We start from the raw sequence: 56,272 nt of genomic DNA, 5'->3' as shown, positions 1-56,272 counted from the left end.
AGGTCATGAGGAAACACCAGAGTTGAGGTGGCCGCAGTGTCTGGCGGCCGCCCTTTCAACAGCATCGATTTCCTATACAGTCGACTCCTTTTCTATTTCAGGTATTGTTTTTCAGTACCCAGTTCAACAGACGCCACAGGAGCCCCCATGAGCACCACCACCGACCTCGTGCTTGCCGTGAAGAAGGAACTGAAGTCCGCGCAAATGACCTATGCCGACCTCGCGCAGGCCATGGGCATGGCCGAATCGAGCGTGAAGCGCATGCTGGCCAAGGGCGACATGTCGCTCTCCCGGGTGGATGCGATCTGCCGTGCGCTCAAGCTGGACTTCGCCGATCTGGCCCGCCGTGTGGCCGACGCGCAGCCCCTGTTGCGCGAGATGACGCAGGAGCAGGAGCGCGCGGTGGTGGCCGACAAGAAGCTGCTGCTGGTGGCGATCTGCGTGCTCAGCCAGTGGACGCTGGAGCAGATCACCACCGCGTACCGCCTGAGCGAGGCCGAGTGTGTGAAGTGCCTGGCGCAGCTCGACCGCATCGGCATCATCGAGCTGCGCCCGCTCAACCGCTACCGCCTCAAACTGGCCAAGACCTTTCGCTGGCGCCCGCACGGTCCGGTGATGAACTACTTCCGCGATCACGCCGTGCTGGACTATTTTTCGGGCGGCTTCGACGGCAGTGGCGAAGGCCTGATGCTGGTCCACGGTTCGGTCAGCCGCACCCTGGCGCCCATGTTTCTGGAGCGCCTGCAGCGCGTGGCACAAGACTTTGCCCAGCAGCACCAGACCGACCAGAAACTGGCCGCAAAAGACCGTGAGGGTTACACGCTGGTGCTGGCCATGCGCAGCTGGGAGTTCGAAGCATTCAGCCAGCTGCGGCGTTGACGGGGTTCACCCTGCTTGCCGGTGCTGCGGACGCTGGCATGATGACGGGCTTTCGTCCCAGGCTTCCATGAACGACCACACCACCCCAACGGCTCCCGCCCCGGCGGCACGCCGCCCCGATCGCCGCCGTCGCGCGCCGACCGGTCAACCGCCGCAACAGGCCCGCCAACCCGCCCAGCGCCAGCACCCCGTGCTCGATCAGCTCGCGCAGCTCTACCCGGCGCTGTTCGGCGAACAGCTCAAGCCACTGAAGCGCGGGATCTTTCAAGACCTGCTCGATGCGCAGCCGGGCGTGCTGGAGGCCGAGAGCCTGAAGGCGGCTCTGGCTTTGCACACGCGCTCCAGCCGGTATCTCACGGTGGTGGCCTCAGGCCAGCAGCGCCACGACCTCGCTGGTGAGCCGGTCGAGGCGCTCACGCCCGAACAGGTGCACCACGCGCTGGTGGAAGTGTTCCGCCGCCGCCAGGGCCGCACACCCGAAGACCTGGTGCCCAAGCTGCGTCAGCGCATTGCGCAGGCGTTCGAGGCTTCTGGCCTGGGTGAAGAGGCCTACGCCACAGCCACGCAAAGCCGCGACGAGGTGGTCAACGAGATCACCCGGCTGGCGTTGGCCGACGCCACGGGTCGCGCCGCGCGCGACGCCGCGCTGCTTCGCGCATTCGAGTCCAGCGGCCAGACCATCGAGGCGTTTGCCGACATGTACGGCATGCCGGCGCAAGACGCCCGACGCACGCTGGAGCGCGCGCGCAGCAAGCTCACCGCCAGGCCCTGACTCGCATGACCCGTCTGCCCGCCGAAGCCGAATCGCCGTATGCGTGGTGGCGGCTGGCGGTGTCGCTGGCGCTCATGACGCTGGGTGGCGCGGGCATGTACTCGGTCACCGTGGTGCTGCCCCGCATCCAGGCCGATTTCGGCATCGACCGGGGCGCCGCATCGTTCCCCTACACGCTGACCATGATCGGCTTCGGCGTGGGCGGCATCCTCATGGGGAAACTCTCGGACCGCTTTGGCGTGATGGTGCCCGTGATCGGCGGCGCCGTGGGCCTGGGGCTGGGCTTCATTGCCGCCGGCGCGGCCACCAGCTTGTGGCAATTCACGCTCGCGCAAGGTTTGTTGATCGGGCTGCTCGGCACCTCCGCCACCTTCGCGCCACTGGTGGCCGACACCTCGCGCTGGTTCACGCGCCGACGCGGCATTGCGCTGGCCATCTGCATGAGCGGCAACTATGTGGCCGGTGCGATCTGGCCCCCGGTGGTGCAGCACTTCATCGAGAACGGCGGCTGGCGCCAGGCCTACTTCACCATCGGGGTGGTCTGCCTGGTGGTGATGCTGCCGCTCGCCCTCGTGCTGCGACGGCCACCGCCCGCACTCGCCGGTGCCGAGCCCGTTCCCGTCGGCACAGTGCCATCCGTGGCGAGTGCGGGCGAACGCCCACTCGGACTGTCGCCCGGCACCCTGCAAGCCCTGCTGTGCGTGGCTGGCGTCTCCTGCTGCGTGGCCATGTCGATGCCGCAGGTGCACATCGTGGCCTACTGCACCGACCTCGGCTTTGGCGCGGCGCGCGGCGCGGAAATGCTCTCGATCATGCTGGGCATGGGAGTGGCGAGCCGGCTCATCTCGGGCTGGATCTCGGACCGCATCGGCGGCTTGCGCACGCTGCTGCTGGGCTCGGTGCTGCAAGGCATTGCGCTGCTGATGTTCCTGCCGTTCGACGGCCTGGTGCCGCTCTACCTGATCTCGGGCATGTTCGGCCTGTTTCAGGGCGGCATCGTGCCGAGCTACGCGCTGATCATTCGCGAACACTTCTCGCCGGTGCAGGCCGGCGTGCGCACCGGCACCGTGCTCATGGCCACACTGCTCGGCATGGCCCTGGGCGGCTGGATGTCGGGCGCGATCTTTGACCTGACCGGTTCCTACCAGGCGGCTTTCGTCAACGGCATCGGGTTCAACCTGCTCAACGTGGGCATCGTCATCTTCTTGCTGCGGCGCGCCCGGGCTCGCGGCGTGGGGCTGGGCCGCCTCAGCCTGTCGCCGACGGCATCGTGAACACCGTCAGCACGCCGGTGTAGCCGTACAGCCGGTGGTGGGCGATCTCGCCGCCAGCAAAGTAGCCCACCAGGGGCACATCACCCAGGGCCCGTCGCACGGTCTGCAGCTCGGCGCTGGGGCTGCCGAAATGCGGACCACCACGACCCGCACAGCTCACATAGATGGCGCCGGCGATGCGCCGCGCTGGATGCGGCAAGGCATCGGGTTCGTTGCCGCCAAGCGCGCTGGCCGTGCTCATGCCCATTTCCGCGGGCTCGAGTTCCTCGCGCACCTCGGCACACACGCGGATGAGGTCGGCGCGCGCGGCCTGCGCATTGCGTTCGCAGAAAGCCAGGCGCGTGCCCACCGGCACCACGTCGGCGATGGCAATGCCACGCCGACCGGGGTCGAGGCCGATCAGGTGGCGCACCATCACCTCGGTGCCGAACTGACCGCGCATGCGCGACGTGTCCACCGTCGAAGGCGCGAGCGCTTCGTCATGTGCGGTCTCGGACTCAGCGTGCGTGAGGCCCACCAGCGTGGCGCGCAGGCGGGGCATGGCCTGATCAGGTTTGTCGAGCGCAATCACCCGCTCGCGCAGCAGCACATCGAGCGCTGGCTCTCCATTGAGTTCAAGCACGAGGTTGCCGTCCGCTGCGGTCACGGTGCGCTCGCGATCGACCGGTTGCGCGCCTTGCGTGACCCGCGAGACCAGGCCCACGTCGGGCCCGAAGGCGACACCACTCAAGCCGCCGAAATACACGCCAGTGGCCGCGCCGTGTCCGCTGAGGTTGCCAGCGCTGCCGAGCGAGAATTGCACGCTGGTGCCGCGGCTGCCGGCCAGCCCGCCAAACACGTAGCCACTGCGCGTGCGGTCGGCCACTTCGACGATGAGCTCGGCCAGCTCCGGGGTGCGGGCATCGGCGTGCAACAGCGCGGTGTGAGCCTCGAAGCCATGAGCGCCGGCAGCGCGTCCGCTGGCCAGCAACGGCGCCACGCCGCTGAACACGCGGTACTGGTCGGGGCTGAGATCGCACAGCATCACGCACAGCGCGGGCTCGTCGAAGTACTCCACGTTGTTGGACGAAATGCCCAGGCCCACCGTCCCCGTCCAGTCGGTGACCTCGGGCAACTCGGCGCTGAGATGCTCCAGGATCGCCTGAGCCTCGTCGGCGTAGTGATCGGTGATGTAGAGCACGGCGAGGGACGGCGCGGACGCGAAGTCGGGCAAGGCCATCTGTGCGCGCAACTGCGCCAGCACCAGAGCGGCGGCCATGCGCCACTGCGGGTGCGTGGCATGCGCATAGGGAAAGAGTTTCATGACGTCAGCGTTTGCGACTGGCCGGCTTCTTCGGTGCGGCCTTTTTCGCCACCGCCTTGCGCGCCGGTGCCGGGGAGGCACGCGTGCCGCTCACCGCTTTGGCGGCAGCACGCCCCATGCCAGCGGCCATGCCCACGTTGCGCGCCACGGTGTCGGTGAGGTTGCGCGTGACCTTGCCGGCCACGCCGCTGGCGGTCTTCATGGCCTGGCCGGTCAGGCCACTGGCGACCTGGCGGGTGGTGTCGAGTGCCGTTTGTTTCGCCGCGTCTTTCATGGCGTTGCTGGCAATCTGCTGAAACTGCTGAGACAGGGCGCCCCACCACTGCACCGGGTCCACCACACCACCGGCGGGTGTGCCGACCGCTGCGGCCTTGCTCGCCGGCCGAGCCTTGCGTCGGGTCGGTGCGGGCGGCGGCGGCGCTTCCACCTCATCTTCGGCCTCTTCATCGGTCTCTGCATCGGCCTCGGGCTTGCCAAACGTGCGCGGCGGAATCTCAAGCCCCGCGAACTGCGAGGGGGCCGCCGGGGCGGCAGATCCGGTGAAGCCAGCCAGCGTGTCGGCGGCCTTGATCTTGAGCGCGTTGGCCACGTCGCCCATGCTGAAGTTCATCGACTTCAGGGTCGAGAGCGTCATCTTCTGCACCTCGAGCGCCTGAATGGTGGCGCCCAGCGCTTTGGAATTCTGGTCGAGCCAGAAGTGCACCGCCTTGAGTTCCTCGATGCGTTTCTCAAGGTCTTCCACGTTGAAGGTGGGCGCCACCCAGTGGCCAAGATTGGGCAGTTGCGGGATGTTCTGGCTGATGCCTTGCGCCACCCCGCCGGCCGCCTGGCCCGCGAGGTTCTGCAGGAACTCGAAGCCGGGAACGAACTTGCCGAAACCGCTGCTGGGGGCGTCGCTCATGGAAGTCTCCTGGTCAATCGTCCACGCCGTAGCGGGGTGCACGGCGCTCACGCAAGGATGCCACACCTTCGCGCACATCGGGGCCTGCAAAGCCCATGAATTCAAGCGCCAGCGAGGTGTCGAACGCGGGGCCCGCCTGGCGCAGCCAGTTGTTGAGCGAGTACTTGGTCCAGCGGATCGCGGTCTGGCTTCCGCTGGCCAGCCGGTCGGCCACTTCAAAGGCCTTCTCCAGCAAGACCGCGTCGTCCACCGCCAGGGAGACCAGGCCGATGCGCTCGGCTTCTTCGCCGCTGATGGGATCGCACAGCATGAGGTAGTACTTGGCCTTGGCCAGCCCGCACAGCAGCGGCCAGACGATGGCCGCGTGGTCGCCAGCGGCCACGCCCAGGCGCGTGTGACCATCGACGATCTTGGCGGATTTCGCCGCGATGGAAATGTCGGCCAGCAGGCCGGCCACCAGACCCGCACCCACGGCCGGGCCGTGCATCGCGCTCACGATCGGCTTGTCGCAGTTGATCACGTTGTAGACCAGGTCACGCGCTTCTTTCCACACGCGCGTGCGCACCTCGAAATCGGACGCCATGTCCTGCACCAGCGCGAGGTCACCGCCCCCCGAGAAGCCCATGCCACTGCCTCGCAGCACGGCACAGCGCACGCTGTCGTCGCGGCCCACGTCGCGCCAGATCTCGCTGAGCTCCCAGTGGCCTTCGTGGCCGGCGGTGGGCAGCTTGCCGTTGCCCCCGGGACCATCGGCGCGCATCTGGATGTCTAGCACGGACGGCACGCCGCCCACGCTGGGGCCGCGTCGAGTGATGGCAAGGGTCTGGTAGCGGCTGTAGTCGACGGGGGTCATGCGGGTCTCCGATGAGGTGTTGAGGGAGGGCCTGCGTCATGCCGCATGACCGTCTGGCCATTGTGCTTGACCTGCGTCAAGCCAGCGCCCGACACAAGAGCGCACGATGAGGCAACCCGATCAGGAGATGAACATGAACACCCCTTTGTCCGACACCTTCAAGACCCAGCTGGTTGCCCTGCGCAGCCAGACCGTAGAACAACTGCGGAGCCAGCGCGGCGGTGCGGTGAGCCGCGCAGAAAGCGCGGCCGATGCCTTGGGCGCTGCCAGCGACGACCAGGCCAGCGCGGATGCACAACGGGATGTGGCGTTTGCGCTGGAAGAACGCGAGTCGGCCGATCTGGTCGCCATCGACGCCGCCTTGCAACGCATCGCCGATGGCAGCTACGGCTTGTGTGTGGAATGCGGCGTGTCCATCCCGACCGCACGGCTGCATGCCAACCCCACCGCCATGCGCTGCGTGGATTGCCAGACCGCCCAGGAAAAGGATCTGGAAAAAGGCTGAAACATCGGCGCGGTCGGTATGCTCTGCGCCATGACGACCCAGAGCTCCACCCTCTCCACCCGAAGCCTGTTCCACTTCGCGTTCAACGTGACCGATCTGGAGGAGGCGCGCCGCTTCTACGGTGGCGTGCTCGGCTGCGCCGAAGGCCGCAGCACCTCCACCTGGGTGGACTTCGATTTTTTCAGCCACCAGATCTCACTGCACCTGGGTGAGCCTTTCAGCACGGCGCGCACCGGCCATGTGGGCGAGCACCTCGTGCCCATGCCGCACTTCGGGCTGGTGCTCTTGCTGCCGGAATGGAAGGCGCTCGCAGCGAGGCTGCAGGCAGCGGGCGTGGCCTTCATCCTGCCGCCACAGGCGCGCTTCGAAGGCCAGCCAGGCGAGCAGTGGACGATGTTCTTCTGCGACCCTTTCGGCAACCCGATCGAGGTGAAAGGATTCGCTTCGCTGGAGCAGGTTTACGCGGCCTGAGCAGCGATCTTCTGTTCAATCGCGCCGAAGATCGACTGACCGTCCTTGCCCTTCATCTCGATGCGAATCGTGTCGCCGAACTTCATGAACTCGGTGGAAGGCTTGCCATCGAGGATGGTTTCGATCGCGCGCTTTTCGGCAATGCAGCTGTAGCCCTTGGGCCATTCCTTGCGGCCGTTGACTTCCACGCCTTTGTTGCTCACGGTGCCGCTGCCCACGATGGAGCCGGCGCGCACATTGCGCGTCTTGCCGATGTGGGCAATCAGCTGCCCAAAGTGAAATGTCATCTCGGGGCCGGCTTCGCACATGCCGACCTTGCGACCGTTCCAGGTGGAGTTCAGGGTGAGGTGCACGCGGCCTCCCTGCCAGGCGTCGCCGAGTTCATCGGGCGTGACCGCCACCGGGCTGAACGCGGTGGCCGGCTTGCTCTGGAAGAAGCCAAACCCCTTGGCCAGTTCGGCCGGGATCAGGTTGCGCAGCGAGACGTCGTTGGCCAGCATCAGCAGGCGGATGCCGTCCAGCGCCTGCTCGGGCGAGGCGCTCATCGGCACGTCCCCGGTCACCACGGCAATCTCGGCCTCGAAGTCGATGCCAAAGTCTTCGCTGGGCACCACCACGTCGTCGCACGGTCCGATGAAGTCGTCGCTGCCACCCTGGTACATGAGTGGATCGGTGTAGAAAGAGTCGGGCACGTCGCTGCTGCGCGCAGCGCGCACCAGCTCCACATGGTTGATGTAGGCCGAACCATCGGCCCACTGGTAGGCGCGCGGCAACGGCGCCATGCATTGCGCCGGATCAAAGGGAAACGCATGCCGCGCCTTGCCCTGGTTGAGCGTGACGTAAAGGTCGTGCAATTGCGGGCTGATGAAGTTCCAGTCATCCAGCACCTGCTGCATCTTTTGCGCGATGCCGGTCGCATAATGCGCCGTGCTCAGGTCGCGGGACACCACCACCAGTTGTCCATCTCGCGAGCCATCTTTGTAAGTGGCGAGTTTCATGCCTGTCTCCTTCTGCCGGATTGGTTGAACGGGACGATTCTGCCCCTCGATGCCCGGGCGCTGCACACCCAGTCGTTACGGATAGTGAAATCAGTTAACCTATTCGTAAAGGTCGGATTCTAGAGCATCGGAACCTGATGACCGACCTGTCGTCCAACCCCTGTGCTCCATCTGACCATGCCCGCTGACACAACCACTCCCCTGGTTTCCGACCTTCTGCTGAACGAAGCCGAGCCCTTGCGCGCCGGCATCCAGTCGGTGGAGGTGGGTTTTGAACTGCTGAACGCGCTTTCCGAGGCTCCGGGCGCTCTGATGCTGCGCGACCTGGCCGCCGCCGCCGGCATGAGCGCGGCCAAGGCGCACCGCTATCTGGTGAGTTTTCAGCGCATGGGCCTGGTGATTCAGGACCCGCTGAGTACCCGGTACGACCTCGGCCCTGCGGCGTTGCGCCTGGGGCTGGCCAGCCTCGCCCGCATCGACGCCGTGAGACTGGCCCGCGAACGCATCGACGGCCTGCTCAACGAGACCGGCCACACGCTGGCCATCGCTGTGTGGGGCAACCAGGGCCCCACCATGGTGCACTGGGTGGAAGCCCCTCAATCGGTGCCGGTGACACTGCGTCTGGGTGATGTGATGCCACTGCTCACTTCGGCCACAGGGCGCTGTTTTGCTGCTTTCATGGGAGATCAGGGGCGTGACAAGGAGCGCATCGAGCCCATGGTGGCAGCAGAACTTGTCCAACTGAAGAACTTGCCCCGCAGTGGGCTGCCTCTGGTGGACGTGCCCCGCAATGCGGCCGAGGTACAGGCAGTATTTGAGGAAACGCGCCGCCGTGGCCTGGCCCGCGTGGTGCACAGCCTGCTGCCCGGTGTGGGGGGCTTTTGCGCCCCGGTTTTCGACGCCCAGGGCCGCCTGGCGCTGGGCCTGGTGGTGCTCGGTTCGGTAGCCACGCTGGACACCGAGTGGGAAGGCCCGCCCGCCACCGCCCTTTTGCGCTGCGCCCGCCAGCTCAGCGCCGACCTGGGCCATACCTGACGTGCCCCAAGCTCAAACCAGCTCCAAAACCGCGCCACGCTGGCCCGCCCTGCTGTGGATCGGTCTGTGTGTGCTGGCGCTGCATTTGTGGCTGCTGACGGGTGCGCTGCCGGGATTCACGGCGTCCAGCGCCTTCACGCCAGGCGCCGAAACACCGTCGGTAAATGCAGCCCGCGAAATGCCCGATGTGTCCGGGGAAGAGGGCAGTAGCTCGCCGGTGCGCATGAGTCAGGTGCGCTGGATCGTGCGCGAGACGGCCGCCGCGCCCGGCCTCATATCTCGGCAGCAGGTGGTTTCGCCACCGCCGGCCAAGGCGTCTGTGCCGGTGGCTGCTGCCAAGCCCCTTGCGCCCCGCGTGAAGGCGCCTTTGCCTGCGCCTGCTCCCACGCCCGCAGCAGAGCCAGAGACCGCGTCGCCGCCCATGGAGGAAGCCGTAGCAGTGGCACCCAGCACCGAGCCCAGCACCGTACTTGCGCAGGCGGCGGCCGTCGAACCCAGCCCGGCCTTGCCCGAGCCCGTCGAGCCCGTGCAGCCCGCAAAGGCACCCGCCGGCAAGCCGTTGCCCCCCGCCCAGCCTCCAGCGAGCACCCGTCTGCACTACGTGGTCGCCGGGCAGATCAAGGGCTTCAACTACAACGCCACCGGCACGCTCGACTGGGAACTCGGTGGCGAGCGCTACAGCGCCCGCATGGAAATGCGCATGCCATTGCTCGGCAGCCGTGTGCAAACCAGCACCGGCGGGGTCGGGCCGGCAGGCCTGATGCCCGAGCGTTTTGCCGACAAGGGCCGCAGCGAACGTGCGGCGCATTTCGAGCGAGAACAGAACCGCATTCGCTTCAGTGCCAACACGCCCGAGGCCGAGTTGTTGCCCGGTGCCCAGGACCGGCTGAGCTTGTTCCTGCAGATCGCAGGCCTGCTGCAGGCCCGCCCGCAGGCCTATGCGAGCGGAGACATCATCGACATGCAGGTGGCAGGCACGGGCGACGCAGAGATCTGGCGCTTCAAGGTGGGCGAAGAAAGCACGCTGGTCTTGCCCGCAGGTGAGCTGCGCGTGCGCCATCTGGTGCGCCAGCCCCGCAAGGAATTCGACAGCACGGTAGAAATGTGGCTCGCTCCCGATCTGAACCACCTCCCGGTGCGCCTGAAGGTGACGCAGGCCAACGGCGACATGGCGGATCAGCAGCTCAGCCAGAAGCCATGATGCGCAGAAAAAATGTGCTTAAAAGGACACATAACTTGAAGTTGGCATGAACGTTGCCATGTAAAGAGCCTCAGACCTACATGCCAGGACGTTTTTTGCCGATATAAGGACATCTGGAACGCAGGTTTTTCATTTCAAGGAATTTCAGTCATGCACATGCTTTACGACTCGGATGCCTTCGCTGTGGTCCACATTCTCGCCAACGCCACCGCAGAGGGTGAAAACGAAGTGGCCGATGGCCCGCAGATTCCGCGCCACGGTTTCGAGATCGTGGACAAGCGCTCGGGCAAGGAGGTCTACCTCGACGGCTCCTGGGCCGAGATGTTCCAGATCCAGATCACCGCCTGGCAGAACAGCACCCCCTCACAAGAGGAAGTGGAAGACACGCTCGAGGGCTACGCCACATTGGCGCAAATGCCGGTCGTGATGCACTGAGGCGATTTCGCTCACGAACTTTCTGATCGGCAGAAAGCCGTCGCGCCATGCGCGGCGGCTTTCTTTTTTTCGGGAGCCATTCCTGTCAGCCTGGCTCAAGGTGGGCCCGGCAAAATTTGCGCCAACCAGCAATGGAGGACGCATGCGAAAAAAAAATGGCACGGGAAGACGGTGGCTCCGGCCGTGGCTGGGGGCTCTCGCCATCTCCCTGGCCATCAGCGCCTCCGCCGAAGACGGTGTGTCGCCTCAGCGGCTGCTCATCGGTCAGACACTGACTTTGCAGGGAGGCGCCAACGACTACGGGGTGGCCGTGATCGAAGGCGTGCAGGCCGCGCTTGAACAGGTCAATCGCTCGGGTGGCGTGGCGGGTCGCCAGATTGCCCTGGTCGTGCTGGACGACGACAACAAGGCGGCCCAGGCGGAGGACAACGCGCGGCGACTCATCGCGCAAGAGAAGGTGTTCATCCTGTTCGGCCCGATTGAGGGTGGACCTTCCTCAGCGGTCATGAAAGTCGCGGTCGACAGCAAGGTGCCGCTGTTCGGCCCCATGGCGGGTTCGCCCAGCCTGCGCCTGCCGCACCAGCCCCTCGTATTTCCAGTGCGCGCAGAACACCAGGCTGAATTTCGCGCCTTGATAAGCCAGGCGCGCAGCGTGGGCATGCGGCGTGTGGCGTTCCTGCGCTCCGATTCGCCCACCGGCTTGCAACATCTGGCGAATGTGCAGCGAATTGCCAAGGAACTCGACATGGACCTGGCGGCCGACCTCTCTTTCAGGGCCGACATCGATGCAGCCGGAATTGATGCACTGGCGCGTCGCGTTCAAAGCCAGAAAGTACAGATGGTGTTCAACCACGGCGGCATCGGCGTGTATGAAAAACTGATCCGCCAGGTCCATGCGCTGGGCATCAAGACCAACTTCTACGGCGTGAATTCAGGGTCGACCCAGTTGGCCAACCACCTGGGCGAACTGGGCCGGGGCATGATTTTTGCGCAAGTGATGCCCAACCCCTGGGAGCGAAAAAGCGGCATCACGCGCGCCTACCAAGAGGCTTATGCCCGCCTCAAGCCCAGCCAGCCTTTTTCTTACGGTAGCCTGGAGGGCTACCTCACTGGACGGGCTCTGGTCGAGGCCCTGCGCCGCGCCGGTCCCACCCCCACGCGTGAGACTTTCGTGGCGGGCCTGCGCAACGCCGACCTGGACATTGAAGGCGTTCGCATTCGCTACCGCGAAGGGGAACACACCGGGATGACGTTGGTGGACCTGGCCCTCGTGGCGCGCGACGGCAAGTTCCGCCACTGAATCGCGCCCAGCCGGGGCTCATGCCGGACGCTTGGCCACCCACAGCCGGTACACCGGTTCGGCCAGCATGAGCACGGCCACGAGGCGACACACCTGGAACGCGGTGACCACCGGCACCCCGAGTTGCAGCACTTTGGCGGTGATGGCCATCTCGGCGATTCCGCCAGGTGCCGTGCCCAGCACCAGGGTGGCGGGGTGCAGGCCGGTGAGCGCCGCCAGCACCCAAGCGAAACCGGCGCACATCAGCATCATGGCGAGGGTGGCAAAGGCCACCGTGGCGAGCCAGCGGGGCGCGGTGTGCACGAAAGCGGGCGTGAAACGCACACCCAGGCTCACGCCAATCACCAGTTGGGCCGCGTTGGACCAGCTTTGGGGGATCGCCGACAGCGTGAAGCCGCACAGCGTGACCGCCATCGCAGTCACCAGCGCGCCCATGAACCAGGGATTGGCGCGGCCGAGGCGTTGCATCAGCAACGCGCCTGCCAGCGTCAACGCCGCCAGGCCCAGAAGGCCCGGCGGTTGCACTTCGCGGATGCTCGGGGGCAGGGTGTCCAGCCCGCTCAAGCCCCAGAACTGCATGGCGAAGGGAATGGTCAATGTCACCATCAGCACGCGCAGGCTGTGCGACGCAGCCACCAGGTCGGTTCTGGCGCCCTGGCGTTCGGCGATGAGCGTCATCTCGGAGGCGCCGCCGATGGCGCCCGCGAAATAGGTGGTGCTGCGCAACTGGGCGGGGGAGAGTGAGGCGAGGTGGCCGGCGTGCCAACGGGCAAGGCAGGCGCCAAACCCCAGGCCCAGCAGAAGCGCCCACACAATGCCCAGCGCAATGGCCCACCACAGGCTGGCCACCAGTGCGCCCACCTCGGGGGTGAAGTAAAGGCCCAGTGCCGCGCCAATCACCCACTGGCCCGCATTGCGCAGCGGCGTCCAGCTCTCGGTGCGCGCGCCCAGCATGGACACCAGCGAAGTCGCCACCAGCGGGCCGATCATCCAGGGGATGGGCGTGTTCAGCCAGCGGCACAGCAAAGCGGCGGCCAGAGCAAGCAGTAGGGTCAGCAGAACGCGCGGCCACGAACTCGGGCCAAAAGCAGACGGGAGGAGCACGCAGGAACAAGCGGGGGTGGCACCGCAAAGGGGCAATAGAGCCCGTAGTATCCACGCATGACCTGTCGAGCCGCTGTCCTCATCGCACTCACCGCCTCACTCCTGTGCGCCTGCGCAACCAACCCTTCACCCGGGTCCGTGCCCGCTCTGCTCGACCGGGTGTTGCCCACGCAGGCCCTGCTGATCGGCGAACAGCACGATGCCATGGAACACCAGGCGCTGCAGCGCGATGTGGTGCTGGCGCTCGCCGCGCGCGGCCGGCTCGGCGGTGTGGTGATGGAGATGGCCGAGCAAGGTCGCGGCACCGCTGGCCTGCCAAACGATGCCAGTGAAGAAATGGTGCGTGAGGCCCTGAACTGGACACCCGACGGCGGCTGGCCCTGGGCCGCCTATGGGCCGGTGGTGATGGCCGCGGTGCGCTCCGGTGCGCCGGTGGTGGGCGGCAACCTGCCGCGCAGCCGGATGCGCGAAGCCATGGGTGAGGCGGCGCTCGATGGCCTGATTGGTGCAGAGGCGGTGCGTCAGCAGCGCGAAGCGATTCGCGACGGCCACTGCGGTTTGTTGCCCGAAAGCCAGATCGCCCCGATGGCGCGAATCCAGCTCGCGCGAGACCGCGCCATGGCGCAGACACTGGAGAGCGCGGTGCAGCGGGCCGGGCCAGGCAAGACCGTGGTGCTGGTGGCAGGCAATGGCCACGTGCGGCGCGACCTGGGGGTACCGCTGTACCTGCCTTCCGATCTCAAGCACCAGGTGTTGATGGCCCAGGCCGGCGAAGCGAAGTTCAGCGGTCAGCCCGCCGATGCGGTATGGCGCACACCCGCACTGCCGCCGCGCGACCACTGCGTCGAGCTGCGGCAGCGCATGCCAGCGCGCTGAGCCTCGCTCAGGCCACCCGCTTTATTGCATCGGCCAGCGTGCCGACCATCATTTCAATCTGCGCGCGCTCCACGATGAAGGGCGGCGCGAACACCAGGTTGTCGCCCGCGTTGCGCACCAACACGCCCCGGTGGTAGCAGTCCATGAACACATCGAAGGCGCGCTTGCCCGGCAGGCCGGCCAGGGGCGCCAGCTCCACGGCGGCAGCCAGGCCGTAGCTGCGGATGCCGATCACATTGGGCAAGCCTTTCAGCGCGCTGTGCATGGCGTCGCCCAGCACCGGGCCCATCTCGCCGGCGCGCTCGAACAGCTTCTCTTCGCGGAACAGGTCGAGCGTGGCGATGGCGGCCGCGCAGGCCACAGGGTGCCCGGAATAGGTGTAGCCGTGGAAGAACTCGATGGCGTGATCGGGCGCGCTGCCGTGCGCGCCCATCATGGCGTTGTAGATGCGGTCGGTGCAGACCACGCCGCCGAGCGGGATGACGCCGTTGGTCACCGCCTTGGCGAAGTTCAGCATGTCGGGCTGCACGCCATAGTGGTCTGAAGCAAACGCGGTGCCCAGGCGGCCGAAGCCGGTGATGACCTCGTCGAAAATCAGCAGGATGCCGTGCTTGTCGCAGATCTCGCGCAGGCGCTTCAGGTAACCCTGCGGCGGCACGTACCAGCCCGCGCTGCCAGCCACCGGCTCCACGATGACAGCGGCCACGTTGCTGGGGTCGTGCAGCGGCAGAATGCGGTTCTCAAGTTCGAGCAGCAGGTCTTCGTCCCAGACCGGTTCGGTGTTGTGCACGTAGGCGTGGCGCACGGGGTCGTGAATGAAGCGCAGGTGGTCCACGCGCGGCAGCAGGCTGGTGCCGTAGACCTTGCGGTTGGCGGGAATGCCGCCCACGCTCATGCCGCCGAAGCCCACACCGTGGTAACCGCGCTCGCGGCCGATGAACAGGTTGCGGTGGCCTTCGCCGCGTGCGCGGTGGTAGGCCAGCGCCACCTTCATCGAGGTGTCGGCGGCCTCCGATCCCGAATTGCAGAACAGCACCTTGTTCAGGTCGCCCGGCGCCATGCGGGCGATCATCTCGGCGGCGCGGAACGCCTTGTCGTTGCTCACGCTGAACGCCGTGGCGTAGTCCAGCGTGTCCAGCTGCTTCTTGATGGCTTCGTTGATAGGCTTGCGGTTGTGACCTGCGCCCACACACCACAGGCTGGAGATGCCGTCGATCACCTGCCGGCCGTCGTGCGTGGTGAAGTGCATGCCTTCGGCCGCCACAAAAATGCGCGGGTCTTTCTGGAACGCCCGGTTGGGGGTGAAAGGCAACCACTGGTTGTCCATGCGAAGCTCGTTGTAGGCCATGGCCAAGTCTCCTCAAACAAAAGTTTTCAACGGCGGGATTGTGGCACCACATCGATGGCGCACAGGGCACCACTGAAGCCGTGAGCGCAAGACCCACCAGGGCTGCTGCGAGAATACGCCGTCATGAAAAACACCTACGTCCTCACCTTGTCCTGCCAGGACCGCCCCGGCATCGTGCACGCGGTCTCGGGGTTCCTGTACGAACACGGCGGCAACATCGAAGAAGCTGCCCAGTACAACGACCACGACACGGGCCTGTTCTTCATGCGCGTTCAGTTCGCCTGCAGCCAGCTCACGCAGGATGACCTGAGGGTGCACCTGCGCGTGTTCGCCGACACCTTCGCCATGCAATGGAGCCTGCACACGCTGGCCGAACCCGTGCGCACGGTGATCTTCGTGAGCAAGGAAGGCCACTGCCTGAATGACCTGATGTTCCGCTGGAAAAGCGGCCTGCTGCCGCTGGACATCCGCGCCATCGTGAGCAACCACCGCGACTTCTACCAGCTCGCGGCCAGCTACAACGTCCCCTTTCATCACATTCCCGTGACGGCGGCCAACCGCGCGCAGGCCGAGGCAAAGCAGCTGGAGATCATCCGCGGCGAAGGCGCAGAGCTGGTGGTGCTGGCGCGCTACATGCAGATTCTGAGCAACGAGCTGTGCGGTGAGCTCGCAGGCAAGGCGATCAACATCCACCACAGCTTCCTGCCCAGCTTCAAGGGCGCCAGGCCCTACTACCAGGCGCACGACCGTGGCGTGAAGCTGATCGGCGCCACCGCTCACTACGTCACCGCCGACCTGGACGAAGGCCCGATCATCGAACAGGATGTGGCCCGCGTAGACCACACCGACACGGTGGAAGATCTCACCGCCCGGGGCCGCGACACCGAGAGCCAGGTTCTGGCGCGCGCGGTGAAATGGCACAGTGAACATCGGGTGCTGCTCAACGGCCACAAGACGGTCGTCTTCAAGTGACCATCCGCATCCCGCCCATCCAGTGTCTCCTGACCTTCGAGGCGCTGGCGCGGTTGCGCAGCGTCACACAGACGGGCGAGGAACTCAACGTCACGCCCAGCGCAGTCAGCCACCGGGTGCGGCAGCTCGAGCAGATTCTGGGCACCAAGCTCTTTGGGCGGGCCGACTTTTCGCTCACCACCGAGGGCAGCGAGTACCTGGCGCATGTGCGTGAGGGCCTGGCATCGCTGCAGCGTTTTCCCAGCCAGGCCGCCGCGCCGGGAAGGCGCAAGTTGCGCGTCGCGGTCACGCCCACGTTCGCGCGCTCCATCCTGCTGCCGCGGCTCAAGCAGTTCATCGAAAGTTATCCCGAGATTGACCTCACGCTGCAGGTCAGCATCCCGCTGCTCGACGTGGTGGCCGAAGACGCCGACCTGATGGTGCGCTTCGGCACCGGCCGCTACGCCGACGTGGAACACGTCTGCCTGATGAAGGACGAGATCACGCCACTGGCCTCGCCGTCGTTCGCTCGCGAGCACGGGCCTTTCGGCACGGCGCAAGACCTCGAAGGCGTGCCCCTGCTTCGCAGCCCGCTGGAGCCCTGGCGCACCTGGTTCGCCGCGCACGACCTGGACTGGCCCGAGCCCACCGAAGGTTCGCAGTTCAACGACATCGGGCTCATGTGCGACGCGGCCGCAGCCGGCATGGGCGTGGCCCTGGTGAGGCTGAAACTCGCGTCGCCCTGGCTGGAGCACGGCACGCTCGTGCCGCTCTACGAACGCCGCGTGCCAAGCCCGCATGCGCACCACCTGTGCTGGCGCACCGGCACCATGGACCGGTGGGAATGCGCGGCCTTTGCAGAATGGCTGCGGGCCAGCGTGCGCTGAATCTCACCGGCCGGGGCTGACCGCACACAAGCACGTAACATGGTGTTACATTCTCATCGCTCCATACCGAGGGGAGATGAGCATGTTTCAAGGTATCCGGTGGCTGCTGCTGGCAGCGGCCATGGTGGTGTTGACGGGCTGTGCGGCCACAGGCCCGCGTTACGCCGAGGTCGAGTCGAATTTTCCCAGCCTGCGGCCCGGCTACGGCCGCGTGCTGGTGTACCGCGCCGCCGGCGCGGGCGCTGCCGTGCAGCCCGAGGTGAGGCTCAACGGTGAATTGATCGGCAAGGCGCAGCCCGAGGGCTTTTTCTTTGTCGACCGCGCCGCTGGCCGCTACACCCTTTCGGCCAGCACCGAGGTCCGCACCACCGCCGAGCTGGAGCTCACCGAGGGTGCCACGGTGTACGTCCAGTTCGGCCTTGCTCTGGGCCTGTTCGTGGGCCAGCCCCGGCTGACGCTTCAACCCCCCGCCACTGCCGTGCCGCAACTCGCCTCGCTGGCCTACACCGGCTCGGTGCCCCTGGTCGCCGGCCAGGCGCGCAATCGCCAGGCCGATGCCGCGATACCGTCGGGCCCTGCACCCGGACGCGCTGCACCGCCCGGCAAGGTGACGCTGGACGATCTGAGCGGCCTGCTGCCCGCTCGCTGAAAGGAACACACCATGTCACGCCACACACTGCTGGCCACCAGCCTGATACTCGCTAGCGCCTGGGCTCAGGCGCAGCCATCCGCCGCTCTGGCGCCGGAGGTGCTCTTTGAACGCGTCGCGCCCAGCGTGTGGGTGGTGAACGCGCACGACGATTCGGACCGGCTCATGGCCAAGGGCAGCGCGGTGGTGATCGGCGCGGGGTCGCTCATCACCAATTGCCATGTGCTGACGCGCGCCAAGCGGGTAACGGTCTCGCGAGAGAACGTCACGTATGGCGCCACGCTGGAACACCCCGACACCGAGCGCGACCTGTGCCAGCTCAAGGTCATGAACTTCAATGCCCCGGCGGTCACCATGGCGCCGGCGGACAGCCTGCGCGTGGGCTCGCGGGTCTACGCGATCGGCAACCCGCGCGGCCTGGAGACCACCATCAGCGACGGCCTGCTCTCCGGCATCCGGCGCAGCGACACCAACGATTTCACCGCCCTTCAGATCACCGTGCCCATTTCGGCCGGCTCCAGTGGCGGCGGCCTGTTCGACGCACAAGGCCGGCTCATCGGCATCACCACCTTCTACATCAAGGAAGGCCAGAACCTGAACTTCGCGCTGCCAGCGACGTGGATCGGCGAAGTGCCCGCGCGCGCGCAGGCCGCCCTGACGGCGCGGCAGGAGCGCGCCAAGGCCACCACCCTGGCCAGCGCCACCGCCGCCGCTGCAGCCCCCACCGGCGACCGCGTGTTCGAGTACAAGCTGCGCGACCGGAGCACCGGCAACAGCCAGACAGTGATCTACAAGCTCGACCGGACCGAAGGGGATACCCGCATCTACAACCAGGGCACCCGCGTGGAGCGCGCCAACGGCGAGGTGATCACGCGCGGAAATCCGATCGGTGGCGAATACGATCTGGCCATGCCGCCGGGCGGCTGGATCAGCAAGACCCCCCAGCCAGGCGCGACATGGCAGCTGAACTACAAGGTACCCGGCCTCGACAAGTTCACGGAAATGGAACTGACAGCCCGAGCCGCAGAGGAATCCACTGTGCGTGTGGGCGAGCGCGAACTGGCCATCGTGCGCGTGACCTTCAAGGGCTTCACCCGCCGGGGCTTCAGCGCCATGGCCTCCGGAGGCAGCTACGAGGCGAACGCGTGGTACGCGCCCGAAATCGGGCGCGTGGTGCGTTTCGATGTCAAAAGCCGAGGCGGTGCCGGCCTCACCCTCTTCCTGGTGGACGAGGTGTTCGAGCTGGTCAGCATCCGCCCTGAATGAACGGCTTCACTCGATCGTGAGGCGCTGGCTGGTCGAGGCCGCCTTCTTCGGCAAGGTGAGCTGCAGCACACCGTTTTCGTATTTCGCGCGCGAAGCCGAGTTGTCGATGTCCTGCGGCAACTGGAAGCTGCGCGTGACAGCGCCATAGAAGCGCTCGCTGCGCAGCACCCGCTCGCCATCGGTCTGGCGGTCCTGCTGCTTCACTTCCGCCCGCAGCGTGACGACGCCGCCATCGACCGTGACCTGGATGTCTTCACGCGCCACGCCCGGCACTTCGGCCTCCACGGCGTAGGCGTCTGGAGTTTCCTTCACATCGATGCGGATCTGCGTGGGCAGTGCGTCGCCGTGCAGGGGTTTGACGTAAAAACCGGGTCCGACCTCCTTGAAGAAGTCATCGAGAAACCCGCGGCGTGCAATCAGACTGTTCATGGCAAGACTCCTGAAAATGGGTTGGGATGCCATCGGGCGCAGACCGCGCCTGGCACGAACAGAAATTGATGTCGGGGCCGACGGATTTCAAGAGGCCGGCCGTCGCCGTTGTTCACACGACGCTGCAAGTTTCTTCAAACCGGGCGCGCACCGTTGGCATAAACTGGCCCGAGCTTTTTACCTCTCCCCTGCCATGAACGCCCCTACCTCAGTCCCCGAGATCAGCCAGGTCCAGCGCGCGGCGCGTCAGGCCGAGGTGGTGCGCGCGCTGCAGGCGGTGCTGCCCGCGCACGCGTTGCTCTGGCAGGCCGAAGACACCGTGCCCTACGAATGCGACGGCCTTACTGCCTACCGCGCTCGTCCGCTGGTGGTGGCACTGCCCGAAACAGAAGCTCAGGTGGCAGCGGTGCTCAAGGCATGCCACCGGCTGGAGGTGCCGGTGGTGGCGCGCGGTGCGGGCACCGGCCTTTCCGGTGGCGCCATGCCGCACACCCAGGGCGTCACGCTCTCACTGGCGAAATTCAACCGCATCCTGCGCATCGACGCGCGCGCCCGCACGGCCGTGGTGCAGGCGGGCGTGCGCAACCTGGCCATCTCGGAAGCGGCGGCGCCGCATGGCCTGTACTACGCGCCCGATCCGAGCAGCCAGATCGCCTGCACCATCGGCGGCAATGTGGCCGAAAACTCCGGCGGCGTGCACTGCCTCAAGTACGGATTGACGCTGCACAACGTGCTGGCCGTGCGCGGTTTTACGGTCGAAGGTGCGCCGGTCACCTTCGGCGGCGACACGCTCGACGGGCCCGGCCTGGACTTGTTGCCGCTGGTGATCGGCAGCGAAGGCATGCTCGCCGTGACCACCGAAGTCACCGTCAAGCTGGTGCCCAGGCCGCAGCTGGCGCGCTGCATCATGGCCAGCTTCGACGACATCCGCAAGGCAGGGGACGCCGTGGCCTCGGTGATTGCCGCTGGCATCATCCCGGCCGGACTGGAAATGATGGACAAACCCATGACCGCTGCGGTGGAGGACTTCGTGCATGCCGGCTACGACCTCGACGCACAGGCGATCCTGCTTTGCGAGAGCGACGGCACGCCCGAGGAAGTCGCCGAGGAAATCGACCGCATGAGCGCGGTGCTGCGCGGGTGCGGCGCCACCGCCATTGCCGTCAGCCGCGACGAGGCCGAGCGCCTTCGCTTCTGGAGCGGCCGCAAGAATGCATTTCCGGCGAGCGGTCGCATCAGCCCCGATTACATGTGCATGGATTCGACGATCCCGCGCAAACGCCTGGCCGACATCCTGCTCGCCATTGCCGAGATGGAGAAAAAGTACGGTCTGCGGTGCGCGAACGTGTTCCACGCGGGCGATGGCAACCTGCACCCGTTGATTCTTTTCGACGCCAACGACGCAGACCAGTTGCGCCGCTGTGAACTGTTTGGCGCCGACATCCTGGAGACCAGTGTGGCCATGGGCGGAACCGTCACTGGCGAGCACGGTGTGGGTGTGGAAAAACTCAACAGCATGTGCGTTCAGTTCTCCGCGGAGGAAAACGAGCAGATGTTCGGGGTGAAGCGGGCGTTTGATACCAAAGGGCTACTGAACCCCGGCAAGGTCATTCCCACGCTGCAACGTTGTGCTGAATACGGTCGCATGCTGGTCCGCGCCGGGGCCATTTCTCACCCGGAACTGCCCCGTTTCTGACTGTCAAATATCACGCTTGACAAATAGCCCCCTGGGGTACAGTTGCGCTCAATGAGCGCGCTTCTTCCCTCTCAAGACCGACGTCTTGATCCGCATCGGCCTGAAAGAGCGGCCCAGGAGCGAGAGCGTGCCTTGTTGCTGGAACTCGAAACCCTGCGGGCGGAGAACGAGCACCTGCGCCGTAGCTACGCACAACTGCTCGGCCAGCAGGGCGTGCCGCGCGATCACGTGGTGCATGGTTTGCATGCGCCGCTGCCGCTGGCACTGGAATCTGCGCTCGACGTCCCCTCTGAACAGAACCCGCAGAACGCCCAGCTCGAATACGAAGCCCTTTTCGCTGCGATGGCCAGCGTGTTCCCGATCGGCGTGTTTCGCACCGACCAGGCCGGCGTGCTCACCCATGTGGACGAGCAACTGCAGAACATCTTTGCCCTCGAACGGCAGGACTTCCCCAACTTCGGCTGGCTCAGCCGCGTGCACCCCGAAGACCTGGAGCGGGTGCAGCAACACTGGGTGCAGGCGGTCTCGCGCGGCGAAGGCCTGAGCGTGGAGTTCCGCCTGGTTCGTCCGGGCAACGACATGGTCCACGTGCTGGTGCGCAACGCACCGCTGCGCGATGCCAGTGGTGCGATCAGCAGCCAGCTGGGATTTGTGCAGGACATCACGCCCATGCGCACGCTGGAGGCGGATGCACGCATCAAGGACGAACTGAACCGCCAGATCATTGCCAGCAGCCCCGACTGCACCAAGGTGCTCGACCTGCAGGGCCGCGTGGTTCAGATGACGGCCCAGGGCTGCCGATTGGTGGAAGTCGACGACTTCGACCAGGTGCGCCTGAGCGACTGGACCACCTGGTGGCCCGAGGAGGGTGGCCTGCTCGCGCGCGAGGCCATCGATGGCGCGCGCGACGGCAAAAGCGCGCGATTCGTGGCTTACGGCACGACCTTCAAGGGAACGCCCAAATGGTGGGACACGATGGTCACGCCCATCTGCGATTCCCAGGGGCGTGCGGTCATGCTGCTGGCGGTGTCGCGCGACATCACTTCCCTGCACGAGCAGCAAGAAGAAATCCAGCGCTTCAACACCGTGCTGGAGCAACGGGTCCGCGAGCGAACCGATGAGCTGGCCGAGGCCAAGGAGCGCATCGCGCTGGCCCTGCGAGACGCCCAGACCATCTACAACCAGGCGCCCTGCGGCTACCACTCGGTGGACGCGAATGGTGTCTTCGTGTTGATGAACCGCACGGAACTCGACTGGCTGGGTTACGAGCGCGAAGACGTGGTGGGCCGACTGAGCTTTCGCGATGTATTCGGCATGAACGATCTGGAGGAAGCCGAAGATCGGCTGGGCCGGCTCAAGCGCGACGGCAAACTCGAACCCATCGAAGTGAGCATGCGCCGCCGCGACGGCAGCACCTTCCTTGCGCTGCTCAACAGCACCGCCGTCTTTGACCGGCAGGGCCGCTTCGTGCGCAGCAACAGCACGGTGATCGACATCACCGAACGCAAGGCGGCTGAAAACGCACTCGCCGCACAGCGCAATTTCCTGCAGGCCATCACCAACAGCGTACCGGTGCAGCTGGCCTTCTTCGATCGCGATCTCGTCTGCCGCTTTGCCAATGCGAGCTATGCGCGCTGGGTGAGTGGCGACACGAAGAAGCTGGTGGACCGCCACCTCAGCGAAATCGCACGACCGCAGGATTTCGAGTCGGCACAAGCCCACCTGAAGGCGGCGCTCGCCGGCGAGATCCAGCGCTTTGAGGGCGAGCGCGCCTTCCCCGACGGTCACCGCTTCTACGCCAGCATCGAATACACACCCTACTGGCAAGACGGCGAGGTGCAGGGCATCATCATCCAGATGATCGACATTTCGGACCGCAAGGCGTCCGAGGACCGGGTCAACCGCGCCAACCTGCAGCTCAACGAGGCGCTGCAACAGGCGCAGGCGCTCTACAACCAGGCGCCCTGCGGCTACCACTCGCTTGATGTCAGCGGCAACTTCGTCTCGGTCAACGACACCGAGCTGGAATGGCTGGGTTACACGCGTGAGGAAGTCGTTGGCAAGATGAACTTTCGCGACATCATGCTGCCAGAGCATGTTTCGCTGCTCGACACCCGGATGCAGAGGATTCTGCAGGACGACGCGCTGGACGCCACGGAATACGAATTGCGCCGCCGCGATGGCAGCACGTTCCGCGCGCTGCTGTCGTCGTCTGCGGTGCGCGATGCCGCAGGCAATTTCCTGCGCAGCAACACCACCGTGGTGGACATCACCCGGCGCAAGGCCGCAGAGACCGCCTTGCGCGACAACCAGCGCTTCCTGCAGACCATCACCGATCACGTGCCGGGCCTGATCGCCTATGTCGACGACCGGCTGGTGTTCCAGTTTGCGAACGCAGAACACCTGCGCGTCTACGGCATGGACCCCCAGCACATCGTCGGGCGCCATGTCAGCGAATGCATCCGGGCCGAGGTATGGGCTGAAACCCAACCCCGCATGGAGGCGGCTCTCAAGGGCCTGCCGCAGCACTTCGAGACCTGGCGACCCACGGCCGACGGCCACGAGATTTTCGTCAGCGTGAACTACCTGCCCGACGTCAACGAAGGCCGCGTCAAAGGCCTGTTCGTGCAGATCATCGACATCACCGAACGCAAGCGCATCGAAGAACGCGTGATCCACCTCAACGAGGAGCTGGAACAACGCATCAGCGAGCGCTCGGCCGAGCTGCTGGAGAGCGAACAGCGCTTCCGCCTGATGGTGGACAACCTGCGCGACTACTGCATTTTCTTCATGGACGCAGAAGGTGTCATCACCGACTGGACCGACAGCGCCCAGCGCATGGATGGCTACTCGCCGACTCAGATGGTGGGGCGGCACTACGGTGTGCTGTTCGACCCGGCCAACCCCGAGCACGGCAAGGTCAGCGCCAACCAGATGCTGCGCCTGGCCGCCTCGCGCGGCCAGCACGAGCTTCACAACTGGCACACCCGCAAGGACGGCTCGCAATACTGGTCGCACTCGGTGCTGATTGCCTTGCGCGACGACGGCGGCGAGCTGCGCGGATTCGCGAAGATCAACCGCGACATGACCGACGCCAAGCGGCTCGACGACCTGATGCGCAACATCAACGACGAGCTGGAGAACCGCGTGGTGGAGCGCACCGAGCAACTGCTGGCCGCCAACAAGGACCTGGAGTCGTTCTCGTATTCGGTCTCGCACGATCTGCGCTCACCGCTGCGCCACATATCGAGCTTCGTGAGTCTGCTGGAAGAGCATCTGGGTGGCCAGTGCGACGAAGTCAGCGGCCGTTACCTGAGCACGATCGGCAATTCGGCGCGCCACATGAGCCAGCTCATCGACGGGTTGCTGGCGTTCTCGCGGCTGGGTCGCTCGGCCGTGAACCTCACACCGGTCGATTTCACCCTGCTGGTGGATGCCGTGGTCGGCCAGCTGGGTCACGACACCGAGGGCCGGGTGGTGGACTGGGTGATCGCCCCCGACCTGCCGGTGGTGCAGGGCGACGCTCTGCTGCTGCGGGAGGTGTGGGCCAACCTGCTGGGCAATGCTTACAAATACACCCGCCCGCGCGAGCGCACCCGCATCGAAGTGGGCTGGAGCGTGGACCCCGTGGTCGGCTACACCTTCTTTGTCCGTGACAACGGTGTGGGTTTTGACACAAAATACGCACAGAAACTGTTTGGCGTTTTCCAACGCCTGCACCGAGCCTCGGAATTCGAGGGCACTGGCATAGGTCTTGCACTCACCCGGCGCATCATCGAGCGGCACGGTGGCAGCATCTGGGCCGAAAGCCAGCTTGGTGAGGGCAGTACTTTCTACTTCGCGCTCCCCTTTGAAGGCCCACACGGGTTCGAGTCCCCCATGGACTCCATGCCAGCCCCCCTGGAATCATGACCAAAAATGCCGATGCCATCCTGCTCGTCGAGGACAACCCCGACGACGCCGAACTGACCAAGCTGGCGCTTGCGCGCCATGGGCTCGACGGACGCGTGACGCACGTCTCCGACGGCATGCAGGCGCTGGACTACCTGCACCGGCGCAACGGTTTCATGAACCGGTCGGGCAGCAACCCCATGCTGGTGCTGCTGGACCTGAAGATGCCGCTGCTGGATGGCATCGGTGTGCTCAAGGAAATCAAGGGTTCGGACAGCCTGCACCACATCCCCGTGGTGGTGCTGACCTCATCCACCGAACCCAGCGACCTGCTGCGCGCCTACGACGCCGGCACCAATGCCTACATCGCCAAGCCCACCGAGTTCTCGCAGTTCCTCAGCGCCATGAAGCATGTGTGCGAGTTCTGGATCAACATCAACCAGACCGCGCCCCAGCTGCCCAGCGCAGGCGTGCGCACCACGGGTTTCGGCGACCTGATTTGACGCCGGGCCTCACCAGGGGTCGATGAAGCGCGCCGCGCGCGGCTCGGCCACCCGGGCCCCCGCCAATCCCCTGGCCAGCCAGTCTCTCGTTTGCGCGGGGTCGATCACCGCATCGATCTCCAGCGTGGCCGCCATCTGCACCGCCGCGCCGTTGTTGTATTGCCGGGCCAGCAGCGCTTCATACAATGCATCGCGCTGCGGCCCTTCGGGCTCGGCCTCCAGCTCCTTGCGGTAACCCAGCCGCACCGCTCCTTCCAGCCCCATGGCGCCGAATTCGGCCGTGGGCCAGGCCACCGTGAACACGGGTGCGTGAAATCCGCCAGCCGCCATGCCCATGGCGCCCAGACCATAACCCTTGCGCAGCACCACGCTGAAGAATGGCACCCGCAGATTCGCCGCAACCACGAACAGGCGGCTGGCATGTCGCACCTGGGCTCGCGCCTCGGTGGCCGGCCCGACCATGAAGCCCGGCGTGTCCACCAGGCTGACGATGGGCAGACCATGGGCATTGCACAGCTGCATGAAACGCGCGGCCTTGTCGGCGGCATCGGGGTCGATGGCACCGCCCAGGTGCAGCGGATTGCTGGCCATCAGCCCGACGGGCCGACCCTCGATGCGCGCCAGTGCGGTGTGGATGCCGGTGCCGAAGCCGGTGCGCAGCGCGAGCAGGCTGCCCTGGTCCACCAGGCCCTGCATGGCGGCGGTGCTGTCGTACACGCGCAGCCGGTTTTCGGGCACGACATCGCGCAGCGCCAACGCATCGGGCGCGGTCCATGCGTCCTGGCGGCCCGTGAAGAATGAGAGGTAATGGCGCGCGGCGGCCACCGCCTGCGCCTCGTCGTCCACCAGCACGTCAATGACGCCATTGGCCTGCTGCACGTCGCTGGGGCCAATGTCCTCAGGCTTGAAGCGGCCCAGCCCGCCGCCTTGCACCATGGCAGGCCCACCCATGCCGATGTTGGCGTTCCGGGTGGCAATGACCACGTCGCTGCAACCCAGCAGCGCGGCGTTGCCAGCAAAGCAGCGCCCGCTGACGATGCCCACCACAGGCACCTGACCACTCAAGCGCGCAAACGCAGCGAAGGTGCCCACGTGCAGGCCGGCGACGATCGGCATGTCGGTGTCGCCCGGCCGCCCGCCACCGCCTTCGGCGAACAGCACCACCGGCAGCCGCTGGTCCAGCGCAATGCCGAGCAACCGGTCGGTCTTCTGGTGGTTGCGCATGCCCTGGGTACCGGCCAGCACGGTGGCGTCGTACGCCAGCATCACGGTGCGGTGGCCATTCACCGAGCCGATGCCGGTGACCATGCCATCGGCCGGCGTGTTGGCGATCAGGTCTTCTTCGCTGCGGCGGCTGCGCTGCGCGGCCACCGCGAGTGCGCCGTACTCGAGAAAACTGTCGTCGTCGCACAGGTCGGCGATGTTCTCGCGCGCTGTCCGTTGGCCCTGTGCGTGACGGCGCGCCACCGCCTCGGGGCGCGCGGCGTCCAGCGTGAACGCCTGTCGCTGCAGAAGCCGCTCCAGATCGGCGCGCGGCGCCCCTGACACCGCGATTGATGGTGAAACCTGCACCTTTTCGAGCTCCTCGGCCTGCGATGGCTCCGAGCGCAGAAGCACATCGTCCGCCTGAACCGCATCGCCTTCCGAGTAGAAGACTTCGAGCACCCGCGCAGCCGAAGGCGCATGCACCTCGTGCTCCATCTTCATCGCCTCCAGCACCACCACCACATCACCAGCACGCACCACGTCACCCGGCGCAACCAGCCATTGAACAATCTGTGCAGACAGGGGGGAGCGCAAGGATTCCATGCGCGGATTTTGCGCGGCCACCAGGCGCGCGGAGGTCAATCGGGAGACAGGAGGCTTAAAGAGAAGCGGCGCCTGGGGCGCCGCAGAGATCAATAGATGTCCGAGTCAGCCCACTGTGAGGAGGGCCCCTCTTCCGCCGTCACCGGCATGTTGAGGTTGAGCACGAAAACCACTTCGCCACCGAAGCGGCCCACGCCCAGGCTCTTCATGAGCACCTGCTCCTGTTCGGGGCGTTCCATGCGCAGAAAGCAGATCGCCTGCTTGGTGCCTTCGTGCATGGCGGTGAGGATGTCCAGACGCGTGATGCGACCGAACTCACTGCACAGCTGGTGCAGCGCGGATTTCAGGCTGGCGACGTCGCTGTATTGCCTGAGTTCTGCGAGTGTGCTCACAATCAACTCCCTCAAAGTTCAGTTCGGCGATGGCAGAAATGGGTGCGTTGCCGGGGCGAGGCCAGAGGACTGGCAACGGTTTATGTTAGGGCAAAGACTACAAAATCTCACACCTTTGTTACAAATATCCAGCAAGCCCGCTTTCGACGTGCACAACTTCACGACTTGCACGGCGCTTCGCGTCTCGCACGCGGCCCTGGGCTCTGTATGCTCGGCCAGACACCCCTGCCTCCCCACCGTTTGAAACACCCCCCACCGACCATGCGCCCCGGACCCGACATCAGCCGCGCTCCCCTGGTCTCTGACCTCGCCTTCGAGCGCACCGGGTCGTTTCCTGCCTTCCATCAGCGCGTGGAATTCGACCGGCTGGCCGAACTGGCTTCGGAACTCGCGGGCACCGGGGCGGCGCTGCTGGTGGACGCGGCCCGCAAACCCGCCGAGGTGCTGGGCGCGCACGGGCTGGCACCCGATGCCGTGCATGCAGCCCTGCTCGCCTGTGCAGAGGTGCTGGCGCACCCGGCCACAGAGGGCTGGGTGCTGGCCACCACCGGCAAGAACCGCCCCACACGCACAGGCTGGCGCTGCGCCCACTGGCTTCCTCTCCCGGCCACCGGCACCTCCACCCAGACTGGCCTGCTGCTGCTCGATGCCGACGCCAGCCGCGACGGGCAGACCGCCACGCCCGTGCTGCGCGTGCTGGCCAGCCACGCCGCCGGCGTGCTGGCGCTGGCACGCCGCAGCGAGCAGATCGAACAGTACAACGCGAATGTGTTGCGCGAGAGCGAAAGCCGCCTGAACCTCACCGAACACACTGCGGGCGCTGGCAGCTGGTCGCTGCAGTTGTCGACGCGCAAGGTGGTGCACTCGGACGAGTTCGCCACCATCCTCGGCCTGAGCGACCACGAGCAAGTCAAGGATCTGGAATCGATGGTGCAACGCTACACGCCCGAGTGGCGCAGCGGCATCCGCCAGCGGCTGGAGCGCTGCGCGCAGAACGGCGAGTCGTTTGACGAAGAGATTCAGGTCCTGGTGGAGGGTGGCAGTCCGAAATGGGTGCGCACCGTGGGCACGGCGGTGCGTCGCGCCGATGGCGAGATCGCACGCATCCAGGGTGCGATCCAGGACATCTCGGCGCAGAAGCAGGCACAGCAGGACACGCTGCGCCTGGCCATGCGCCTGACCACCACGCTGGCCAGCATCACCGAAGCCTTTGTCACGCTGGACCGCCAGTGCTGCTTCACGTACCTGAACCAGGAGAGCGAGCGTCTGTTGCAGAAGACCACGGCCGACCTGCTGGGCATGGAGGTCTGGCAGGACTTCAGCCCCGGTCTGGCCCAGCGCCTGAAGGACCAGCTCACCAGATCGCTGCACACCAACCGGCGCGTCGAGCTGGAAGATTTCTTCCCTACGCTGGGCAAATGGCTGGAGGTGCGCGCCTACCCCTTTGCCGAAGGGCTGGCGGTGTATTTCCGCGACGTCACCGAGCGCCGCCGATCGCAGGAACAGCTGATGCTGCTGGAGACCAGCGTCTCTCGCCTCAACGACATCGTGGTGATCGCCGAGACCGGCGCCGGCACCGAAGATCAGGAGCCCCGCATCGTTTTCGTCAACGACGCCTTCGAGCAGCACACGGGCTACAGCCGGGCCGAGGTACTGGGGCAGACGCCGCGCATGCTGCTGGAGCTCGACCCGGCCATCACCAAATTGCGCGAGCTCGCGCAGAGCCTGCAGCAATCGCGGCAGGCCCGCACCGAGCTGATGGTTCGGCGCAAGAACGGCGCCATGTTCTGGGTGGAGCTTGAAGTGGTGTCGGTGCAGGCCACGGCCGAAGACATCACCCACTGGGTGGCGGTGGGGCGCGACATCACGCAGCGCAAGACCGCCGAGGACATGATCCGCCACCTGGCTTTCTACGACGCGCTGACCGACCTGCCCAACCGGCAGTTGTTGCTGGACCGACTGCAGCAGGCACTGGCCGCCAGCGCACGCTCGGGCCAGCACGGCGCCTTGATGTTCATCGACCTGGACAACTTCAAGATCCTCAACGACACGCTGGGCCACCATATGGGCGACCAGCTGTTGCAGAAGGTGGCGCAGCGCCTGACCCGAAGCGTGCGCAAGACCGACATGGTGGCGCGCCTGGGCGGCGATGAGTTCGTGGTGATGGTCGACGACCTCAGCACCGACCCGGAGGCCGCCGCCTTCAAGGCACGCGCACTGGCCGAGAAAGTGCTCAATACCCTGCGCGAGCCCTTCCAGCTCACCGGACACCAGCATTTCGCCACGCCCAGCATCGGCGTGACCTCGTTCACCGGCCAGCAGAGCGATGTGGGAGAACTGCTCAAGCAGGCCGACCTGGCGATGTACCAGGCCAAGTCGCTCGGTCGCAACACGCTGTGCTTTTTCGACCCAGGCATGCAGGCCACGGTGAGTGCCAACGCCACAGTGGGTTCCGACCTGCGCGTGGCGCTCAACGAACAGCAGTTCGTGGTGTATTACCAGCCGCAGGTGGACCGCGTGGGCGTGATCACCGGCGTGGAGGCGCTGGTGCGCTGGCAGCATCCACAGCGCGGGCTCATGACGCCAGCCGACTTCATTCCGGTGGCGGAGGACACCGGGCTCATCCTGCCGCTGGGCCAGTGGGTGCTGGAAACCGCCTGCGAGCAACTCGCCGCCTGGGCCGACCGCGCACAGACCGCCAACCTCAGCATCGCCGTGAACGTGAGCGTGCGCCAGTTCCGCCACCCAGACTTCGTGGACATGGTGATGGCCGCCATCACGCGCACCGGCATCCGTCCGCACAAGCTCAAGCTCGAGCTCACCGAAAGCCTGCTGGCCGACCGCATGGAGATCACCATCGACAAGATGGGCATGCTCAAGGCGCTGGGCGTGACGCTGTCGCTGGACGATTTCGGCGTCGGTTATTCGTCACTGTCGGTGCTCAAGCGCCTGCCGCTGGACCAGCTCAAGATCGACAAGGGCTTTGTGGCCGACGTGCTCACCGACCCCAACGACGCCGCCATCTCACGCGCCATCATTGCGCTGGCGCAAAGCTTGAGCCTGCAGGTGGTGGCCGAAGGCGTGGAGACGCAGGAGCAGCGCGACTTTCTGGCCTACCAGGGTTGCGACCAGTTTCAGGGCCACCTGTTCGCCAAGCCGCTGCCAATCGAAGCGCTGGACGCGCTGCTGCAGAACCCCACTGCGGGGATGCTGGTTCTTTCTTAAACGTGTAGCAGAAGAAAACGCCGCTCCCACGGACTGATCACCTCGAAGTACTCGCGGTATTCCACTTCCTTGATCGCGCTGTAGGTCTGGATGAAGTGCTCACCGAAGAGTTCGACCAGCGGCGCACACGCCATGAGCTTTTCCACCGCTTCGTCCAGATGGCGCGGCAACTGGTGCGGCTGCTCGTAGGCGCTGCCCTTGAGCGGCTCGGTGGGTTTGATGGCGTGCTTCATGCCGAGGTAGCCACACGCCAGGCTGGCCGCAATAGCTAGATAAGGATTCACGTCCACACCGGCCAGACGGTTCTCCACGCGCCGCGCCTCGGGGCCCGAGTGCGGCACGCGCAAACCGCAGGTGCGGTTGTCATAGCCCCAGCTCAGGTTGATCGGCGCCGAGGTGAAGCGCGATAGCCTGCGGTAAGAATTCACGTAGGGCGCGAAGAACGCAGTGGCCGCCGGCAGGTAGGTCTGCAGGCCACCGATGAAATGCAGAAATCGCTCGGAGGCTTCACCATCGGCGCGGCTGAAGATGTTCTTGCCATCGTCGATGCCGACCACGCTCTGATGGATGTGCATGGCGCTGCCCGGCTGACCCTGCATGGGCTTGGCCATGAAGGTGGCGTACATCTGGTGCCGGATCGCCACCTCGCGGATGGTGCGCTTGAACAAAAAAACCTGATCGGCCAGCGGCAGCGGGTCGCCGTGGTCGAGGTTGATCTCCATCTGCGCGGTGCCCATCTCGTGGATCAGCGTGTCGAGCTGGATGCCCTCGGCCTCGCACCAGTCGTACATCACATCGAAGATGTCGTCGTACTCGTTGATCGCATCCATCGAGAAGCTCTGCATGCCCGCCTCGGTGCGCTTCGTTCGGCCCACTGGCGGCTTCAGGGGGATGTCTTCGTCGGGCTCGACCTGCACCAGGTAGAACTCCATCTCGGGCGCCACCACCGGCTTCCAGCCTTCGTCGGCGTACAGCTTGAGCACGCGGCGCAGCACGTTGCGCGGAGACAGCGCAAAAGGCGCGCCGTTAAACGCAAAACAATCGTGAATGATCTGCGCTGTGGGCTCCTTGGCCCACGGCACCGGCCGCAGCGTGTTCGGATCGGGCTTGAGCAGCATGTCCGGGTCGGCCACGGAGGTGTAGTCCTTTTCCGGATAGTCCCCGGTCACCGTCATGGCGAACACCGCCTCGGGCAGGCGCAGGCCCACCGAAGGGTCGTACTTGTGGCGCGGCACGATCTTGCCGCGCGCCTGTCCCGCCATGTCGGGGATGATGCATTCCACTTCGGTGATGCGGTGCTCGTCCAGCCACTGCTGGATGTGCTGGGCGTCGGAATCCGGGGAGGTGGTTTTCATCCGGCTACCAGTTGGTGATGCGGGGGTTGTCGAAGGTGTACTGGTTGGGCACGGCGATGTTGGAGAACGAGAACGACAGGCTCACGTCCAGCGAACGGACCTGGTGCCACCACCCCAGCGGCAGAAACACCGTTTCGCCCGGCTCCACCACCACATCGAGCACCGTGGCCTGCGCAAACAGCGGATAACGCGCCAGGTCGGGCTGGTCGAGATCGATCGGGCTGTAGACATCGAAGTGGTTGTAGAGCAGCGGCGTCTGCAGCGGCGAGATGAAGCGCCAACGTTTGCGGCCCACGATCTGCGTGTGGCACAACATGATGGTGTCGTGGTGCAGCGGCGTGACAGTGCCGGCCGGGCCGAACCAGAACGACGCGCGCCGCGCCAGCTGCGAGCGGTCACAAAAATCGGGCAGCGTGCCGATGTCGTCCAGCAGTGGCGCGAAGCCGGGGCGGCCGAGCATCTCGTTGTTGGCGGTGAGGTAGTAGTCGTTGGTCGCGCCACCGGCGAGCACACGGTCCACGAAGTCCGACAGGCGCGTCTTGCGCTGGTGTTCGAGTTTGTTGACCTCGTAGTGTGGGTCGGCGCTTCGCTCGGCCTGCACCTCCACCTCCAGGTGGCCGAATCGCTGGCGCAGATCCTGCGGCGACCAGCGCCCAAGCGCGGGCCAGTCGCGCGCCACGTCGGTCAGCACCACGGGTCGGCTGCCCATCACATATTTGTCCAGGAACTCGCCCAGCGAAACACGGCTGCGCTTCTCCACATGGCCGTACAGCGGGTCGAGTTCGCGCAGCTTCTGCTGGTTGGCCATGACGGACTCCAGCTTGCCCTGCAATTGCTGAAACTTCCGTGCGGCGAGGAAAGCCGGGTCGTTCTCCATGGCGCGGATGGCGGCCTCGCATTCAGCGGGGTCCAGCCCGGCCTGCACCATGGTGACCTGCATGGATTCGGGCGTGCAGTTGCGCAGCCGGTTCTCGGCGATCCACTGCCGCCAACCGGCGTCCAGCGGGCGAAATCCCGAGTCGACCGGGCGGGGAGCGGCGGGTATGACGGGCGTGATGCTCATACGGGTGCGAGTATCGCACCGCCGCAATCACGCCCCGGGGGCGTTCAGCTGGTGAATAGCGCCACGTTCCCGCCGGCGGCGGTCGTGTTGATGGTCAGCGTCTGCTCAGCACAGAAGCGCATGAGGTAGTTCGGCCCACCGGCCTTGGGGCCGGTTCCGCTCAGGCCTTCGCCACCGAAAGGCTGCACGCCCACCACCGCGCCGATCATGTTGCGGTTCACGTAAACGTTGCCCACCCGCGCGGCGGCCGCCAGCGCCTGTGCGCGGCTGTCGATGCGGGTCTGAATACCGAGCGTGAGGCCATAACCCAAGGCGTTGATCTGTCCGATCACCGCCATCGGGTCACCGCCCCAGCGCACCACATGCAGCACGGGGCCAAAGATCTCCTGCTTGACGTCCGCAATCGCCGGCACCTCGAACATCTGCGGCGCGATGAGGTGTGGCACGGCATGCGAGAGCTTCGAAGGTGGCAGCAGCGCACGGGCCTGCGCGTGCAGGCGCTCCAGGTGGGCGCCGATGCCGGTGAAGGCCTCGGCGTCGATCACCGGGCCCAGGTCGGTGGCCAGGTCGACCGGGTTGCCCACCACGAGTTCCTGCGCCGCGCCCTGGATCATGGCGATCACGCCGTCGGCAATCGCTTCGTGCACGCACAACAGGCGCAGCGCCGAGCAGCGCTGCCCCGCACTGCGGAACGCGCTCTGCACCACCGCATCGGCCACCTGTTCGGGCAATGCCGTGCTGTCCACCAGCATGGCGTTGATGCCGCCGGTTTCGGCAATGAGCGGAACGATGGGGCCGTCCTTGGCGGCGAGCGCGCGGTGAATGATGCGAGCCACCTGGGTGGAGCCGGTGAACACCACGCCGGCAATGCCCGGCTGCGCGACCAGCGCCGCACCCACGGTCTCGCCCGGGCCGTGCAGCACCTGCAGCGCAGCCGTGGGCACACCAGCGGCATGCAGCAGCTTCACAGCTTCCAGAGCAATGGCCGGCGTCTGCTCCGCCGGCTTGGCCAGCACGGTGTTGCCGGTGGACAGCGCGGCTGCCACCTGACCCATGAAGATGGCCAGGGGAAAATTCCAGGGGCTGATGCAGACCCACGCACCGCGTCCTTCCAGACGCAGGGTATTGCTCTCGCCAGTGGGGCCAGGCAATGCAATGGGTGCCATGACGCGCTCGGCCTCATTGGCGTAGTAACGCAGGAAATCGATCGCCTCACGCACCTCGGACACCGAATCGCCCCAGGTTTTGCGCGCCTCTTTCACCAGCAACGCGCACAGGCGGGGCAATTGCTGCTGCATGGCATCGGCCGCGCGGCGCAAGGTGGCGGCGCGCTCGGCCACCGGCGTGTGGTTCCAGCCCGCGAAAGCCCGCTCGGCGCGTTCACAAGCGGCCTTCACCTCGTCGCTGTTCGCCTCGGGCACGCGGTTCACCACCGTCGTGGCGTGGGCGTCCATGAGCGACTGGCGGTGCGCTGCCACGGCGAGGTCCAGGCCCTCGCTGTTGACCCGGCGCTCTCCGTAGAGCTGCGGTGGCAAGGGCACCCTGGCGGCATCCGGCGCATCGGGTTGTGATTGAACCAGCGGAGAGATCAGGAGCTCGTCCATGCCCACCGACTCATCGGCCAGCTGGTGCACGAAAGAAGAGTTGGCACCGTTCTCCAGCAGGCGGCGAACCAGATAGGCCAGCAAGTCTCGGTGGGCGCCCACCGGGGCGTAGATCCGGCAGCCCACGTGGGGGTGCTTCAGCACCTCGCGGTAGATCCCCTCGCCCATGCCGTGCAGCCGCTGCAGCTCGAAGGGCACGTTTTCTTCGGCAGCCATCTGCAGGATGGCGGCGATGGTGCCCGCGTTGTGCGTGGCGAACTGCGGAAAGATCGCGTCGGGCGCCACCAGCAGCGCGCGCGCGCAGGCCAGGTAGCTCACGTCGGTGTGGGGTTTGCGCGTGAACACGGGGTAGGCGGCCAGGCCCAGCTCCTGCGCGCGCTTGATCTCGGCGTCCCAGTAAGCGCCCTTGACCAGCCGGCACATGAACTTGAGCCGGTGCCGACGCGCCAGCGCGGTCACGTGCTCGATCAGCTCCACCGCACGCGTCTGGTACGCCTGCAGCGCCAGACCGAAGCCTTGCCATTGCGGGCAATGTTGCGCCACGCGCCCGGCCAGCGCCTCGAACACCGCGAGCGAGAGCTCCAGCCGGTCCACCTCCTCGGCATCGATGGTGAGGTTGAGGTTGGCCGCGGCGGCCGCTTCGCACAGCGGCCACACGCGCGGCACCAGTTCCGCGAGCACGCGTTCGCACTGCGCATCTTCGTAGCGCGGGTGCAGCGCGCTGAGCTTGATGGAGATGCCGTCGTTCTGGCTCGGGTGGCGCGATGCGTCTGCGTCGCGCGCAATCGCGGCGATGGCCTGCTGGTAGCTCGCCAGGTAGCGCAGCGCGTCTTCATCGGTGCGAGCGCCTTCCCCCAGCATGTCGAAGCTGAAGCTCAGCTGGCGTTGCGCTTTCTTGGCGTTTGCCGCCTCCTTCATGCCCTCTTCGATGGTTTGCCCCAGCACAAACTGCCGGCCCAGCAGTTGCACCGCGCGCAGCGTGGCGGCCACCACCGTGCGTGCACCCAGCTTGGAGAGCAGGCCCGGCTCGTTGCCCGCTTCGGGCAGGAACTTCTTCGACATGGCGATGGCGGTGGAAGACAGGCGCGCCAGCGTCGAGTCCGCCGCGCCATCGAAGTCGGCGCGACCCAGTTGGTCGGCGGTGAGGGCAATCGCAGTTTCGGCATCCGGCACCCGCAGCAGCGCCTCGGCCAGGCGCATCAGCGCCAAACCTTCGGCGCTGGAAATCGGGTACTCCTTGAGCAGGCTTTCCATGGCCCAGAACGGCGGCGGGTTGCGGCGCACCGCCTGCACCCAGGGCGCGGCCACGGTTGCAGCGGCCGACCAGTCCAGTGCACCCTGCAGAGAGACAAGGCGGTGGGCCAGCACCCCGGTTTCCGGGCGGTACGGCGAGGGAAGGACGTCGGAGGGGCGTGGCATGAAAGACTCCAGAAAAGGGCCAAGTGTTGTGAGTGTGCGTATGTTGAATCGGATACTCACGAGTTTTTCACCATTAAGCTAGCCTCAGACTGGATAATTCACTTCATGAATTCCACCGAAGCCAGCCTCGATCGCATCGACCTCAAGCTGCTCAAGCTGCTGCAAGCCGACGGCCGCATCACCAACCTCAAGCTCGCCGAAACGGTGGCGCTCTCACCCACGGCGGTGCTGGCGCGCACTCAGCGGCTGCAGCGCGACGGCTACATCCTGGGTTACGAAGCAAGGCTCAACCCGCTCAAGCTGGGTCGCGGCATGATGGTTTTCGTGGAGGTGCTGCTGGACCGCACCACGCCCAATGTGTTCAACGAATTCAAGGCCGCCGTGCACGTGCGCGACGAGATCATGGAATGTCACATGGTCGCCGGCGGCTTCGACTACCTGCTCAAGACCCGCATGGCCGACATGGCCGCCTACCGCGAGTTCGCCGGCAACGTGCTCTGGCAGCTGCCGGGCGTGCGGGAGACGCGCACCTATGCGGTGATGGAAGAAGTGAAGGACAGTGCGCGCTTGCCGCTTTGACAAGCCGTCGACTCGACGCAGAATACCGGGCATCCCTCTCTGGAGTCACCATGAAACGTCACGCCGCCCTGCTTCTGTGCACCCTCGCTGCCACCCCACTCGCCCATGCCCAGAGCACCAAGCCCGGCCTGTGGGAAATGACGCAGAAGATGGGAGGCAACGCCGAGATGGACCAGGCCATGGCGCAGATGCAGAAGCAGATGGCCGGCATGTCGCCCGCAGAGCGCAAGATGATGCAGGACATGATGGCCAAGCAAGGCGTGACCGTGCCGGCGCCGGCAGCTGGTGGAGGCATGAGCATGAAGATGTGCATCACGCCCGAGATGGCGGCGAAACAGGAAATGCCGGTGCAGACAGAAGGCGATTGCACCACCACTGTCACCTCACGCAGCGCCAACGTGGTGAAGATGAACTTCGTGTGCAGGAACCCGCCCTCCAGCGGCGAAGGCACTTACACCTTCGAGGGCGACAGCGCCTACACCATGAAGATGCTCATGAAGACGACCCACCAGGGCAAGCCGCAGAACGTCACCATGGACGGTCAGGGCAAGTGGCTCTCGGCGAACTGCGGGAACGTCAAGCCGCTGAAGTGACCGGGCGCTGGCGGCTGCCGAAAATCGAGCGCCCCACGCGAACCATGGTCGAACCCGCCGAGATGGCAGCCTCCAGGTCGTCGCTCATGCCCATGGACAGGGTGTCGATCTCGAAGCCCCCCGCACGCAACTCGTCCCACAAGGCGCGTGCGCGCAGGAACACCGCGCTTTGCGCCTCGAAATCCGCAACGGGTTCGGGAATGCACATGAGGCCGCGCAAACGCAACCGCGGCAACTCGCTCACGGCGCGCGCGAGGGCCGGCAGCTCTTCGGGCGAGACGCCGGACTTTGTGGGTCCGCCATCCACGTTGACCTGCAGGCATACCTGTAGGGGTAGCAGGTCGGGTGGGCGCTGCTCGCTCAGGCGCTCGGCGATCTTCAGCCGATCCACCGACTGCACCCAGTCGAAGTGACTGGCCACCAGGCGGGTCTTGTTGCTCTGCACCGGTCCGATGCAGTGCCACTCGATCGACAGAGGGGTGGGGGACTCGCGCAGAACGAGGATCTTCTCCACCCCTTCCTGCACGTAGTTCTCGCCAAAAGCGCGCTGGCCGGCAGCCTGCGCCTGACGAACGGCGTCGGGGCCGAAGGTCTTCGATACGGCCAGCAGCGTGACCTCGTTCACATCGCGTCCGGCCTCTCTACAAGCGCGCGAAACACGGCTCCGTACGGTATGGAGGTTGCCTTCAATCGTCGTCATAATCTGCCGTCATTACCCAACCAAACAGGGACCCCCGGGATGGACATCACCCAACTGCTGGCCTTCAGCGTCAAGAACAAAGCGTCCGATCTTCACCTCTCGGCTGGTCTTCCACCCATGATACGGGTGCATGGCGACGTGCGACGCATCAACGTCGAACCCCTGGACCACAAGGCGGTCCACGGCATGGTGTACGACATCATGAACGACAGCCAGCGCAAGCAATACGAAGAATTTCTGGAGTGCGATTTCTCGTTCGAGATCGAAGGCCTGTCTCGTTTTCGCGTCAACGCGTTCAACCACAACCGGGGTGCCGGCGCGGTGTTCCGCACGATTCCCAGCAAGATCCTCACGCTCGAACAACTCAACGCGCCCAAGATCTTCGGTGACCTCGCCCTGCGCCCACGCGGCCTGGTGCTGGTGACCGGCCCCACCGGCTCGGGCAAGTCCACCACGCTGGCCGGCATGGTCAACCACCTCAACGAAACCGAGTACGGCCACATTCTGACGGTGGAAGACCCGGTGGAGTTCGTGCACGAGTCCAAGAAGTGCCTGGTGAACCAGCGCGAAGTCGGCCCGCACACACTGAGCTTCGCCAACGCGCTGCGTTCGGCGCTGCGTGAAGACCCAGACGCCATTCTGGTTGGCGAAATGCGCGACCTGGAGACCATTCGCCTCGCCATGACCGCGGCAGAAACCGGCCACCTGGTGTTCGGCACCTTGCACACCTCGAGCGCCGCAAAAACGATCGACCGCATCATCGACGTGTTCCCGGCGGAAGAGAAAGACATGGTCCGCGCCATGTTGTCCGAATCGCTGGTGGCGGTGATTTCACAAACGCTGTGCAAGAACAAGGACGGCTCGGGCCGCGTGGCTGCGCACGAGATCATGCTGGGCACCAGCGCCATCCGCAACCTGATCCGCGAAGGCAAGGTGGCGCAGATGTATTCCGCCATCCAGACCGGCAACAGCGTGGGCATGCAGACGCTCGACCAGAACCTCTCGGAGCTGGTCAAGCGCAACGTGATCAGCCCGGCGGAAGCTCGCGGCAAAGCCAAAATTCCAGAAAACTTCCCAGGCTAAGCATGACGGCCCCCACGCTCCACCGCTGCGCGGGTCGCTGCCCCCCAGGTGGGCTGGCCTTGCTTGGGGCGGCCCGACGCGGCGGCCCTCGCATCTGATCAAAAGGACCCTTTCATGGAACGCGACCAGGCATCCAAATTCATCAACGACCTGCTGCGCCTCATGCTCAGCCGGACCGGCAGCGACCTTTTCATCACAGCCGACTTTCCACCCGCCATCAAGGTGGATGGCTCGGTGGTCAAGGTGTCGCCCCAGCCGCTCAACGCCACGCACACGCTGTCGCTGGCGCGCGCCATCATGAACGACAAGCAGGCGGCCGAGTTCGAGCGCACCAAGGAGTGCAACTTTGCAATCTCACCGCCCTCGATCGGTCGCTTCCGTGTGAGCGCCTTCATCCAGCAGGGCAAGGTCGGCATGGTGCTGCGGACCATTCCCGCCGTGCTGCCCACCATCGACCAGCTCGGCCTGCCCCAGGTGCTCAAGGACGTGGTACTTTCCAAACGCGGCCTGTGCATCCTGGTGGGCTCCACCGGCTCGGGCAAGTCCACATCGCTGGCGGCCATGGTCGACTGGCGCAACGAACATACGCACGGTCACATCATCACCATCGAAGACCCGGTGGAATTCGTGCACCCGCACAAGAACTGCGTGGTCACGCAGCGCGAAGTGGGTCTGGACACCGACAGTTGGGAAGCTGCGCTCAAGAACACGCTGCGACAGGCGCCCGATGTGATCCTGATGGGCGAGATCCGCGACCGCGAGACCATGGAGCACGCGATCCAGTTTTCGGAGACCGGCCACCTCTGCCTGGCCACTCTGCACGCCAACAGCGCCAACCAGGCGCTGGACCGCATCATCAACTTCTTCCCCGAAGAGCGCCGCAGCCAGTTGCTGATGGACCTCTCGCTGAACCTGCGCGCGCTGGTTTCCCAGCGCCTGGTGCCGCGCCAGGACAACAAGGGGCGCCATGCGGCGGTGGAGATCATGCTGAACTCGCCGCTGATCTCCGACCTGATCTTCAAGGGCGATGTCGCCGAGATCAAGGAGATCATGAAGAAGAGCACGCAGATGGGCATGCAGACCTTCGACCAGGCGCTGTTCAACGCCTTCGAGGCCAACCTGATCACGCTCGAAGACGCGCTGCGCAACGCCGACTCGCTCAACGACCTGCGTCTGCAGATCAAGCTCAACAGCCAGCGTGCAAAATCGCTCGATCTGGCTGCGGGCACCGAGCACCTCACGATTGTGTAACCCCCCCGCGCCGAGATTGACCCACCCCCGCGCCGCGCCTGCGGCGCGTCACCCCCTCAAGGGGGCAATGCCTGCGGCCCGGCGAAGCCGGTTCCGCGGCATTTCTCGAAATTGAAAGCACCTCCATGTCCAACATTGCTGATCGCACCTACGAATCCACTCCCTCGCGCCGTGTGGCGTTTCTTGGCCTGGGTGTCATGGGGTATCCCATGGCCGGGCATCTGGCTAGGGCGGGGCATTCGGTAACGGTCTACAACCGCTCGGGCGGCAAGGCGGTGGCGTGGGTGGCGGCGTTCGGTGGTTCGAGCAAGTCCACGCCGCGTGAGGCAGCTCAGGGTGCCGACATCGTGTTTGCCTGTGTGGGCAACGACGAAGACTTGCGCTCGATCACGCTGGGTGCCGACGGCGCCTTTGCGGGCATGTCGGCGGGTGCCGTGTTCGTCGACCACACCACCGCGTCGGCCGACGTGGCGCGTGAGCTGCATCGCGCGGGCAAGGCGCTGGGCATTGCGTTCGTGGATGCGCCGGTGTCGGGCGGTCAGGCCGGCGCGCAGAACGGTGCGCTCACGGTGATGTGTGGTGGTGACGCCGCCGCGTTTGAATCGGTGAAGCCGGTCGCCATGGCGTTCTCGCGCGCCTTCACGCTCATGGGCGAGAGCGGTGCGGGCCAGCTCACCAAGATGGTGAACCAGATCTGCATCGCCGGACTGGTTCAAGGCCTGTCGGAGGCCATAGCCTTCGGCCAGAAGGCCGGGCTGGACATGAACCAGGTGCTTGATGTGATCGGCAAGGGTGCGGCGCAAAGCTGGCAGCTCGACAACCGCGGCAAGACCATGGTGGCTGACAAGTTCGACTTCGGCTTTGCGGTCGACTGGATGCGCAAAGACCTCGGGCTGGTGCTCGACGAGGCCAAGCGCAACGGCGCGCGCCTGCCGGTGACGGCGCTGGTGGACCAGTTCTATGCCGACATCCAGGCGGCAGGCGGCAACCGCCTGGACACCTCCAGTCTCATCAAAAGACTGAAGTAGCCGCCTTACTTACTTGGCAGGTGCCGGCTGCGTCTGCGTGCCGGCGAGTTCGGCTTCGGTGACGATCTCGAACACGCGCACCACGCGTGCAACGCCCGAGGTGTTGCGCGCGAGGTCGGTGGCGCGATCGGCCTCCCGCTGCGTGACGCGGCCCATCAGGTAGACGGTGCCACGTTCGGTGACCACCTTGAACGCGCTGGCGGAAATGTCCTTTGCGTCCACGAGGCTGGCCTTGAGCCGGCCAGTGATCAGCGTGTCGGTGGCGCGCTCCTTGAACGACGGGCTGGAGGTCACGCCGAGCTCGTTGATCACTTCCTTGACGTTTTCCACCTGCGAAACGATCTGCCCGACCTGCGTCTTGATCGCCTCGTTCGACGCTTCACCGGTCAGCAACACACGGCGGTTGTAGCTGCTCACGGCCACGCGCGCACGGCCTTCCCCCAGCTGATCGCTCACGCGGTTGCCGGCGCGCAGTTCGATGCCTTGATCGTCGAGCTGAGCGCCCGGCGTGCGGCGGTCCACCACGACGAGGGCACCCGTGGCAGCGCCCGCCACCATCAGGGGCGCACAGGCGGACAGCGTGGCACCCAGAGCCACCACGGCCAGGCCGATGGCCATGAGCCGGTTCAGGGAGCGGGGTTGATGAAACAGGTTCATGAGGAACTCTCCAGGTGAGGAATGGAAGCATCGGGCAGGCCCAGCAATTGGGCATCCACGCCGTCGCAAATGCAGTGCAGCACCAGGTGATGCACTTCGAGGATTCGGGCTGGCAGCTCGTGCGGCACGCACAGGTGCACGTCGGTGTCGCGCAGTTGCAGCGCCAGCTGACCGCCGCGCGCGCGCCTGTGAGCGCCACCACGGTCATTTCGCGCTCGTGTGCGGCCTCCACAGCGGCCAGCACGTTGATCGAATTGCCGCTGGTCGACAACGCCAGCAGCACATCGCCGGCCTGGCCGAGTGCGCGCACCTGGCGCGCAAACACCGAGCGGGCATCGAAATCGGTGGCGATGCCCGTGAGCACGGCTGCATCGGACGAGAGCGAGAACGCAGCAAGCTCGGGGCGTTCGCGGTCGTAGCGGCCGATGAAGCTGGCGGCGAAATGCTGGGCCGCCGCCGCCGAAGCGCCATTGCCACAAGAGAGCACTTTGCCACCACCGGTGACGCTGGCGAGCACGGCACCGATGGCCGCCTCCACCTGTGGGGCCAGCGCTTGCGCGCACTGGTACTTCAGGTCGGCGCTGTCAATGAACTGTTGTTGAATGCGTTGCAGGAGCATGGCGCGATCATAGCGGTGGGGGGTTGTATCAAAATGCGCCCGATGCATCAAAAGCTGCGCGCAGCCAGTCGATGCGCTCGCCTTCGAGCAGCACCACATCGAAGCGGCATGGAGGCTCTGAGCCAAGCCGCAGCAAAAAGTGCCGCGCCGCGAACACAATGCGACGCTGCTTGATGCCGGTGATGCTGGCGCCGGCACCGCCCCGGCTGGCACTGGCCCTCTGGCGCACCTCCACGAAGACCAGCGTGCCGTCGGGCTCGCGCATAATCAAATCGACTTCGCCGCCACCGCGCCCGGGCGTCCTGAAATTGCGCTGCACCAGCGCGAGCCCATGGCGACGCAGATGGGCCAGGGCGGCATCTTCGGCGGCATCACCCCGCGCCTTGGTCGTCGTTTCGGGCTTCGGCGACTGCCCCTGATTTCTGGAACTCCACATTGTCGGCAAGCACTCCATCCCTGTTGCAGGCCGCCCGCGAGGCGGCGGCGCACCAGCATTATCCGCAGGGCGCGCTCTACATGGTCGCCACCCCCATCGGCAACCTGGCCGACATCGGCCTGCGCGCCTTGCAGGTGCTGTCGATGGTGGACACGGTGGCCTGCGAGGACACGCGCCACACCGCTTCGCTGCTGCAGGGTTACGGTCTGCACAAGCCGCTGCTGGCGCTTCACGAGCACAACGAAGCCGAAGCCGCACAGACCGTGCTGCTGAGGTTGCGCGAAGGCCAGCGTGTGGCGTACGTGAGCGATGCCGGCACTCCCGGCGTGAGCGACCCCGGTGCGCGGCTGGTGGCCGCAGTGAACGCCGCCGGCCTGCGCAGCGTGCCGGTGCCAGGCGCGAGCAGCATCACCGCCTTGCTCAGTGTGGCGGGCCACAGCGGCTGGGACGGCCGCTTCGTGTTCGCCGGATTTCTGTCGAGCAGGGCCGCCGAGCGGCAACGCGAAGTGCGTGAGCTGGGTGAAGATCCGCGCGCCTGCGTGCTGCTGGAGGCGCCACACCGCATCGAAGCGCTGGCGAAGGACCTCGGCGCCCTGGGTGCGCGCCGGCTCACCGTGGGCCGTGAGCTGACCAAGCAGTTTGAAGAGGTGGCGCAACTGGCGGCCGAGGATTTCACGGCATGGCTTCAGGCCGGCGCGCACCGCACGCGCGGCGAGTTCGTGCTGATGGTGCATCCACTGGACGCCAGTGGCGAAGCGGGCGAAGGGCCCGACGCTGCGAGCCTGCGCACCCTCGATCTGTTGCTGGCCGAATTGCCGCTGAAGACCGCCGTGCGCCTGTGCGCCGAGATCACGGGCCAGCCCCGCAACGCGCTATATGATGCCGCGCTCGCGCGCCGGCAGCCAGACCCTGAATAAGCCTTAGTGAATGACCCGGGCCATCGGGTCGGCGCCGTTGCGGCGCTGTGGCGCCTCCACCGGCTCGGGCACTTCGGTCGCTTGCACATCGACCACATCGCCCATGGGGCGGCCTGCGCCGCCCGGGGGCCACATGCCTTGCGTGTAGCGCTGCGAGGTCTGGCGGAATCGGGTGAACACCACGGAAGGGGTCGGCCTGCGACCGGTGACGATGGCCCACAGCGACAGGGCCAGCACCAGCACCAGCGTGGCCAGCAGCAGGCTCAGCACAAAGACCAGGGCCACCAGGCCCAGCGCCAGCTTGAACACGCCGCGCACCAGGCGGCCGAAAAAGTCGAAAATTTCGTTCATGGATGAAAGAGGCCCGGGGCCAGCAGGAGTTCCAGAACTGGCGCGCACGCCAGGCATTTCTGCCTGAAAACCGGTTTTTCGAGGCAAACGGCAAGCAGTTGCGGCCATTCTGCCGCTTTGCAAGCCGACGGGCCAGCGCCGCCCCTCGGCTGATATGCTCATTCACGATTGCGAGCCGCCTGCGCCCGCGCCTCCTATTGGGTCTCCCATGAAACCGATCTACCAGTACTTTTTTCGTGGCCTGATCACGTTCCTGCCGGTGGCGCTCACCGTCTGGGTGCTGTTCATCTTCGTCGCCTGGGTCGAGTCGGCCGCCATGTGGCTGATCCGGCCCATCATTGGCGATTTTTACCTGCCTGGCCTGGGCATCGTGCTGGGCGCGGCCATGATCGTGGGCCTGGGCTTTCTCATCTCGCAACCTGGCACCGCGCGCTGGCTTGCCTACCTCGAGCTGCCGTTCACCAACCTGCCGGTGGTCAAGAGCATCTACTCATCGCTCAAGAGCTTTGCCGACTACTTCTCGCCGCACAAGAAGGAGGCCCAGCAGCAGGTGGTGGTGCTGCGCATGCCGGGCAACGAGATGTCGATTGTGGGCCTGGTCACGCGCCAGAACATGGACGGCTTGCCACCCGGCCTGGCCGAACTCGATCAGGTCGCCGTCTACCTGCCCATGGGCTACATGATCGGCGGCTACACCATCTTCGTGCCAGCCAGCTGGATCACTCCCATCGACATGTCGGTGGAAGAGGCCATGCGGTCGTCCCTGCTGGCCTGGATGGCCACTTCGCGCGCGCCCGAGTCCGTCGAATCCATCGATCCCAGGATCTGAAGCACCATGAGCATTCGCCACCTCGACGCTCTCTTCGCCCCGTCGTCGGTGGCGGTGATCGGCGCATCCCTTCGCCCGGCCAGCGTGGGCGGCACGGTCTGGAGAAACATGAGCGCAGGGGGCTACAAGGGGCACCTCTACCCGGTCAATCCCAGGCACGCCGAGCTGGACGGCGTGCCCTGCTTCAAGCGCCTGGCCGACCTGCCGCAGGCACCCGAACTCGCCATCATCTGCACGCCCGCCACCACCGTGGTGCCACTCATCACCGAACTGGGCGCACTGGGCACACGCGCGGCCATCGTCGTCACGGCCGGGCTGAGTGCCGCGCAAAAGCAGGCCATGCTCGATGCAGCCCGTGTGCACACGCTGCGCATCCTCGGGCCCAACTGCATCGGCATGCTGGTGCCGCACCTGGGCCTGAACGCGAGCTTTGCGCACCGCGATGCTTTGCCGGGCGAGCTGGCGTTTGTGTCGCAGTCGGGCGCGCTGGTCACCGCCATGCTCGACTGGGCCGGCTCGCGCGGCATCGGCTTCTCGCATTTTGTCTCGCTCGGCGAGCGTGCCGATGTCGACTTCGGCGACATGCTCGATTTCCTTGGCAGCGATGCCAACACCCGCTCCATCCTCCTCTACATCGAGAGCATCGACGCACCGCGCAAGTTCATGTCGGCCGCGCGCGCTGCGGCACGCAACAAGCCGGTGATCGTGGTCAAGGCGGGCCGTTCCGCTGCTGGCCAGCAGGCCGCCGCCTCGCACACCGGCGCCCTCGCCGGATCGGACGCGGTGTTCGACGCGGCCATAGCGCGCGCCGGCATGCTGCGGGTAAACACACTGCAAGATCTCTTTCTCGCGGCCGAGACGCTCTCGCGCTTTCGCGACAGCCGCGCCGAACGCCTGATCGTGCTCACCAATGGCGGTGGGGCCGGTGTGATGGCCGCCGATGCCGCCGCCACCGAAGACGTGCCGCTGGCCGAGCTCGATACCGACATGAAGGCGCGGCTGGATGCGGTGCTGCCGGCCAACTGGTCGCATGCCAACCCGGTGGACATCATTGGCGACGCGCCGGCCGAGCGCTACGTGGCCGCCCTGCAGGCGCTGGCAAGCGATGAAACCAGCGCCGTGCTCTTCATCCACGCGCCCACCGCCATCGTGCCCAGTCTGGAGATTGCGCAGGCGCTGCTGCCGCTGGCCACCGCCACGCCGCAGCGCATGCTGGGCTGCTGGCTGGGGGATGCGGCGGTGGCCGAAGCGCGCGCGCTGTTCCGCGGCGTGGGTGTGCCGGATTTCAACACCCCCGAAGACGCGGTGCGCGCGTTCTCGCTGCTCACCACCTACCGCCGCCACCAGGAGGAGCTGCTGCAGACACCGCCTGCGCACAGCGCGGCGCGCCCGGTGGACCTGCCGAGAGTCCGCGCCATCGTCGAAGGCGTGCTCACCAGCGGGCGCGAGCTGCTCACCGAGCCGGAAGCCAAAGACCTGCTGGCCGCCGCTGGCCTGCCCGTGGTGCCCACGCGTGTGGTGGCACCCGAGGCCGCCGCCGCCGTGGAAGCGGCCAATGCCATGGGTTACCCGGTGGCGCTCAAGATCCTCTCGCACCAGATCACGCACAAATCCGACGTGGGTGGCGTGCGCCTGAACATCGGCAGCGCCGCCGAGCTGCACGAGGCCTGCGCCACCATGCTCGCGCGCGTGAAAGAACAGCAGCCTGACGCCACCGTGCAAGGCTTTACCGTGCAGCCCATGGTGCGCAAGAAGCACGCGCACGAACTCATCATCGGGGCCAGCGTGGACCCGGTGTTCGGCCCGGTGGTGCTGTTCGGCCAGGGCGGCGTGGCGGTGGAGGTGCTGGCCGACCGCGCGCTCGCGCTGCCGCCGCTGAACACGCCGCTCGCGCTGTCCCAGATTGCCCGCACCCGCGTGGCCAGGCTGCTGCGCGGTTACCGCGACGAACCCGCCGCCGACCTCGACGCGATCGCGCAGGTGCTGGTGGCGGTGTCGCAACTGCTGGTCGACGTGCCCGAACTGGCGGAGCTCGACATCAACCCGCTGCTGGCGAACCACGAAGGTGCGGTGGCGCTGGATGCGCGCGTGCGCGTGTCGGCCGCTCGCCCCGCCGGTGCTACGCACTTCGCCATTCAGCCCTATCCGCAGGAGCTTGTAGAAACCTTCACCTGGCAAGACCAGGTGCTCACGCTGCGTCCGATCCGCCCGGAAGACGAAGCACAACACCGCTCCTTTCTGGAGAAGCTCGACCCCGAAGACATCCGCCTGCGCGTGTTCTACAGCCGCCGCACCATCGAGCACAGCGAGCTCGCCCGCCTCACCCAGATTGACTACGCGCGCGAGATGGCCTTCATCGCCACGCGCATCGGGCCGGGCAACGCCGAAGAAACCCTGGGCGCGGTGCGCGCTGCCGTCGACCCGGACAACCACACCGCCGAGTTCGGCGTGATCGTGCGTTCCGACCTCAAAGGCAGCGGCCTGGGCCACCGGCTCATGAACAAGATGATCGAGCACCTACGCGCGCGCGGCACGCAGCGGCTGGTGGGCACGGTGCTGCGCGTGAACACCGGCATGCTGGAACTTGCGCGCGCGCTCGGCTTCCAAGAGTCGAGCAGCCCCAGCGACCCAGGCGACCACGAGGTGCGGCTGGTGACGCTGGACCTTCAATCCCCCGCCGAGCCCGCGCCATGAAATCCATCCCTGCACGCCGCCTCTTCATCGCCAGCGCCGCGGCGCTTGCCGCTCCCGCCTGGCTCTCGCCCGCGCTGGCGCAGGCGCGCAACCTGCGGCCCACGCCCAGCCAGACCGAAGGCCCGTTCTACCCGGTGAGCCTGCCAGCCGACAGCGATGCCGACCTGCTGAAAAACGGCAATGTGGCTTATGGCAAAGGCCAACCGGCCTGGGTGGAAGGCACAGTGACCGACCTGGGCGGTGCGCCGGTGTCGGGCGCGGTGGTGGAGATCTGGCAGTGCGACCACGCCGGCCACTACCACCACCCCGGCGACGGCGGCCGCGCCGATCCGGCTTTCCAGGGCTTTGGCAAGGTCACGGTGGGGCGCGACGGCCGCTACCGTTTCCGCACCCTGAAGCCCGTGCCCTACAGCGGCCGCACGCCACACATCCACGTCAAGGTGCGGCTGGACCGCAGGGAGCTGTTGACCACGCAGCTGTATGTGGAGGGCGACCCCGGCAACGATCGCGACTTCCTCTGGCGTCGGCTCACCGACGAAGGACGCGCTGCGCTCACAGTGCCGTTCGCGGCCAGCAGCGACGGCGTGCGCGCCACGTTCCCCATCGTCGTGCAAGCCTGATGGACTCGCTCACGCAGATTGCGCTGGGCTCGGCCGTGGGCGTGGCCGTGATGGGGCGGCGCACCGCCGTCTGGAAGGCCGCGCTGTGGGGCGCGGTGGCCGGCACCCTGCCCGACCTCGATGCCTTCATCGACCACGGCGATGCCATCCAGAACATGACGCGTCACCGCGCCGAGAGCCACGCGCTCTTCGTGCTCACGCTGTTTGCGCCGGCGCTGGCGTGGATGGTTTCACGCATCCACAGCGAGGCCGCGCTGTTCAAACGCTGGTGGCTCGCGTTGTGGCTGGTGCTCATCACGCATCCGCTGCTCGACGCCATGACGGTCTACGGCACGCAGCTGCTGCAGCCCTTCACCGACTACCCGTTCGGCGTAGGCAGTGTGTTCATCATCGACCCGCTCTACACAGTGCCACTCATCGTGGGCGTGGTCGCTGCGCTGCGCCTGAAATCGGTGCGCGGCCTGAAATGGAACGCTGTGGGGCTGGTGCTGAGCACGCTCTACCTCGGCTGGAGCGTGCTGGCGCAGCAGCAGGCCACGCAGGTGGCACGCGCATCGCTGCAGGCTGAAGGCATCACACCCTCGGGCCTGCTGGTGACGCCGGCGCCGTTCAACACCGTGCTCTGGCGGCTGGTGGCCACCACGCCCACGCAGTACCTGGAAGGCCACTACTCGCTGCTCGACCGGGAGCCGCGCATCGTGTGGTCGGTGCACGATCGCGGCGCGACGCTGATGGAACGCTACAAGGACGATCCCAACGTGGCGCGCATGGCCGCCTTCACACACGGCTTCCACAGCGTCTCGCAAAACAACGATCGTCTGTACGTGACCGACCTGCGCATGGGGCAGGAGCCCAGCTACACGTTCCGATTCGATCTGGGCACCGAAGCGGCGCGCGCCAACGGTGGGCACCTCCCCACGCTCGATGGTTTTCGCCCCGACATCGGCACCGCCCTGCCCTGGCTGTGGCGCCGCATTCGCGGCGAGCAGCTTCCGTCGCCGCTGGTGCCGCCGGCCACGCCGCGTTTCACATCGCCAAAGTGATGGCGATGATGAACACGCCGATGGCGAGGTTGATGGCAACCCAGGTGCGGATGGACGCGAGGGCCGCGGCGCCAGCAGGCCAGTCGCTCGCCTTCACGGCGCGGCCGAGGCGGTTGAAGAGCGCGAAACGGATGTGGCCAAAGATCGCGATCATCACGATGCCAAGCGTGGCCATGATGGTCCAGTCCATCGGCATGTTGAATTCCAGTCCGGCCTGAACCGATTCCTTCGCCACCCGGCCGATCATCCACAGGCCGGTGGCGAGCACCAGCAGCACCACCACCAGCACCGCCGTAAAGAAGCGTTTGAGCACGCCATGCATGAGGCGGATGCGCAGCGGCGGTTCGAGAAACTGTACCGCCGGGCGCAGGAAGAAGTGGGCGAACACCATGCCGCCGACCCACACAACGATGGCGAGCACGTGAATCAGCTGGAGGATGGCGTAGATCATGGGTGGGGGGTTTCTCAGGTGAGGTCAGACGTCCTGCAGCGTACCGTCGGGACGGCGCTGTTGCAGACGGTAAGGCGGAAGGCCTTTGAGCATGCGCCTTCCGTACGATTGGCGCAACAGCCGGGCATCGTAGCAAACCACCACCGCTTCATCGGTCTCGCTGCGCAGGGCACGGCCGGTCCATTGCAGCAGGCGCGCGCCGGTGGCGGGCACCACGAGTTCGCTGAACGGGTCGCGCCCCTGGCCCTTGAGCCAGTCGGCACGCGCCTGGCCCACCGGGTCGCTCGGCGAGGCGAACGGCAGCTTGGTGATGAACACCCACTCGCACAGCTCGCCAGGCAGATCGAGCCCTTCGCCGAATGACTGCAAGCCGAACAGGATGGACGCACCGCCCGCCTGCACGCGCTCGGCATGGCGGCGCAGCAGCAGGGTGCGCGAGGCATCGCCCTGCACCATCACCACGTCGCGCAATTCAGCGTGTGCACCACGCTCCAGCAGCGCCTGCGCCTGGCGCATCTGCACGCGCGAGGTGAACAGCACCAGCGCGCCGCACTTCACATCGCGCAGATCGACCATGAGCGCGGCGAGCATCTCGCGCGTGTAGGCCTCCACGTTCTTCGGGTCGGCTTCGGTCTGCACCACCACCAGGCGCCCTTGCCGCGCGTGGTCGAACGGGCTCTGCACTTCGCGCGCGGCCACGGCGTCGTCGAAGGCCAGGCCAGACTCGGCAAGGAAGTGATCGAAGTTACCGCAGGTGACGAGCGAGGCCGAGGTGACCACCGCCGCGCGCACCTGGCTCCATAAATGGTTGCGCAGCAGGCTGCCTGGCTGCAGCGGGCAGGCGTGTGCGGAGAGCGTGACGAGGCCGTGGCTCACGCCCGCCTCGAGCCACTTTGCCAGGGGCGGCTGGCCGTCGCCACTGTCCTGCAGCCACAGCGTCGCCGTTTCCTGCGCGCTCTGCAGACGCGGCGCGAGCACGCCCAGGCGGCTGTAGAGCTTGGCGCAGCGCGCGGCATCGCCGGGGTTGTCGCGCGCGTTGGCCTTGAGCTGCGTGGCCAGGGCTTCAAACACCTTGAGCAGGGCGCTGGCATTGGCGTGCAGCTTCGCCACCGTCTCGCGCCAGCCCGCAGGGAGCTGGCCGCTTTCGAAGCGGTCGACCGTCTCGCGTTCTGGCTGAGCGCTCCCACCCCGTTCGGGCTGAGCCTGTCGAAGCCCAGGGCGTTCCGTCAGCGCCCCGATGCGCTGCATGCCCAGCCGCGCCAGTTCGGTCTGCGCGCTTTTCAGCTCCTTCGCCAGCGACGCCACATCGGCGGTGGGCTTGTGCTCCAGTGCGCCGGCCACCTCTTCCACCGCGCGCGGCAGGCGATCCAGCCAGCGGCTGTTCATGAGGTCCATCGACGCGGTGAACTGACCTTGCGCCACACCCGGCAGGTGGTGCGCCTCGTCGAACACCACATAACAATCCTGCGGCGCGGGCAACGCGTGCAGGCCCAGCGTGGAGAGCAGCAGGTCGTGATTGACGACGATCACCTGAGCCTGCGCCAGCTTCGCGCGCGCCTGGTAGTAGCTGCAGCTGTTGTAGCTGGGGCAGTGGCGAGCGGTGCAGCTGTGGCGCTCGGCCGCCACCGGTCCCCACAGGCCGCCATCGGGTGGGTCGTCGAGTCGGTCGCGGTCACCGTCCCAGGTGCCGCCATCGAGCTCGCTGGCCCACTGCGTGTATTGCACGCCGCGCTCTTTCCAGCGTGCGCTCGCGTCCGCGCTTGGTGCGCCTTCGTCGCCCTCGAACAGATCGGCGCTGGCCGCGTCGCCGCCGCTCAATTGATCGAGCTTGAGCCGGCACACGTAGCGCCCGCGCCCCTTGGCCAGCGCAAAGCTGAAGGGCTGCGGCAGCACGGCAGCAAGTGCTGGCAGATCCTTGGCCATGAGCTGCTCCTGCAGCGCCACGGTGGCAGTGGAAATGATCACGCGCTTCTGCTGCGCCAGCGCCAGCGGGATCACGGTGGAGGCATAAGCCGCCGACTTGCCCACGCCCGTGCCCGCCTGCACCACCGCGATGCCGCGCGCCGGCAGGCCTGCATCGCCGCTCACCGCGGCATCACCCGGCGTCACGCCTGAGAGCGTGTGCGCAATGTGCGCCGCCATTTCACGCTGACCCGGCCGCGCGCGGTAGCCGGGGGCCTTGGCCACCACGTGGTCGAACGCCGCCAGCGCAATGGCCTCGCGCGCCAGCGGACCGGTGGGCAGGGCTTCGTTGGGGGGCGTGGCGGCGGCGGCGGGCTCCAGGGCGATGGACATGCGGGCTTCAAAAGGCAAAGCGCGATTGTCCCAGACGCGATGCCCTCACCCGGGCCATTGGTTGCACAGCGCACAGACACCCAGGGGACATGGGAACTACGTTCGAGCCAATCCCTTATTGACCACCCAGGAGCGCCCGATGGTCTTGTTACCCCACAACCCGCACGCTCGCGTTGTTTCTTCCACCGTGCTCGCCATCGCCACGGTCGCGCTCGCCGCCTGCGGCGATACCGCGAGGCTGCAGGTAGACAGCGGCTACGGCCCCGATCCGCAACTGCCCGAGCCCGTCACCACCACGATCCCCACTGTGAAGGTGGCCGCGGCTCAACCCTGGCGCGAAGGACAGACACCCACGCCCGCTGCCGGCACCACGGTGCGCAAGTTCGCCGGCCAGCTCGATCACCCGCGCTGGGTACATGTGCTGCCGAACGGCGATGTGCTGGTGGCCGAAACGAACGCGCCCAAGCGGCCCCTGCGCGACGAACTGTTGGGCATCAAGGGCAAGGTGATGGGCTTCGTGATGAAGCGCGCGGGCGCCGCCACACCCAGCGCCAACCGCATCACCCTGCTGCGCGACGCCGATGGCGACGGCACCGCCGAAACACGCTCGGTGTTTCTCGACAACCTGAACTCGCCCTTCGGCATGGCGCTGGTGGGCAACGAACTCTTCATCGCCAACACCGATGCGGTTGTGAAGGTGCCCTACCAGACCGGCGACACCAAAGCCAGCGGCCCCGTGACCAAGGTGGCCGACCTGCCGGGCGGCGACCTCAATCACCACTGGACCAAGGGCCTGATTGCCAGTGCCGACGGCAGCCGGCTCTACGTGTCGGTGGGATCGAACAGCAACGTGGCCGAACACGGCATGAACCACGAGGAAGGGCGTGCGGCCATCTGGGAATTCGACCGCGCCACCGGCAAGGGTCGGATATTTGCGAGCGGCCTGCGCAACCCTGTGGGCATGGCCTGGCAGGGCAGTGTGCTGTGGACTTCGGTCAACGAGCGCGACGAACTGGGTTCCGACCTGGTGCCCGACTACATGACCTCGGTGCGCGACGGTGGCTTCTACGGCTGGCCCTACAGCTACTACGGCCAGCGCGTGGACACACGGCCGCAACCGCCCCGGCCGGATCTGGTGGCCAAGGCTATCAAGCCCGACTACGCACTCGGCAATCACACGTCGTCGCTGGGTCTGAGCTCGGCGCAGGGCAACAGCCTCGGCGGCGGTTTCGCCCCCACCGGTATGTTCGTCGGCCAGCACGGCTCGTGGAACCGCAACCCGCCCAGCGGCTACAAGGTGATCTACGTGCCCTTCTCGGACGCACAGCCCATCGGCCCGCCGGTGGACGTGCTGACCGGGTTCCTCGACGACAACGGCAAGGCGCTCGGCCGCCCGGTGGGCGTGGCGATCGACCGCAAGGGCGCCTTGCTGGTGGCCGACGACGTGGGCAATGTCATCTGGCGCGTGGAGGGCCCCAACACGCTCACTACCACGCCAACCCCCATGCCGGGCGCGGCGCCCGCGCCCATGGCCGAGCCGGCGGCGTCGATGCCCGAGGTCCCGGCTTCCGCGCCGGGCTGACGCGGCGGGCCCAGCCTTCGGGTCGCCGCCGTGGAACGCCGCGCGCTGGCCTCAAGCAGGCCAGCGCCGAGCTCCCCCTCGGCTTAGGTGTGAACCACGCCGCCGGAAACAGCGCCTGCGTGATTCACACCGGCGCCTGTTCAAAGCTACCGCTCTCCACGCCCTGCGCGAAGGCCCGCGCGGTGCGGGGTCAGGCCAACGATAGACAGGTCACGCCCGCCGAGTAGGCACACTGTCGGCGCGGTTGCCTATGTCCAGGCGAACGTTTGAACGGATCGGCGGTTCATGCTGCAATCCACCACCATGAGCCAGACCAAACCCCGCCCCCGAAAGAACCCGGCCACTTCCACGAAGATTCCGATCGATCTTGCCCTGCAGGGCGGTGGCTCACACGGCGCCTTCACTTGGGGCGTGCTCGACCGCCTTCTGGAAGACGAAACACTCGAGATTGCGGCCATCAGCGGCACCAGCGCCGGCGCCATGAACGCCGTCGCGCTGGCCGCGGGCCTCATGGAGGGCGGTCGCGACGGCGCGCGCCGAGTGCTGCGCCAGTTCTGGGAACGCGTGGCCGAACTATCCCCCTTCCACCGGTTGCAGAACAGCCCGCTTGGCGCGCTGCTGGGCCCCGCCAACGAATGGCTGATTCCAATGTTGAAGCCGTGGACGGATCCCATCAAACAAGCCGCCGAAGCGATGGGCAGCCAGTTGTCTCCCTACCAGTTGAACCCGCTCAACCTCAATCCGCTGCGCGACATCTTGCGCGACACGGTGGACTTTGATCGCGTGCGCCAGTGCCACAAGACCCAACTCTTCGTCGCCGCCACCCAGGTGCGCACCGGCGCGCTGCGCATCTTCGGCCAGCACGAGCTCACCGCCGACATGGTGCTGGCCTCCGCTTGTCTGCCCTTGCTGTTCCAGGCCGTAGAGATCGACGGCGAAGCGTACTGGGACGGCGGCTATGCGGGCAATCCCTCGCTGCTGCCCTTGGTGGAAGAACGCCGTGCCGACGACATGCTGCTCGTGCAGATCAATCCCACCCAACGCGATAGCGTGCCCGCCAGCGCGCGGGATATTCTGGACCGCATCAACGAAGTCACCTTCAACGCCAGCCTCGTCAAGGAAATGCGCAACCTCGCCCTGATGAAACAACTCATCGGCGACAAACCCCAAAAGAACAGCCCTGAACTCTTCAAGCAACTGCAACGCCTGCGCGTGCACTTGATCGACGGCGGCGCTTCATTGGCAGGGCTGGGCGCGGAGAGCAAGACCAACACCCAGTGGGTGTTCTTGTCTCAACTGCACGAGCTGGGGCGTGAGGCGGCGGCGGGGTGGCTGAAGGCGCACCGGCGGGATCTGGGGAAACGGAGCAGTTTTGACTTGAGCTCGGTGCTACAGGGATAACGCCCGGTTTCGAGCCGCGCCAGGAACGGGTATGCACTAATTCGGCACCCCAAAAGGCCCAAACCCCCAAGCACCTGTGGGCACTTGGGGGTTTGGGGGGCTGGATTAAGAGCCTGACGATGACCTACTTTCACACGGGAACCCGCACTATCATCGGCGCAAAGGCGTTTCACTGTCCTGTTCGAGATGGGAAGGAGTGGGACCACCTTGCTATGGTCGTCAGGCATAACTGGGTGACCGGGCTGTGCGGATGCACGGCCTGGTCGAATTCATAGAGCTTCGAATCAGCTGATTTTGATTGCTGCCAACGTCATGGGGGCAACTGTGTTGCGTGCCATGAGGGCATAACATGACTTTTTCAGTCGGATGACATTTGACTTTGATGTTTTCATCAAAGTTATAGGGTCAAGCCGCACGAGCAATTAGTACTGGTTAGCTTAACGCATTACTGCGCTTCCACACCCAGCCTATCAACGTCCTGGTCTTGAACGACTCTTTAGGGGGCTCAAGGCCCCGGCAGATCTCATCTTGGAACGAGTTTCCCGCTTAGATGCTTTCAGCGGTTATCTCTTCCGCACTTAGCTACCCGGCAATGCCACTGGCGTGACAACCGGTACACCAGAGGTGCGTCCACTCCGGTCCTCTCGTACTAGGAGCAGGCTTCCTCAAATCTGCAGCGCCCACGGAAGATAGGGACCAAACTGTCTCACGACGTTTTAAACCCAGCTCACGTACCTCTTTAAATGGCG

General features: G+C 66.1%; 49 protein-coding genes, 2 rRNA genes and 1 pseudogene (1 of these 52 cut by a window edge). 30 read left to right on the top strand and 22 right to left on the bottom strand.

The annotated features are described in order from the left end of the window. A protein-coding gene (locus CAP37_RS00260) for a hypothetical protein (protein WP_086122316.1) crosses the window boundary here: on the bottom strand, window positions 1-7 show its start. The gene continues 809 nt to the left of window position 1, outside the view; 7 of the gene's 816 nt are visible here — the first part of the coding sequence; it begins with the start codon at window positions 5-7; the stop codon falls past the left edge of the window. Between the two features lie 140 nt (window positions 8-147). Here CAP37_RS00260 and CAP37_RS00255 point away from each other — a divergent pair, with 140 nt between their 5' ends. The 3 genes from CAP37_RS00255 to CAP37_RS00245 all read left to right on the top strand — a co-directional run bounded on the left by CAP37_RS00255 (window position 148) and on the right by CAP37_RS00245 (window position 2,925). After that, window positions 148-879 carry a helix-turn-helix transcriptional regulator gene (locus CAP37_RS00255; RefSeq protein ID WP_086122315.1) on the top strand — a complete coding sequence of 244 codons (732 nt, stop codon included), beginning with the start codon at window positions 148-150 and terminating at the stop codon, window positions 877-879. Window positions 880-946: 67 nt separating this feature from the next. Then, window positions 947-1,651: a ProQ/FinO family protein gene (locus CAP37_RS00250; RefSeq protein WP_086122314.1), complete on the top strand. Its 705-nt coding sequence runs from the start codon at window positions 947-949 to the stop codon at window positions 1,649-1,651. A 5-nt stretch (window positions 1,652-1,656) separates the two neighbouring features. After that, on the top strand, window positions 1,657-2,925 hold the full coding sequence (locus CAP37_RS00245; RefSeq protein ID WP_086122313.1) for an MFS transporter: 1,269 nt from the start codon (window positions 1,657-1,659) through the stop codon (window positions 2,923-2,925). On the opposite strand, the gene CAP37_RS00240 is transcribed toward CAP37_RS00245, so the two are convergent. From CAP37_RS00240 to CAP37_RS00230, 3 genes are read right to left on the bottom strand one after another with little or no spacing between them, the layout of a single operon-like run. Beyond that, window positions 2,900-4,228, bottom strand: coding sequence for an FIST N-terminal domain-containing protein (locus CAP37_RS00240; protein WP_086122312.1), 1,329 nt, complete (start codon window positions 4,226-4,228; stop codon window positions 2,900-2,902). The two genes, CAP37_RS00245 and CAP37_RS00240, sit on opposite strands and share 26 nt — an antisense overlap. Window positions 4,229-4,232: 4 nt before the next feature. Further along, the gene (locus CAP37_RS00235) at window positions 4,233-5,129 is read right to left on the bottom strand and encodes a PhaM family polyhydroxyalkanoate granule multifunctional regulatory protein (protein WP_086122311.1); all 897 of its coding nucleotides are present in this window, start codon (window positions 5,127-5,129) and stop codon (window positions 4,233-4,235) included. A gap of 13 nt (window positions 5,130-5,142) precedes the next feature. After that, window positions 5,143-5,982 (bottom strand): enoyl-CoA hydratase/isomerase family protein, encoded by an 840-nt coding sequence (locus tag CAP37_RS00230; RefSeq protein WP_086122310.1) that lies wholly within the window; start codon window positions 5,980-5,982, stop codon window positions 5,143-5,145. Window positions 5,983-6,115: 133 nt separating this feature from the next. On the opposite strand from CAP37_RS00230, the gene CAP37_RS00225 reads away from it, so the two are divergent. Both CAP37_RS00225 and CAP37_RS00220 read left to right on the top strand, forming a co-directional pair. After that, window positions 6,116-6,487, top strand: a complete 372-nt coding sequence (locus tag CAP37_RS00225; protein WP_086122309.1) for a TraR/DksA family transcriptional regulator — start codon at window positions 6,116-6,118, stop codon at window positions 6,485-6,487. 30 nt (window positions 6,488-6,517) lie between these two features. Continuing rightward, window positions 6,518-6,958 carry a VOC family protein gene (locus CAP37_RS00220; RefSeq protein WP_086124742.1) on the top strand — a complete coding sequence of 147 codons (441 nt, stop codon included), beginning with the start codon at window positions 6,518-6,520 and terminating at the stop codon, window positions 6,956-6,958. On the opposite strand, the gene CAP37_RS00215 is transcribed toward CAP37_RS00220, so the two are convergent. Continuing rightward, window positions 6,946-7,956 (bottom strand): fumarylacetoacetate hydrolase family protein, encoded by a 1,011-nt coding sequence (locus CAP37_RS00215; RefSeq protein WP_086122308.1) that lies wholly within the window; start codon window positions 7,954-7,956, stop codon window positions 6,946-6,948. The genes CAP37_RS00220 and CAP37_RS00215 overlap by 13 nt on opposite strands. 177 nt (window positions 7,957-8,133) lie before the next feature. On the opposite strand from CAP37_RS00215, the gene CAP37_RS00210 reads away from it, so the two are divergent. The 4 genes from CAP37_RS00210 (at window position 8,134) to CAP37_RS00195 (ending at window position 11,927) form a co-directional block, all read left to right on the top strand. Next, on the top strand, window positions 8,134-8,991 hold the full coding sequence (locus CAP37_RS00210) for an IclR family transcriptional regulator (protein ID WP_086122307.1): 858 nt from the start codon (window positions 8,134-8,136) through the stop codon (window positions 8,989-8,991). A 1-nt stretch (window position 8,992) separates the two neighbouring features. Then, window positions 8,993-10,192, top strand: coding sequence for a DUF3108 domain-containing protein (locus tag CAP37_RS00205; RefSeq protein ID WP_086122306.1), 1,200 nt, complete (start codon window positions 8,993-8,995; stop codon window positions 10,190-10,192). A gap of 150 nt (window positions 10,193-10,342) precedes the next feature. Beyond that, the gene (locus CAP37_RS00200) at window positions 10,343-10,627 is read left to right on the top strand and encodes a DUF3567 domain-containing protein (RefSeq protein WP_086122305.1); all 285 of its coding nucleotides are present in this window, start codon (window positions 10,343-10,345) and stop codon (window positions 10,625-10,627) included. 142 nt (window positions 10,628-10,769) lie between these two features. After that, window positions 10,770-11,927 (top strand): ABC transporter substrate-binding protein, encoded by a 1,158-nt coding sequence (locus tag CAP37_RS00195; RefSeq protein WP_086122304.1) that lies wholly within the window; start codon window positions 10,770-10,772, stop codon window positions 11,925-11,927. Window positions 11,928-11,945: 18 nt separating this feature from the next. On the opposite strand, the gene CAP37_RS00190 is transcribed toward CAP37_RS00195, so the two are convergent. Then, on the bottom strand, window positions 11,946-13,031 hold the full coding sequence (locus CAP37_RS00190; protein WP_086122303.1) for an AbrB family transcriptional regulator: 1,086 nt from the start codon (window positions 13,029-13,031) through the stop codon (window positions 11,946-11,948). Window positions 13,032-13,169: 138 nt separating this feature from the next. Here CAP37_RS00190 and CAP37_RS00185 point away from each other — a divergent pair, with 138 nt between their 5' ends. Beyond that, complete coding sequence (locus CAP37_RS00185; protein ID WP_256926839.1) at window positions 13,170-13,907, top strand: ChaN family lipoprotein; 738 nt, start codon at window positions 13,170-13,172, stop codon at window positions 13,905-13,907. Between the two features lie 7 nt (window positions 13,908-13,914). Here the strand turns inward: CAP37_RS00185 and CAP37_RS00180 are convergent, their stop codons facing one another. Further along, on the bottom strand, window positions 13,915-15,255 hold the full coding sequence (locus tag CAP37_RS00180) for an aspartate aminotransferase family protein (protein ID WP_086122301.1): 1,341 nt from the start codon (window positions 15,253-15,255) through the stop codon (window positions 13,915-13,917). Between the two features lie 123 nt (window positions 15,256-15,378). Here CAP37_RS00180 and purU point away from each other — a divergent pair, with 123 nt between their 5' ends. The 4 genes from purU to CAP37_RS00160 all read left to right on the top strand — a co-directional run bounded on the left by purU (window position 15,379) and on the right by CAP37_RS00160 (window position 19,008). Continuing rightward, on the top strand, window positions 15,379-16,227 hold the full coding sequence (gene purU, locus CAP37_RS00175; RefSeq protein WP_086122300.1) for a formyltetrahydrofolate deformylase: 849 nt from the start codon (window positions 15,379-15,381) through the stop codon (window positions 16,225-16,227). After that, a complete protein-coding gene (locus CAP37_RS00170) occupies window positions 16,224-17,093 on the top strand; it encodes a LysR substrate-binding domain-containing protein (protein WP_086122299.1) in 870 nt (289 codons plus the stop codon). The genes purU and CAP37_RS00170 overlap by 4 nt, the downstream gene beginning before the upstream one ends. 82 nt (window positions 17,094-17,175) lie before the next feature. Further along, entirely contained in the window at window positions 17,176-17,742 is a 567-nt protein-coding gene (locus CAP37_RS00165) for a DUF2846 domain-containing protein (RefSeq protein ID WP_256926838.1), read from the top strand. Between the two features lie 12 nt (window positions 17,743-17,754). Next, the gene (locus CAP37_RS00160) at window positions 17,755-19,008 is read left to right on the top strand and encodes a S1C family serine protease (protein WP_086122297.1); all 1,254 of its coding nucleotides are present in this window, start codon (window positions 17,755-17,757) and stop codon (window positions 19,006-19,008) included. A 6-nt stretch (window positions 19,009-19,014) separates the two neighbouring features. Here CAP37_RS00160 and CAP37_RS00155 read toward each other — a convergent pair whose 3' ends face one another. Then, a complete protein-coding gene (locus tag CAP37_RS00155) occupies window positions 19,015-19,437 on the bottom strand; it encodes an Hsp20/alpha crystallin family protein (protein WP_086122296.1) in 423 nt (140 codons plus the stop codon). A gap of 193 nt (window positions 19,438-19,630) precedes the next feature. Between CAP37_RS00155 and CAP37_RS00150 the strand changes: the two genes are divergently transcribed. From CAP37_RS00150 to CAP37_RS00140, 3 genes are all read left to right on the top strand, one after another. Continuing rightward, window positions 19,631-21,133: an FAD-linked oxidase C-terminal domain-containing protein gene (locus CAP37_RS00150; protein ID WP_086122295.1), complete on the top strand. Its 1,503-nt coding sequence runs from the start codon at window positions 19,631-19,633 to the stop codon at window positions 21,131-21,133. A 132-nt stretch (window positions 21,134-21,265) separates the two neighbouring features. Then, window positions 21,266-25,045 carry a PAS domain S-box protein gene (locus CAP37_RS00145; RefSeq protein ID WP_179190093.1) on the top strand — a complete coding sequence of 1,260 codons (3,780 nt, stop codon included), beginning with the start codon at window positions 21,266-21,268 and terminating at the stop codon, window positions 25,043-25,045. Continuing rightward, entirely contained in the window at window positions 25,042-25,527 is a 486-nt protein-coding gene (locus CAP37_RS00140; protein ID WP_086122293.1) for a response regulator, read from the top strand. The genes CAP37_RS00145 and CAP37_RS00140 overlap by 4 nt, the downstream gene beginning before the upstream one ends. 9 nt (window positions 25,528-25,536) lie before the next feature. On the opposite strand, the gene CAP37_RS00135 is transcribed toward CAP37_RS00140, so the two are convergent. Beyond that, complete coding sequence (locus tag CAP37_RS00135) at window positions 25,537-27,327, bottom strand: carboxyl transferase domain-containing protein (protein WP_256926973.1); 1,791 nt, start codon at window positions 27,325-27,327, stop codon at window positions 25,537-25,539. A 98-nt stretch (window positions 27,328-27,425) separates the two neighbouring features. Continuing rightward, window positions 27,426-27,728 (bottom strand): RNA-binding protein, encoded by a 303-nt coding sequence (locus CAP37_RS00130; RefSeq protein WP_086124740.1) that lies wholly within the window; start codon window positions 27,726-27,728, stop codon window positions 27,426-27,428. Between the two features lie 261 nt (window positions 27,729-27,989). Here CAP37_RS00130 and CAP37_RS00125 point away from each other — a divergent pair, with 261 nt between their 5' ends. Further along, on the top strand, window positions 27,990-30,953 hold the full coding sequence (locus CAP37_RS00125; RefSeq protein WP_086122292.1) for a bifunctional diguanylate cyclase/phosphodiesterase: 2,964 nt from the start codon (window positions 27,990-27,992) through the stop codon (window positions 30,951-30,953). On the opposite strand, the gene CAP37_RS00120 is transcribed toward CAP37_RS00125, so the two are convergent. The 3 genes from CAP37_RS00120 to CAP37_RS00110 are packed head-to-tail and all read right to left on the bottom strand — an operon-like array spanning window position 30,950 to window position 36,394. Next, complete coding sequence (locus tag CAP37_RS00120; RefSeq protein WP_086122291.1) at window positions 30,950-32,308, bottom strand: glutamine synthetase family protein; 1,359 nt, start codon at window positions 32,306-32,308, stop codon at window positions 30,950-30,952. The two genes, CAP37_RS00125 and CAP37_RS00120, sit on opposite strands and share 4 nt — an antisense overlap. Before the next feature lie 4 nt (window positions 32,309-32,312). After that, window positions 32,313-33,371 (bottom strand): cupin-like domain-containing protein, encoded by a 1,059-nt coding sequence (locus CAP37_RS00115; protein WP_086122290.1) that lies wholly within the window; start codon window positions 33,369-33,371, stop codon window positions 32,313-32,315. A gap of 44 nt (window positions 33,372-33,415) precedes the next feature. Next, window positions 33,416-36,394 carry an L-glutamate gamma-semialdehyde dehydrogenase gene (locus tag CAP37_RS00110; RefSeq protein ID WP_086122289.1) on the bottom strand — a complete coding sequence of 993 codons (2,979 nt, stop codon included), beginning with the start codon at window positions 36,392-36,394 and terminating at the stop codon, window positions 33,416-33,418. A 105-nt stretch (window positions 36,395-36,499) separates the two neighbouring features. On the opposite strand from CAP37_RS00110, the gene CAP37_RS00105 reads away from it, so the two are divergent. Together CAP37_RS00105 and CAP37_RS00100 are read left to right on the top strand one after the other, a co-directional pair. Beyond that, window positions 36,500-36,973: an Lrp/AsnC ligand binding domain-containing protein gene (locus CAP37_RS00105; RefSeq protein ID WP_086122288.1), complete on the top strand. Its 474-nt coding sequence runs from the start codon at window positions 36,500-36,502 to the stop codon at window positions 36,971-36,973. A gap of 50 nt (window positions 36,974-37,023) precedes the next feature. Then, a complete protein-coding gene (locus CAP37_RS00100; protein WP_086122287.1) occupies window positions 37,024-37,566 on the top strand; it encodes a DUF3617 domain-containing protein in 543 nt (180 codons plus the stop codon). On the opposite strand, the gene CAP37_RS00095 is transcribed toward CAP37_RS00100, so the two are convergent. Beyond that, entirely contained in the window at window positions 37,550-38,266 is a 717-nt protein-coding gene (locus CAP37_RS00095) for a YggS family pyridoxal phosphate-dependent enzyme (RefSeq protein ID WP_086122286.1), read from the bottom strand. The genes CAP37_RS00100 and CAP37_RS00095 overlap by 17 nt on opposite strands. 39 nt (window positions 38,267-38,305) lie before the next feature. On the opposite strand from CAP37_RS00095, the gene CAP37_RS00090 reads away from it, so the two are divergent. The 3 genes from CAP37_RS00090 to CAP37_RS00080 all read left to right on the top strand — a co-directional run bounded on the left by CAP37_RS00090 (window position 38,306) and on the right by CAP37_RS00080 (window position 41,628). Then, on the top strand, window positions 38,306-39,349 hold the full coding sequence (locus CAP37_RS00090; protein WP_086122285.1) for a type IV pilus twitching motility protein PilT: 1,044 nt from the start codon (window positions 38,306-38,308) through the stop codon (window positions 39,347-39,349). 114 nt (window positions 39,350-39,463) lie between these two features. Continuing rightward, window positions 39,464-40,600, top strand: coding sequence for a PilT/PilU family type 4a pilus ATPase (locus CAP37_RS00085; protein WP_086122284.1), 1,137 nt, complete (start codon window positions 39,464-39,466; stop codon window positions 40,598-40,600). A 125-nt stretch (window positions 40,601-40,725) separates the two neighbouring features. Next, window positions 40,726-41,628: an NAD(P)-dependent oxidoreductase gene (locus CAP37_RS00080; RefSeq protein ID WP_086122283.1), complete on the top strand. Its 903-nt coding sequence runs from the start codon at window positions 40,726-40,728 to the stop codon at window positions 41,626-41,628. A gap of 9 nt (window positions 41,629-41,637) precedes the next feature. Here CAP37_RS00080 and CAP37_RS00075 read toward each other — a convergent pair whose 3' ends face one another. From CAP37_RS00075 to CAP37_RS00065, 3 genes and pseudogenes are all read right to left on the bottom strand, one after another. Beyond that, entirely contained in the window at window positions 41,638-42,285 is a 648-nt protein-coding gene (locus CAP37_RS00075) for a BON domain-containing protein (RefSeq protein ID WP_256926837.1), read from the bottom strand. Next, window positions 42,282-42,904 (bottom strand): annotated as a pseudogene (locus CAP37_RS00070) (SIS domain-containing protein). Before CAP37_RS00070 ends, CAP37_RS00075 begins: the two are co-directional and overlap by 4 nt. A gap of 28 nt (window positions 42,905-42,932) precedes the next feature. After that, window positions 42,933-43,340, bottom strand: coding sequence for a YraN family protein (locus tag CAP37_RS00065; RefSeq protein WP_086122282.1), 408 nt, complete (start codon window positions 43,338-43,340; stop codon window positions 42,933-42,935). Here CAP37_RS00065 and rsmI point away from each other — a divergent pair. Continuing rightward, on the top strand, window positions 43,340-44,257 hold the full coding sequence (gene rsmI / locus CAP37_RS00060; RefSeq protein WP_086122281.1) for a 16S rRNA (cytidine(1402)-2'-O)-methyltransferase: 918 nt from the start codon (window positions 43,340-43,342) through the stop codon (window positions 44,255-44,257). The genes CAP37_RS00065 and rsmI overlap by 1 nt on opposite strands. 3 nt (window positions 44,258-44,260) lie before the next feature. Here rsmI and CAP37_RS00055 read toward each other — a convergent pair whose 3' ends face one another. After that, window positions 44,261-44,608 (bottom strand): hypothetical protein, encoded by a 348-nt coding sequence (locus CAP37_RS00055; RefSeq protein ID WP_179190092.1) that lies wholly within the window; start codon window positions 44,606-44,608, stop codon window positions 44,261-44,263. Between the two features lie 208 nt (window positions 44,609-44,816). Between CAP37_RS00055 and CAP37_RS00050 the strand changes: the two genes are divergently transcribed. Genes CAP37_RS00050 through CAP37_RS00035 form a run of 4 tightly spaced genes read left to right on the top strand, consistent with a single transcriptional unit; the run spans window position 44,817 to window position 49,794 of the window. Continuing rightward, window positions 44,817-45,437: a DUF502 domain-containing protein gene (locus tag CAP37_RS00050; protein WP_086122280.1), complete on the top strand. Its 621-nt coding sequence runs from the start codon at window positions 44,817-44,819 to the stop codon at window positions 45,435-45,437. 6 nt (window positions 45,438-45,443) lie between these two features. After that, on the top strand, window positions 45,444-48,131 hold the full coding sequence (locus tag CAP37_RS00045) for a bifunctional acetate--CoA ligase family protein/GNAT family N-acetyltransferase (protein WP_086122279.1): 2,688 nt from the start codon (window positions 45,444-45,446) through the stop codon (window positions 48,129-48,131). Then, window positions 48,128-48,751, top strand: coding sequence for a protocatechuate 3,4-dioxygenase (locus tag CAP37_RS00040; protein ID WP_086122278.1), 624 nt, complete (start codon window positions 48,128-48,130; stop codon window positions 48,749-48,751). The genes CAP37_RS00045 and CAP37_RS00040 overlap by 4 nt, the downstream gene beginning before the upstream one ends. Next, window positions 48,751-49,794, top strand: a complete 1,044-nt coding sequence (locus tag CAP37_RS00035) for a metal-dependent hydrolase (protein WP_086122277.1) — start codon at window positions 48,751-48,753, stop codon at window positions 49,792-49,794. The genes CAP37_RS00040 and CAP37_RS00035 overlap by 1 nt, the downstream gene beginning before the upstream one ends. Here the strand turns inward: CAP37_RS00035 and CAP37_RS00030 are convergent. Both CAP37_RS00030 and dinG read right to left on the bottom strand, forming a co-directional pair. Next, entirely contained in the window at window positions 49,778-50,245 is a 468-nt protein-coding gene (locus CAP37_RS00030) for a CopD family protein (protein WP_086122276.1), read from the bottom strand. The genes CAP37_RS00035 and CAP37_RS00030 overlap by 17 nt on opposite strands. Window positions 50,246-50,269: 24 nt before the next feature. After that, window positions 50,270-52,540 (bottom strand): ATP-dependent DNA helicase DinG, encoded by a 2,271-nt coding sequence (gene dinG / locus CAP37_RS00025; protein ID WP_179190091.1) that lies wholly within the window; start codon window positions 52,538-52,540, stop codon window positions 50,270-50,272. A 139-nt stretch (window positions 52,541-52,679) separates the two neighbouring features. On the opposite strand from dinG, the gene CAP37_RS00020 reads away from it, so the two are divergent. Together CAP37_RS00020 and CAP37_RS00015 are read left to right on the top strand one after the other, a co-directional pair. After that, window positions 52,680-54,122, top strand: coding sequence for a sorbosone dehydrogenase family protein (locus CAP37_RS00020; RefSeq protein WP_143435861.1), 1,443 nt, complete (start codon window positions 52,680-52,682; stop codon window positions 54,120-54,122). A gap of 285 nt (window positions 54,123-54,407) precedes the next feature. Then, a complete protein-coding gene (locus tag CAP37_RS00015; protein WP_256926836.1) occupies window positions 54,408-55,523 on the top strand; it encodes a patatin-like phospholipase family protein in 1,116 nt (371 codons plus the stop codon). 111 nt (window positions 55,524-55,634) lie between these two features. On the opposite strand, the gene rrf is transcribed toward CAP37_RS00015, so the two are convergent. Continuing rightward, window positions 55,635-55,747: ribosomal RNA gene (gene rrf / locus CAP37_RS00010) — 5S ribosomal RNA — on the bottom strand. A 177-nt stretch (window positions 55,748-55,924) separates the two neighbouring features. After that, window positions 55,925-56,272 (bottom strand): 23S ribosomal RNA (locus tag CAP37_RS00005); the annotation flags it as partial.

Origin of the sequence: Hydrogenophaga sp. IBVHS1, assembly GCF_002127265.1 — a bacterium.
GTDB lineage: Bacteria > Pseudomonadota > Gammaproteobacteria > Burkholderiales > Burkholderiaceae_C > Hydrogenophaga.
The sequence above is the reverse complement of the archived record's forward strand: the minus strand, read 5'-3'. Positions and strand labels throughout refer to the sequence as shown.

Excerpts from the sequence above, each read along its gene's own strand:
- CAP37_RS00255 (WP_086122315.1), top strand. The coding sequence starts at position 148 with ATGAGCACCACCACCGACCTCGTGCTTGCCGTGAAGAAGGAACTGAAG.
- CAP37_RS00250 (WP_086122314.1), top strand. The coding sequence starts at position 947 with ATGAACGACCACACCACCCCAACGGCTCCCGCCCCGGCGGCACGCCGC.
- CAP37_RS00245 (WP_086122313.1), top strand. The coding sequence starts at position 1,657 with ATGACCCGTCTGCCCGCCGAAGCCGAATCGCCGTATGCGTGGTGGCGG.
- CAP37_RS00240 (WP_086122312.1), bottom strand. The coding sequence starts at position 4,228 with ATGAAACTCTTTCCCTATGCGCATGCCACGCACCCGCAGTGGCGCATG.
- CAP37_RS00235 (WP_086122311.1), bottom strand. The coding sequence starts at position 5,129 with ATGAGCGACGCCCCCAGCAGCGGTTTCGGCAAGTTCGTTCCCGGCTTC.
- CAP37_RS00230 (WP_086122310.1), bottom strand. The coding sequence starts at position 5,982 with ATGACCCCCGTCGACTACAGCCGCTACCAGACCCTTGCCATCACTCGA.
- CAP37_RS00225 (WP_086122309.1), top strand. The coding sequence starts at position 6,116 with ATGAACACCCCTTTGTCCGACACCTTCAAGACCCAGCTGGTTGCCCTG.
- CAP37_RS00220 (WP_086124742.1), top strand. The coding sequence starts at position 6,518 with ATGACGACCCAGAGCTCCACCCTCTCCACCCGAAGCCTGTTCCACTTC.
- CAP37_RS00215 (WP_086122308.1), bottom strand. The coding sequence starts at position 7,956 with ATGAAACTCGCCACTTACAAAGATGGCTCGCGAGATGGACAACTGGTG.
- CAP37_RS00210 (WP_086122307.1), top strand. The coding sequence starts at position 8,134 with ATGCCCGCTGACACAACCACTCCCCTGGTTTCCGACCTTCTGCTGAAC.
- CAP37_RS00200 (WP_086122305.1), top strand. The coding sequence starts at position 10,343 with ATGCACATGCTTTACGACTCGGATGCCTTCGCTGTGGTCCACATTCTC.
- CAP37_RS00195 (WP_086122304.1), top strand. The coding sequence starts at position 10,770 with ATGCGAAAAAAAAATGGCACGGGAAGACGGTGGCTCCGGCCGTGGCTG.
- CAP37_RS00180 (WP_086122301.1), bottom strand. The coding sequence starts at position 15,255 with ATGGCCTACAACGAGCTTCGCATGGACAACCAGTGGTTGCCTTTCACC.
- purU (WP_086122300.1), top strand. The coding sequence starts at position 15,379 with ATGAAAAACACCTACGTCCTCACCTTGTCCTGCCAGGACCGCCCCGGC.
- CAP37_RS00165 (WP_256926838.1), top strand. The coding sequence starts at position 17,176 with ATGTTTCAAGGTATCCGGTGGCTGCTGCTGGCAGCGGCCATGGTGGTG.
- CAP37_RS00160 (WP_086122297.1), top strand. The coding sequence starts at position 17,755 with ATGTCACGCCACACACTGCTGGCCACCAGCCTGATACTCGCTAGCGCC.
- CAP37_RS00155 (WP_086122296.1), bottom strand. The coding sequence starts at position 19,437 with ATGAACAGTCTGATTGCACGCCGCGGGTTTCTCGATGACTTCTTCAAG.
- CAP37_RS00150 (WP_086122295.1), top strand. The coding sequence starts at position 19,631 with ATGAACGCCCCTACCTCAGTCCCCGAGATCAGCCAGGTCCAGCGCGCG.
- CAP37_RS00140 (WP_086122293.1), top strand. The coding sequence starts at position 25,042 with ATGACCAAAAATGCCGATGCCATCCTGCTCGTCGAGGACAACCCCGAC.
- CAP37_RS00125 (WP_086122292.1), top strand. The coding sequence starts at position 27,990 with ATGCGCCCCGGACCCGACATCAGCCGCGCTCCCCTGGTCTCTGACCTC.
- CAP37_RS00120 (WP_086122291.1), bottom strand. The coding sequence starts at position 32,308 with ATGAAAACCACCTCCCCGGATTCCGACGCCCAGCACATCCAGCAGTGG.
- CAP37_RS00115 (WP_086122290.1), bottom strand. The coding sequence starts at position 33,371 with ATGAGCATCACGCCCGTCATACCCGCCGCTCCCCGCCCGGTCGACTCG.
- CAP37_RS00110 (WP_086122289.1), bottom strand. The coding sequence starts at position 36,394 with ATGCCACGCCCCTCCGACGTCCTTCCCTCGCCGTACCGCCCGGAAACC.
- CAP37_RS00105 (WP_086122288.1), top strand. The coding sequence starts at position 36,500 with ATGAATTCCACCGAAGCCAGCCTCGATCGCATCGACCTCAAGCTGCTC.
- CAP37_RS00100 (WP_086122287.1), top strand. The coding sequence starts at position 37,024 with ATGAAACGTCACGCCGCCCTGCTTCTGTGCACCCTCGCTGCCACCCCA.
- CAP37_RS00095 (WP_086122286.1), bottom strand. The coding sequence starts at position 38,266 with ATGACGACGATTGAAGGCAACCTCCATACCGTACGGAGCCGTGTTTCG.
- CAP37_RS00090 (WP_086122285.1), top strand. The coding sequence starts at position 38,306 with ATGGACATCACCCAACTGCTGGCCTTCAGCGTCAAGAACAAAGCGTCC.
- CAP37_RS00085 (WP_086122284.1), top strand. The coding sequence starts at position 39,464 with ATGGAACGCGACCAGGCATCCAAATTCATCAACGACCTGCTGCGCCTC.
- CAP37_RS00080 (WP_086122283.1), top strand. The coding sequence starts at position 40,726 with ATGTCCAACATTGCTGATCGCACCTACGAATCCACTCCCTCGCGCCGT.
- CAP37_RS00075 (WP_256926837.1), bottom strand. The coding sequence starts at position 42,285 with ATGAACCTGTTTCATCAACCCCGCTCCCTGAACCGGCTCATGGCCATC.
- CAP37_RS00065 (WP_086122282.1), bottom strand. The coding sequence starts at position 43,340 with ATGTGGAGTTCCAGAAATCAGGGGCAGTCGCCGAAGCCCGAAACGACG.
- CAP37_RS00055 (WP_179190092.1), bottom strand. The coding sequence starts at position 44,608 with ATGAACGAAATTTTCGACTTTTTCGGCCGCCTGGTGCGCGGCGTGTTC.
- CAP37_RS00050 (WP_086122280.1), top strand. The coding sequence starts at position 44,817 with ATGAAACCGATCTACCAGTACTTTTTTCGTGGCCTGATCACGTTCCTG.
- CAP37_RS00045 (WP_086122279.1), top strand. The coding sequence starts at position 45,444 with ATGAGCATTCGCCACCTCGACGCTCTCTTCGCCCCGTCGTCGGTGGCG.
- CAP37_RS00040 (WP_086122278.1), top strand. The coding sequence starts at position 48,128 with ATGAAATCCATCCCTGCACGCCGCCTCTTCATCGCCAGCGCCGCGGCG.
- CAP37_RS00035 (WP_086122277.1), top strand. The coding sequence starts at position 48,751 with ATGGACTCGCTCACGCAGATTGCGCTGGGCTCGGCCGTGGGCGTGGCC.
- CAP37_RS00030 (WP_086122276.1), bottom strand. The coding sequence starts at position 50,245 with ATGATCTACGCCATCCTCCAGCTGATTCACGTGCTCGCCATCGTTGTG.
- dinG (WP_179190091.1), bottom strand. The coding sequence starts at position 52,540 with ATGTCCATCGCCCTGGAGCCCGCCGCCGCCGCCACGCCCCCCAACGAA.
- CAP37_RS00020 (WP_143435861.1), top strand. The coding sequence starts at position 52,680 with ATGGTCTTGTTACCCCACAACCCGCACGCTCGCGTTGTTTCTTCCACC.
- CAP37_RS00015 (WP_256926836.1), top strand. The coding sequence starts at position 54,408 with ATGCTGCAATCCACCACCATGAGCCAGACCAAACCCCGCCCCCGAAAG.